This is a genomic window from Pseudomonas sp. NCIMB 10586 (genome assembly GCF_023127895.1).
GTDB lineage: Bacteria > Pseudomonadota > Gammaproteobacteria > Pseudomonadales > Pseudomonadaceae > Aquipseudomonas > Aquipseudomonas synxantha_A.
Genome location: NZ_SPKQ01000005.1, coordinates 1 through 42,840, shown reverse-complemented (window position 1 = coordinate 42,840; position 42,840 = coordinate 1). Strand labels below are relative to the sequence as shown.

Sequence of the window (42,840 nt, the reverse complement as noted above, 5' to 3'; positions counted from 1 at the left end):
AAAAGAATGTCCGAAATCACTGGACCAGTTCAGCTTGCTCCCGATAGCGGTGCGTCAGTCAATTAATTTATATCTGACACACGGCTATCGGGAGCAAGCCCCCTCTCACATTGTGTTTTTATAGCGCCTGTTGATCAGCGTTCCACTCGCCCCTAGAACACCGACCACCCAATCCGCTCACTCAACAATTCCAACGCCTTCATCCCCGCCAGCGAGTTCCCTGCCGCGTTCAACTCCGGCGACCACACGCACACCGTAAACTGCCCCGGTACCACCGCGACGATCCCCCCGCCTACCCCGCTCTTGCCCGGCAACCCAACGCGATAGGCAAAATTGCCCGCCTCGTCATACAGCCCGCTGGTAGCCATGATCGAGTTGACCTGCTTGGTCTGGCGCGCTGTCAAAATCTGCTCGCCACTGTGGGCACTCACGCCTTCATTGGCCAAGAAACTGAAGGCCCGGGCCAAGTCCAGGCAGCTCATCTGCAGCGCGCAATAGTTGAAGTAGCTGTGCAGCACCGCGTCCACATCGTTATGGAAGTTGCCGAAGGATTTCATCAGGTAGGCCATGGCCGCATTGCGCGCACCGTGCTGGGCTTCGGATTCGGCGACCACGCTATTGACCAGGATCTGCGGGTTACCCGACAGGCGCCGTACAAAGTCGCGCATCGACAAGATCGGCACCGCAAAGCGCGATTGGTTGATGTCGCAGATCACCAGAGCGCCGGCATTGATAAACGGATTGCGCGGGCGGCCGCGTTCGAATTCCAGTTGCACCATGGAGTTGAACGGTTGCCCCGAAGGTTCGTGGCCCAGGCGTTCCCAGATGCTCTCGCCGCCGTGATCGATAGCCTGCACCAGGCTGAAGACCTTGGAGATGCTTTGCACCGAGAACAGTGTGTCGGCATCACCGGCGCTGTAGGCCGTGCCATCGTTGCCGTAGACCGCAATGCCCAGTTGGTCGGCGGGCACGTCGGCCAGCGCAGGGATGTAGTCGGCCACTTTGCCGAGGCCGATCAGGGGGCGCACTTCGTCGAGAATCGACTCCAGCAGCGCCTGCATGTCTTGTCCTGTCATCTTTGTTTAAATCAGTGATAAGCGAGGCGCGGAGGATACGTTAATGAGCGCGGAAGCCCCACACAATCTCTACCACCCGCTCTGCAATCACCACATACACCAGGATCAATAACACTTGCAGCGCCAGGTGATAAGGCAACCTGGCGAGTCGGCGGATACCGTCACTGACATTCAACAACATCAACAACGCCGACAGGATAATCAGCCCCCAACCAGCGACGTTGGAAGCGAACACCCCGATAAATAACTCACGCCGCCCCATCAACGTATCGGTACCCGCTGCAAACAACAGCGCGCACACCAACAGGTTCTTCACGTTGTCGAAAATCTGGGTGCTCAGATCGTTTTCCAGCAACGCCAGATACCGCGTCCATAAGCTGCGCATACTTGAGTACCGATTGGGAGGGCTCGTCACTCAAGGTAGTTCATTTGCAGGCGCTGTCGAGCCAAGGCGAGGCATTAGAAATGCGCCACGTCCGAGAACAGTTTTTTAGAGGCCTTATCTATAAACGCTCTCCATTTGAGATCAAAGCCAAAAGACAGCTTCTATAATAATCAATCATAATTATTCTTTAATTTTATAATTAGGTTAGAACCAATCGGCATTTTACAGATTCGCCCGTGAGCCCTACTTTCATGCGACGGACCGACCCCCTGCCCGGTGGAGGCTTGTTTACCGACCTCGACAAGGACCTGACCATGAGCATCGAATTCATCGGCTATATCGGCGGCCATCACGCCTCGGAAATCCATCCACGCAGCGGCCCGACCCTGCAACCGGACTATGTCGAAAGCGTAGCCCGTGCCCACGAAACGGCGGGGTTCGACCGCGCTCTGGTGGCATTCCACTCCAACAGCCCGGACAGCACGTTGATCGCGGCCCATGCGGCCAGCGTCACCACCCGACTGCAATTTCTTATCGCCCACCGCCCGGGCTTTGCCCAGCCCACCCTGGCTGCCCGCCAGTTCGCCACGCTGGATGTGTTCAACGGAGGGCGTACCGCCGTGCACATCATCACCGGTGGCGATGACAACGAACTGCGTGCCGATGGCAGCCATATCGGCAAGGATGAACGCTATGCGCGCACCGACGAGTACCTGAGCGTGGTGCGCCAGGAATGGACCAGCGAGCATCCCTTCGACTTCACCGGCACGTACTACCAAGTGCAAGGCGCGCACTCCACGGTGAAGTCGCCGCAACAACCGCATATTCCACTGTACTTTGGCGGTTCCTCAGCTGCTGCGATCGCAGTGGCCGGCAAGCACGCGGATGTGTATGCGCTGTGGGGGGAGACCTATGAACAGGTACGCGAAGTGGTGACCCAGGTGCGGGCAGAAGCGGCCAGGCATGGGCGTACGATTCGCTTCAGCCTGTCATTGCGCCCGATACTCGCCGAGACCGAGGAGTTGGCCTGGCAGCGCGCCGAGCAGATTTTGCAGCAGGCCACAACACTGGCCGAGCAGCATGGTTTTGTGCGCCGTGAACCGCCAAATGAGGGTTCGCGGCGCTTGCTGGCGGCGGCGGCGCAGGGGTCGCGGCTGGATAAGCGTTTGTGGACCGGAATTGCCGGGTTGCTCGGAGCACAGGGTAATTCCACCTCGTTGGTGGGCACGGCTGAGCAAGTGGCCGAGGCGCTGCTGGATTATTACGATCTGGGGATTACCACTTTCCTGATCCGCGGGTTCGATCCGCTCAATGATGCGATCGACTATGGCAAGAAGTTGATTCCCCTCACCCGCCAGTTGGTCGCAGAGAGGGAACAGGCCCAACAAGTAGCTTAAGAACAATGTGGGAGGGGGCTTGCTCCCTCCCACATTTGATTTGCTGCGCACTCAGGATCAGTTCTTGTAGTCGGTATCAGTGCGCTCCAACTGGCGTACCAGCGCATTCCAATGCCGTGCCACGCCCGGCCCTTCCCCATTGCTGAACACCTTGGCCTGCTGCTCGACCTTGGCTACCACCTCTGCGGGCGGGAAAACCAACTCGGCATTCCCCGCCGCCTGCGCAGCAATCTGGATATTGCACGCGCGCTCCAGGCCTTGCAGTTGCTGAAAGGCGTGCTCAACGCTGACACCCGCCGTCAACAAGCCATGGTTACGCAGGATCATCACGCTCTTGTCGCCCAAATCCGCGACCAGCCGCTCGCGCTCGTCCAGGTCCAGGGCCACGCCTTCATAGCCGTGGTAGGCCACGCGCCCTGAGAACGCAATGGCGTGCTGGGAGATCGGCAGCAAGCCGCCTTTCTGCGCTGACACGGCAATGCCGTCGCGGGTATGGGTGTGCAGCACCGCTTGCAAATCGTGACGCGCGCCGTGAATGGCGCTGTGGATCACATAACCGGCGTAGTTGATGCCAAGGCCCGTAGGATCATCGACGAGAGTGCCGTCCAGATCGACCTTAACCAGGTTGGACGCAGTGATTTCATCGAACAACAGCCCAAAGGCGTTAATCAGGAAATGCTCATCGGGCCCCGGCACACGGGCCGAGAAATGGGTATAGATATGGTCGGTCCACTTGTACAGGGCCGCCAGGCGATAGGCGGCGGCCAGTTTGACACGCACCTCCCATTCCTCTGGCGTAACACGTTGGCGGACAGTATTGGAAACACTCGATAGCGAGGTGACGCTGCTCATGACAAAACTTCCTGGATGGCCTTAAGGACGTCAGGCCAGCCTAGGGGAAGCAAAAAAATAATAAAAAGCACATTTTAATCTAAGCTAATTATTATTTTTTTTCATATCACGCCACTTCCCGAACCTTATGCAAAGAAGCCGCCACCCATTGCCCGAACGCATCCACCGGCCCTTGCAGGTTGCCGAGAAAGTGCGGATAGATCAGCCACAAATCCATCACCGGTTTGAAATCCTTGAGCGGCATCACTGCCAGGTGCTCGCGCTGAGCGCTGCGTTCCAGCAACGGACGTGGCACCAGGCCAAGGCCCAGCCCATCCGCCACCAGACCCAGTTGCAACTCGGTGCCGAAGGTTTCCAGGTTGACCCGCAACGCCAGGCCCTGGTCCGACAAGGTGCGCTGCAACCCGGCACGGAAGCCGCAACCATCCGGGTTGAGGATCCAGCCGTTCTGGTACACGTCCGCCAGCTTGCAAGGCTTCTTCGGCAGCTGCGCCTTGGCACAGACCACCACCAGTTCCATCTTGCCGATGGACTCGCCGACAACGTTGTCCGGGAAAATCTTGCCCGCCGGGAACAACGCCACCGCCGCATCCAGTTCGCCGCGTTCGATCTTGCCGACCAATTGGCTGCCCCAGCCGGTGGCAACCTGGGCGCGCAGGTCGGCGTATTCAGTGCGCAGGTGCTTGAGCGCATCCAGCAACACCACATCGCCAATGGTTTGCGGGACGCCCAGGCGTAACACGCCGGTGGGCGGTGCATCGGTGGCCACCAGTTCGCGCAGGGCATCCATCTCACGCAAGATCAGCCGGCATTGTTCATAGACGCGGGTGCCGATCAGCGTCGGCTTGAGGGGTTTGGTGTTGCGGTCGAACAGCTCCACCCCCAGCGCCTGCTCAAAGTTCTGCACACGGCGGGTAATAGCCGGCTGGGTCAGTTGCAACGACTCGGCGGCATGGCTGATGGACTGGCAACGAATCACTTCGACAAAGGCATCGATATCGTCAATTTTCATTTGGGCCGCACATAGAGATCAGTCATTAAGATGTGCGTGAAGCATAGTTGTCGCACACCGCTCTGGATAGCCCACCTTGGGATCGATAACGTCTAACGCTATTCACGGCGGTTCTAAATTACCTGTGGCTATAAGCTAATCATTAAAAAATAGCATATTAACTATAAACATTATGCTTATATAAACCCATCACAACAGCACGATGGAATGGTCATGCCCCAGGCCCGACACCCCGAGAGACTCAGAGCCTTCATAGGCGCCCTGGCGGAATTGATCGACGCCAACCCACGTGAAGGCGACCTGCTGCACCGCGGCGGCAAGCTGCTGGCGCAACTGGTCAGCCATGATGACTGGCTCCCCGACGAGTTCGCCCAGCCCGATCCCGAGCGCTATCAGCAATTTTTGCTGCATGCCGATTCGCGCCAGCGTTTCAGCCTGGTCAGTTTTGTGTGGGGGCCAGGGCAAAGCACGCCGATTCATGACCATCGGGTGTGGGGGCTGATCGGCATGTTGCGGGGCGCTGAGTTTTCCCAGGGCTTTGCACGTGCGCCCGACGGCAGCCTGGTGGCGCAAGGCTCACCCGTCCAGCTGCTGCCGGGCCAGGTCGAGGCGGTATCGCCCAAGATCGGCGATATCCATCAGGTCAGCAATGCCCACCGCGATCAGGTGTCCATCAGCATCCATGTATACGGCGCTAATATCGGTGCGGTACGCCGTGCGGTGTACCAGCCCGACGGCAGCGAAAAATTGTTTATCTCCGGTTATTCCAACGCCACGCTCCCGAACATCTGGGACCTGTCCAAAGAAAAGAGCCCTGCCCTATGACCACCGTATCGACCCGCAGCTTTGCCCAGATTCGTCAGGCCCTGTTGGACCGTGAGGAGCTGGCGTTGATCGACGTGCGTGAAGAAGCGCCGTTTGCCGAGTCCCACCCGTTGTTCGCCGCCAATATCCCGCTGTCCAAGCTGGAACTGGAGGTGTACGCACGCATTCCACGCCGCGATACCCAGGTCACCCTGTATGACAACGGTGAAGGGCTGGCCAGCCGCGCTGCCGAACGTCTACTTGAGCTGGGCTACACCCAGGTCAGCCTGCTTGAGGGGGGACTGGACGGGTGGCGCCGCGCGGGTGGCGAGCTGTTTATCGACGTCAACGTGCCGAGCAAAGCCTTTGGCGAGCTGGTGGAAAGCCAGCGCCACACGCCATCCCTGGCCGCTGAAGAAGTCCAGGCCCTGCTCGACAGCCAGGCCGATGTGGTGGTGCTCGATGCCCGCCGTTTCGACGAATACCAGACCATGAGTATTCCAACCGGTATCAGCGTGCCGGGTGCCGAGCTGGTCTTGCGCGCCCGCGAACTGGCGCCAGACCCGGCCACGCGCATTATCGTCAACTGCGCCGGGCGCACCCGCAGCATTATTGGTACCCAGTCGTTGATCAATGCCGGCCTTCCCAACCCGGTCGCGGCGCTACGCAACGGCACCATCGGCTGGACCCTGGCCGGGCAAACACTTGCCCACAGCCAAGCCCGCCGCTTCGCGCCAACGCCAGAGGAACATCGCCAACCCGCCGCCGAGGCTGCACGCCGCGCTGCCGACAAGGCCCGTGTCGGCCGCGCCACCCTTGACGATCTACACCACTGGCAGCAGGACACGACGCGCACCACCTACCTGTTCGATGTGCGCACCCCGGAAGAATTCGAAGCCGGGCACCTGCCCGGGGCACGCGCCACACCCGGCGGGCAACTGGTGCAGGAGACCGATCATGTCGCCAGCGTCCGCGGTGCGCGCCTGGTGCTGGTCGATGATGACGGCGTGCGTGCCAATATGTCCGCCTCCTGGCTGGCTCAGTTGGGTTGGCAAGTGCACGTGCTGGATGATCTGCAAGCCGAGCACTTCAGCGAACGCGGCGGGTGGGTCGCGCCAGTGCCTGCGCCACCCCAGGCCGAACTGATCAGCCCGCACACCCTCGCCGACTGGCTGGGCCATGGTGACACCGTGGTGCTGGACTTCACCGCGAGCGCCAATTACGTCAAACGCCATATCCCCGGTGCCTGGTGGGTGCTGCGTGCGCAACTGCCCCAGGCCCTGGCCAAGGTGCCGCGTGCCCAGCGCTACGTATTGACCTGCGGCAGCAGCCAATTGGCACGCCTGGCGGTGGCCGAGGTGCAAGCGCTGACCGGCCAGCAGGTGTTCGTGTTGCAGGACGGCACTGCCGCCTGGATCGCCGCGCAACTGCCCCTGGAGGAAGGCGAAACCCACCTCGCCTCACCGCGTATCGACCGCTACCGTCGCCCCTACGAAGGCACCGACAACCCACGGGAAGCCATGCAGGCTTACCTGGATTGGGAGTTCGGCCTGGTCGAGCAACTGGCCCGCGACGGCACCCATGGTTTCTACGTGATCTGACCTGCTGCTGCATCGTTTTCGCCTATCCGACCCCTTCTCCAGGTGGAGGTATCCCCCTTATCCAACGCCTGGAGTGTGTCCCATGCTGTACGCCATCCCTTTCAAACACCTGCTGCTGGGCGCCGCCCTGGCCCTCGGCCTGCTGTCCAGCGTACAGGCTGCCGACCTGCAACCGCTGCGCGTGGCCAACCAGAAATCCACGATCAAGGCGCTGCTGGAAGCCTCTGGCGAAACCCGCAACGTGCCCTACGAAATCAAGTGGTCGGAATTCCCCTCGGCCTCGCCCTTGGGCGAAGCGCTGAATGCCGGCGCCGTTGATGTCGGCGCCCTCGGTGACGCTCCTTATGTGTTCGCCCTGGGCGCCGGCGCATCGCTCAAAGTGATCAGCATCATCCATGCACAAGGGCGTAACACCACCGCGCTGCTGGTGCCCAAGGACTCGCCGATCAAGACCGCGGCCGATCTCAAAGGCAAAAAAATCGTCACCGGGCGCGGCTCCATCGGGCATTACCTGGCGATCAGGGCCCTGAACGATGCGGGCCTGAGCACTCAGGATGTGCAGTTCATATTCCTGCTGCCTGCCGAATCGCGGCTGGTGCTGGACAACGGCACTGCAGACGCCTGGGCCACCTGGGACCCGTACACCACCGTGGTCACCTCACAGAGCAACGCTCGCGTGCTGGTCAGCGGTAAACACGTGCTGAGCAATCACCTGTACTTCGCTGCGACCGGCCAGGCCATTGCCGACAAGCGCGCGCAACTGGACGACTTTGTCGCACGGGTTGACCGCGCCTACGCTTGGGCCAACGCCCACCCCGATGAGTATGCCGCCGCCCAGGCCAGGATCACCGGCTTGCCGCTGGCCGTGCATATCGAAGTGGCCAAGGACACTCACCTGTCGCCGGTCGCGATTGACGACGCGGTGATCAGCGGCCTGCAAGCCACCGCCGACACGTATGTAAAAGAGGGGCTGCTGCCCAATCGCATCGATGTCTCCCAAGGCTTCGACCCAAGCTTTAACGCCAAGCGTGCCACCCTCGACCAGGCCTCGCGCTAAAGAGGGATGCAGTGCGAGCCCCGCTCAAGGCTAGACACCCTCCCACACTTGACCGAGTACATGCTGATGACTCACTCGTCTCTACGCGCTGTAGACGTCGTCGATTTCGACACCACGCTCACCCGCCTCAGCGCCGAACTGGCCGGGACCGCTCATGTCTATGACGAAAGCGGCGCCTTCCCCCACGCCAACTTCAACCTGTTGCACCAACACGGCCTGGTCGCCCTCACCGTCCCCAGCGCCCTCGGCGGCGGCGGTGCCAGCCTGGCACAGGCGCGCAAGGCCATCAGCGCCGTCGCCAAGGGCGAGCCATCCACCGCGCTGATCCTGGTGATGCAGTACCTGCAACACGCCCGCCTGCAAGACAGCAAAACCTGGCCCCGGCACCTGCGCGTACGCATCGCCGAGGACGCGGTGCGCAACGGTGCGCTGATCAATGCCCTGCGCGTCGAGCCGGACCTGGGCACACCGGCCCGTGGCGGTTTACCCGCCACCACCGCCGTGCGCACCGTTGACGGCTGGCGTATCAGCGGGCGCAAACTCTACTCCACCGGCAGCCATGGATTGAGCTGGTTCAGCGTATGGGCGCGCAGCGACGACGCAGACCCGCTGGTGGGCGCCTGGCTGGTGGCCAAGGACAGCCCCGGCGTGAGCATCATCGACACCTGGGATCACCTGGGTATGCGCGCCACTTGCAGCCACGAGGTGGTGCTCGACAACGTACTGGTGCCACTGGACCACGCCGTCAGCGTCAGCCCCTTTAGCGCGCCGCAACCGGAACTGGATGGCGAAGGCTTGCTGTGGATGTCAGTGCTGCTGTCGTCGGTTTACGACGCGGTGGCCCAGGCGGCGCGGGACTGGTTGGTGAATTGGCTGCAAGAGCGCAAGCCATCCAACCTGGGTGCTGCGCTGTCCACTTTGCCGCGCTTTCAGGAAACCGTCGGCCATATCGACACCTTGCTGTTCGCCAATCGCAGCCTGCTTGAGGCTGCCGCCGAAGGCCACACGCCGGCCGCCAACGCCGCACAATTGAAATACCTGGTGACCGGTAACGCGATCCGTGCCGTCGAGCTGGCCATCGAAGCCTCGGGCAACCCAGGCTTGTCACGCCATAGCCCACTGCAACGGCATTACCGCGATGTGCTGTGCAGCCGCGTGCATACCCCACAAAACGACGCCGTGCTGCAAGGTGTCGGCAGAGCCGTGTTTACCCAACACCAGAAGGAGCGCCCATGAGCCACGTGATAATTGCCAGCCAGTTGGACGAAGACTTCAACCAGGTCATTCGCGAACGACTGGCGCCGCTGCACCCCCAAGCTCAGGTGATCGGTGTGCCGGTGGGTGCGCCGAACGACCTGCCACCCCAGGCCAATATCCTGCTGTTGCGCCCGATCAATGTGCGCGGCTATATCGCCCCCGACACGCCCCCACCGGGCTGGCCCTACGGCGCGCAATGGGTGCACCTGGTGTCATCGGGCATCGACTTCTACCCGCAGTGGCTGTTCAACGGCCCGCCTGTGAGCACGTCCAGGGGCAGCGCGGCCGACAACCTGGCCGAATTCGCCCTGGCAGCAATCTTTGCCGCCGCCAAACACCTGCCGGACATCTGGGTGAAAGACTCGCAGTGGAATTTCACCGCCCTGCGCCCGCTCAAAGGTACCACCCTGGGTATCTTGGGCTTTGGGGCGATTGGTGAAAGCCTGGCGCAAAAAGCCCTGGGCCTTGGCCTCAAGGTGATCGCGCTGCGTCAGAGCCAGGCTCCGTTCAGCGCCGGCGTGGAGGCCGCCACTGACATCCACGACCTGTTCGCCCGCGCCGACCACCTGGTGGTGGCGGCACCACTGACCGAGGCAACGCGGCACGTTATCAACCGTGACGTACTGGGCAGCGCCAAGCCGGGGCTGCACCTGATCAACATCGCACGCGGTGGCTTGCTGGATCAGGAGGCGCTGCTGGAGGCGCTGGATAACGGGCAGATCGGGCTGGCATCGCTCGACGTGACCGAGCCGGAGCCGTTGCCGGACGGGCATCCGCTGTATACCCATCCCAGGGTGCGGTTGTCGCCGCATACGTCGGCGATCTCTACCAACAGCAAGGAGGAGATTGCGGATACGTTCCTGGCGAATCTGGAGCGGTATGTGGCGGGCCTTGAATTAACCAACGTAGCAAACGCCTGACGCTATTCAAAGTACAGGAGCTGGCTTGCCTGCTCCCACACTTATCAGCAGCCGCCAGCCAGGCGTTCACGCAGGAACTCGACCAACGCCTGTACCGGCCGTGAACTCTGCCGGTGCTGGGGGTACACCGCCGACAACGTCAGGGCTTCGGGCGCGAACTCGTCCAATACGCTGACCAGGCGACCGTCCTTCAATGCCTCGCCGACTATGAACGTCGGCAGGTAGGTAACCCCCAGCCCGGCAATGGCGGTGTCACGCAGCAAATCGCCGTTGTTGACCCGCATGCGCCCGCTCACATTCAGCGCTTGCAGCTTGCCCTTGAAACGCCATTGCACCTGGCGGCCGTGACCGTAGGGCAGGCAATCGTGGTCGGCAAGGTCGTCAGGTTTTTGCGGCGTGCCGCGCAACGCCAGGTAATCGGGGCTGGCGCAATACACCCTCGGGATGCTGGCGATACGGCGGGCGATCAAGGTGGAGTCTTCCAGGGTGCCGATCCGCAGCACCAAGTCGTAGCCTTCGCCGATCAGGTCTACCGGGCGGTCGCTGAGATCAACCTCCACCGACACGTCGGGATAGCGCTGCAGGAACAGCGGCAGCAGGCAACCCAAGTGCGCCATGGCAAACGAAAGCGGCGCACTGAGGCGAATCGTGCCGCGCGGTTCGCTGTTCTGCCCGGCAATGCCCTGCTCCACCTGCTCGACATCACTGAGCAGGCGCAAGGCGGATTCGTAGTAACTCTGGCCCAGTGGCGTGACATCCAGGCGCCGCGTGGAGCGATTGAGCAGGCGCACGCCCAGGCGTTCTTCCAGCTGGATCAGGCGGCGGCTGACAAATTGCTTGGACAGGCCCAGTTGCTCGGCGGCGGCGGTGAAACTGCCGGACTCCATGACCTGACAGAACAGGCGCATGTCTTCGAAGGGGTTCATTGTCGCTACTCGGTGGACGATGGGCTGTTTTATAACCTGCCAGTGGCCACGCCACAAACCAAAAATATGAACACAATCAAATGTGGGAGGGGCGGTGCGACGATTCGACTTGCTCCCGATAGCGGTGGGTCAGACACAACAGCGCTGACTGTTACACCGCTATCGGGAGCAAGTCGAATCGTCGCACCGCCCCTCCCACAGGGATTACCTACAAGTTTCGAGAACCGGTTATTTGGCAGTAAACGCCGAGTAGCTGTTCATCAGGTTGCGGTAGTTGGGGATGCGCGGCGACAGCAGGTTGGCCAGGCCTTCCATGTCGTTGCGCCAGTCCACTTGCAGCTCGCAGGCCACCGAGAACCAGTTCACCAGTTGCGCACCCGCGGCGGTCATACGTGCCCAGGCAGCTTGTTGCACGGTCTCGTTGAAGGTGCCGGAGGCGTCAGTGACCACAAACACCTCGAAGCCTTCGGCCAGGGCGCACAGGGTCGGGAAGGCAACGCACACATCCGTCACCACACCAGCAATGATGATCTGCTTACGGCCGGTGGCCTTGACGGCCTTGACGAACTCTTCATTGTCCCAGGCGTTGATCTGGCCAGGGCGAGCGATGTACGGCGCGTCCGGGAACAGTGCCTTGAGTTCCGGAACCAGTGGGCCGTTGGGGCCGCTTTCAAAGCTGGTGGTCAGGATGGTCGGCAGGTTGAAGAACTTGGCTACGTCGGCCAGGGCCAACACGTTGTTCTTGAACTCGTTGGGGGAAAAATCCTGCACCAGGGAGATCAGACCGGTCTGGTGATCGACCAGCAGGACAACGGCGTCATCTTTGTTCAAGCGCTTGTAAGTCATGGGTTAACTCCTTCGATTTGCTGATTAAAAGGCAAAGCACGAGCAGCCGAACGCGCCCCAGAAACCCTGGAAGTCGCTGACCGGCACGCTGGAAAGACGGGCTTTTTCATGGCTGTGGGCGTGTACGCCGCACGGGCCGCTGCACTGATGTACCTGCGCCTGCATCGGCGAAGTCGGGCGCCAGTGCCCTGGCACCTTGGCCACCGGCGACCAGTCCGGCAGCACCGGCACGCGCGGCGGGGCGTAATCTTCGAAGTCGCCAGCGCCGTAGACGACCTTGCCGCCGACCACGGTGAGTACCGACTCGATCCACTTGATGGCTTCTTCATCGACACTGAAGAAGTCCGCCGACAACGCGGCCACGTCCGCCAACTGGCCGACCTTGATCTGGCCTTTCTTGCCCTGCTCGGACGAGAACCAGGCGCTGCCGTGGGTAAACAATTCCAGCGCGGTAAGGCGCGGCAAGCCCTCGGCGTGCAGCTCCAGACCGCCGACCGTGCGGCCGCTGACCATCCAGTACAACGAGGTCCAGGGGTTATAGCTGGAGACCCGCGTGGCATCGGTGCCCGCCCCTACCGGCACGCCTTCGGCCAACATGCGTTTGATCGGTGGCGTGGCTTCGGCGGCCTTGGCGCCATAGCGCTCGACAAAGTACTCACCCTGGAACGCCATGCGATCCTGGATCGCAATACCACCGCCGAGGGCGCGCACCCGTTCGATGTTTTTCGGGGTGATGGTTTCGGCATGGTCGAAGAACCACGGCAGGCCATTGAACGGAATGTCACGGTTGACCTTCTCGAACACGTCGAGCATACGCGAGATGGATTCGTCGTAAGTGGCGTGCAGGCGGAACGGCCAGCGCTGTTCCACCAGGTGGCGCACCACCGGTTCCAACTCCTGTTCCATGGTCAGCGGCAGGTCCGGACGTGGTTCGAGGAAGTCTTCGAAGTCCGCAGCGGAGAACACCAGCATCTCCCCGGCACCGTTGTGGCGCAGGTAGTCGTCACCCTGATGCAGGGTGACGCTGCCGGTCCAGTTCTTGAAGTCGCTGAGTTCTTCCTTGGGCTTTTGGGTGAACAGGTTGTAGGCGATGCGCACCGTCAACTGCTGGTCCTTGGCCAGTTGCTCGATCACCGCGTAATCGTCCGGGTAGTTCTGGAAACCACCGCCGGCATCGATAGCGCTGGTCAGGCCCAGGCGATTGAGTTCGCGCATGAATTGGCGGGTGGAGTTGACCTGGTATTCCAGCGGCAGTTTCGGGCCTTTGGCCAAGGTCGAATACAAAATCATCGCGTTGGGCCGCGCCACCAGCATCCCGGTGGGGTTGCCGTTGCTGTCACGTACGATCTCGCCGCCCGGTGGGTTCGGCGTGTCCTTGGTGTAGCCGGCCACGCGCAGCGCCGCACGGTTGAGCAAGGCGCGGTCGTACAGGTGCAGCACGAACACCGGCGTATCCGGCGCGGCCTGGTTGAGTTCTTCCAGGGTGGGCATGCGTTTTTCGGCGAACTGGAATTCGTTCCAGCCGCCGACCACGCGTACCCATTGCGGTGTGGGCGTGCGGTCGGCCTGGTCCTTGAGCATGCGCAAGGCATCGGCCAGGGACGGCACACCCTCCCAGCGCAGTTCAAGGTTGTAGTTCAGCCCGCCGCGGATCAGGTGCAGGTGCGAGTCGTTGAGGCCGGGGATGACGGTGCGGCCCTTGAGGTCGATCACCTGGGTGCCGTTGCCGCGCAGGGCCATGGCCTCGCCGTCAGTGCCGACAGCGACGAAGCGCCCGTCGCGAATGGCGACGGCGCTGGCGCGTGGGTTTTCCCGGTCCACGGTGTGGAACTGGCCATTGAACAGAATCAGATCGGCGTTCATAGGGTTTCCTTTACAGAGGCTTCAAGCCAGGGAGCGAACAGGCGGGTGGCTGCCGGCATCAGCAGGTACACCACCAACAGCACGATGGTGAGGGTGACCAAAAAGGTCGAGACCACGTAGTTGGACAAAAACGGATGCAGCCGCAGGATCGGCCCCCAGATAAAGGGCAGCAGCAAGGTTTGCGGCAGGATCACAAACAGGCTGACCACCGCCTGCTTCCAGCGCGGCGGCTTGGCGGCGCCGTCAGCCTGAGGGGCGAACCAGAACTCATTGGCGCCGCCGATTTCAGTCTGATCGCCGTCAGCCAGCATCGGCGCGGCTTCGTCGATCAGGGCCTGGCGTTGTGGGGAGTCGAGCCACAGTTCCAGGGCATCGGTGGAGCTATAGCGCAATACGCAGGTGAACAGGGCCGTGCCGTTTTGCTGGCTGCGTACCACATCGACGCCCAGGTGGCCGGGGCGTTCGCCAGCGATACGCACGATGCGGCGTAGCCAGGCTTCGTACTCGGTTTCACGGCCGGGCTTGACCCGGTGCTTGACGACCAGCGTGACGACTTCGTCAGAGCTGGTTTTAGGTGTTGGGTCCATGATTGGGTGACTCCCCCGCAGGATTGAGCGATGGGAGGAGTTTGCCGGGCCGGGGGTACTGGGAATTGGATGTATGTGCTGTCTGGGTTTCTGTGGGAGGAGATCACCGACAGTCACTTGGCAGTCAGCTCGCCGCCATATGCTCGGCAATCCGCCCGCGTAGCCAGCGCTCCGCCGGGTCATTGTCATGCACCCCGCTCCAGACCATCGACAGCTCCGCCGCATCAATCGCAAACGGCGGATCCTCGGCCCGCAAGCGGGTGCCTTCGGTCAACGCGCACGCTGCGTAGTCCGGCACGGTCGCGATGATCTGTGTACCCGCCAGCAACGCGCGCAACCCGCTGAACTGCGGCACCGCCAGCACCACCCGCCGCGAGCGGCCGATACGCGCCAGGTCCAGGTCGATATTGCCGCTCAAGTCCCCTGAAAACGACACCATTGCATGGGGCCTGGCGCAGTAGTCATCCAGACTCAGCGGCGCCTCACCGTCATCCCCGCGCAACACCTTGCAGGGAATATCCCGCAGTTTCTTACGTTTGGCATTGGCCGGCAGTTCGGTGGTGTAGCTCACCCCGACCGAAATTTCGCCGCTGGCCAGCAACGATGACATCAACAGGTAATTGGCCCGGCGCACCACCACGATGATGCCCGGGGCCTCTTCGCGCAGTTGGCTGAGCAACGCGGGAAACAGCCCGAACTCGGCGTCATCGGACAGGCCAATGCGAAACACCGCGCAACTGGTGGAAGGGTCGAAATCCTTGGCGCGGCTGACGGCGCCGGAGATGGTGTCCATGGCCGGTTGCAGCTCCTTGAGTATTGCCACCGCACGTGGCGTGGGCTCCATGCCGCGACCGTTGCGCAGCAACAACGGGTCGTCGAACAAATCGCGCAGACGGCCCAGCGCCGCGCTGACCGCCGGTTGGCCCATGAAGAGCTTCTCGGCGACCCGGGTCAGGTTTTTTTCGAACATCAGGGCCTCGAAAATCACCAGCAGGTTCATATCGACGCGACGCAGGTCGTTGCGGTTCATGGCGGTATCCAGACAATTTGCAGAGGGCAAGCAAAGCATGCCCCGCACGCCTGCGATTGCATAGCCGTGCTGTCTTTTATGCGACGGCACCTGGCGAAATTAACAACGATTAACTCGTCAGCCAGGCGGCCCGGCAACAAGATAAGCCGCGTCTACACTGCATCCATTCACGGGAACGCTCCCATCGACTGCGGATATTTGTCATGGCCCGACTTGAGCAATATGCCCCTCGTTTGTCCGCCACCGGTGGCCTGTGCCCCCGGCGCGAGCGCATCGCCAAGCAATTGATCCTCGCCAATCTCGGCGAAAGCCTGGCCATCGCCGACCTGGCCCAGGCCTGCGCCTTGTCGCGCAGCCATTTCTCCCGCGCCTTCAAATGCACCACCGGGGTGTCGCCCCAGGAATGGATTCGCCAGCAGCGGATTCTGCGGGCCAAGGAATTGATCACCGGTTCGTCCTTGAGCCTCACGCAAATCAGCCTGGAATGCGGATTCTGCGACCAGGCGCACTTCTGCCATATGTTCACGCGTAGCGAAGGCGTGAACCCGATGACCTGGCGAAATCACCACTCGCGCTCCAAGCCTGCCGTGATCGCCGCCTAGTGGTCGTGACGCAGCTGGAATATGCTGGCCCAACCCCTACTCCAGAACCTGGGCAACCATGACAGACCTGAGCGACCAGGCCGTGCACTTCGGCCCCTACTGCATCCACCCGCGCCAGCGCCTGGTGCTGGAGGCTGGTCGCCCGTTGCGCCTGGGGCGGCGGGCGGTGGATATCCTGCTGATCCTGCTGGAGCAGGCCGGCAATGTGGTGAGCAAGCAGGAGCTGATCGCGCGGGTCTGGCCCACAAGCGTGGTGGAAGACGGCAACCTGCGGGTACACATGGCGGCGTTGCGCAAGGCGCTGGGTGACGGCCAGGCCGGGCAGCGCTATATCGTCACAGTCGCCCAGCGCGGCTACAGCTTTGTTGCGCCACTGAGCATCGAACCGATGACGCTACCCACTGACGGCGCCCCCCAGCGCCCGCGCCATAACCTGCCGCTGCGACGCACGCGAATGATCGGCCGCCAGGCCCTGATCGACGCGCTGGTGCAGCAACTGCCGCAGCAACGCTTCATCACCCTGACCGGCGCCGGTGGCATCGGCAAGACCACCGTGGCCCTGCGTGTCGCCGAATTGCTGATCGGGCATTACCGCGATGGGATTCATCTGCTGGACCTGGCGCCGCTGAGCGCCGCATCGATGATCCTGCCCAATCTCGCCGCCCTGCTCGGCCTCACTCCCGGCGAAAATGCGCCACTGGTCAGCTTCGCCCGCAGCCTGCAGGCGCGCCAGATGCTGCTGGTGATCGATAATTGCGAGCACCTGCTCGACGACATTGCCCTGATCAGCGAAACCCTGTTGCGCCATGCGCCGCACCTGCACATTCTCAGCACCAGCCGCGAAGCCCTGCGCGCCGAGGGTGAACATGTACAACGCCTCGAACCGCTGGCCTGCCCGCCCGCCACCGGCAACCGTGCCCAGGCCCTGGGTTACCCGGCCATGCAGTTGCTGATCGAGCGGGCGATGTCTCATCAGGACAGCTTTGCCCTCAGCGAAGCCGAACTGCCGTTGGCAATCGATATTTGTCAGCGCCTGGACGGCATTCCCCTGGCGATCGAACTGGTCGCCGCGCAGATCGAACGCTTTGGCTTGCAGGGGCTGCTGGTGCAGATGGAGGACAACTTCCGTCTGCTGACCCGCGGGCGACGCAGTGCCCTGCCCCGCCAGCAAACCCTGCGAGCTACGCTCGACTGGAGTTTTGACCTGCTCACCGAATGCGAAAAAATCTGCCTGCGCCGGCTCGCGGTGTTTCGCGGTGGTTTCAGCCTGGTCAGCGCGGCGGCGGTGATCGCCGGGGAAAACATTGCCCCGGCCCAGGTGCTGGGCTCCATCACGCAACTGGTGGCCAAGTCGCTGTTGAACGTGGAAGCCAGCGATGACGAGATGGTTTATCGCCTGCTGGATATTACCCGCACCTATGCCCTGGAAAAGCTCAGCCAGGCGGGCGAGCTGCACGCCACTCGCGAACGCCACGCCGCCAGGTGCCTGGCGCTGATGGAACAGGCGCAAGGCGACTGGGAACTGATCGCCACGCAGCCCTGGCTCGACCGTTACGCACCGCTGCGCGAGGACGTGCGCGCCGCACTCGACTGGAGCTTTACCGAGGAAAACGAGCACCTGTTGGCCATTCGCCTGACAGTCAGTGCGATGCCGCTGTGGCAGGAGCTGTCGTTACTGCGCGAGCACGGCGGTTATGTGCACAAGGCGCTGGCGCTGATTGATCAGGTCAAGGCCCCTTGCACCCAATTGACCCTGCAATTGCAGTTGGCTTTGGGCAGTCTTTCGTACCATGCCTTGGGCCCCGCGCCCCAGACCGTCGCAGCCTTCGTGGGTGCCGCACGCCTGGCCGAAATGAATCAGGACCTGGCCGGCCAGTTGCGTGCGGTCTCAGGCCATATGGCCGTGAACCTGTGTGCCGGACGCTATGCCGAGGCGCTGGAGCAAAGCGTACAGTTCGAGCGCCTCGACCCGCGCACCGAACCGCTGCTGGACCTCAGCGTCCAACGCTTGCGCGCGCTGGGCCAGCACTACATGGGCAATCAGCCGCTCGCCCGCCACCATGCCGAGCAGGTGCTGCAGCGCATGACCCACAGTGGCCACGTGAACCGCTTCGCCCATGGCGTGGGCGTGCAGTACGACCAGAACGTCGCGTCCCTGACCGTCCTGGCGAGAATTCTGTGGCTGCAAGGCTTTCCCGAGCGCGCCTGGCGCACCGCCAGCCAGGCGCTGGAGCTGGCGCTGCAGATCAATCACGGCACATCGATTTGCTACACCCTGGCGTTGGCCAGCGTGGTAATCGCCCGCTACAACGGCGCCGAAGACGACGCACACGCGTTGCAAACGCTGCTGCTGGAGCAATCCCACAAGCATTCAGTGCAACTGTTCCAGACCTGGGCCGGGCATTACGCCGGCATCCTGGGTGACAACCATTTGCAGGGTCTGGGACTGATCGAGGATACCTTGATCACACTCGGCTCCCGTGAAGCCGACGCGGCCGCCATCGAAAGGGCACACAGTGGCGCTGCCGGCTGGTGCGCCGCGGAAATCCTGCGGGTGCGCGCCGAACAGTTGGCGCGTCAAGGTGATATGCGCGTCGCTGAAGCCCTCTTGCTCCAGGCCCTTGGCCTGGCGCGCCAGCAAGGCGCGCTCGCCTGGGAGCTGCGATGTGCGCACTCCCTGGCGCAACTGTGGCAACAGCAAGGGCGCAGCCTGGCTGCCAGGAACCTGCTGAGCCCGATCCACGCGCAATTTACCGAAGGCTTCGCCACCCAGGACTTAATGCGCGTGCGCGGCCTGCTCGACCAGTTGCAAGACAAACGGCCGGCCTGAACACACATCCAGGCAGTCTCCATAACCTTGCTGCAACCGCTGCACCTGGTCCGGATCACGCAATTGCGCCAAAGCATAGCTGCGCACGCAGTTGAGCAACCGGTAGCGCCGCGGGCCAAGACCAGGCTCGATGACCAGCAGCGAGGTATTGACCAGACGCGCCAACAGATAAGTCAGGTCGGCGTGCTCAAGCTCGGTACCGCGTACCATCTCACTCAATGTAGGCAAGGTGACCGCCATCTTGAACAAGCCCAACTGCAAGAACAGCCAGCACTGCGGCAGGCTCAGACGCTCGTAGCTCCAATCCAGGGCCGCGGTCATTGAGCGATGGTGCTCTACCGCTGTGCGGCGACCGCGCGTCAGCCCCTGCAGGCCGCTGCGCAACTGCTGCTGCACTGCGCCGATGCCCAGCGCATCGACCTGGGCGGCCGCCAGTTCGAGGGCCAATGGGATACCGTCCAGGCGTCGACAAATATCGCGCAACGGCGCCAGGTCCTGCGGCCGCAATACAAAATCCTGCTGGCTGGCGCGGGCGCGGGCGACAAACAGCTGCACTGCGGGCCACGCCATGGCCTGCTCGACACTGCGGCACGCAGACGGTGAAGGCAGTGCCAGCGCAGGTACACGCAACACCCACTCGCCGGGCGCCAGCAAGGGTTCGCGGCTGCTGATCAGGATACTCACCTCGGGCGCTCTTTCGCGCAGTGCGCGCACCAGCTTTCGACAGGCACCGAGCAACAGGTCGGCACCGTCGAGCACCAGTAGCAGTTGGCGTGAGGCCAACTGGCGAGACACCTCATCGAGGCTGTCAGTGGGCTTGAACTGCATGACCGTGGCAACGCTGGCAAGCAGTTCGCCAAGGGTTTGCATCTGGGTCAGGTCGAGCCACCACACCCCGTCGCGATAGCGCGACAACACGCGTTCGGCCAGGACCAGGGCCAGCGTACTTTTGCCGACGCCGGCCACACCGGTGAGGGTCAGCAAGCGTTGCCCGGACAAGCGCCGCGCCAGCAGGCTCACCAGCTCTTCGCGACCGAACACCGGGCTGAGCCGGGCAGCCAGGTTATGCGCGGCCGGCAGCGTCGGCACAGTGGCTTGCACGGGGCCAATGAAACAATAACCACGCTGGGGGTGATTGAGGATCAGGCGTCGTCCGTCCAGCGCCCGGCGCAACGCGGCAATATGCACGCGCAGGTTATTGTCTTCGACGACGCTGTTGGGCCAGACCCGTTCGATCAAGGTGGCCTTGCTGATGAACTGCCCCGGCGCTTCCAGCAGTACCGTAAGAATATCCAACGCACGCCCGCCCAACGGCACCGGCCAGCCAGACTTGCTGACCAGGCGCTGTTGCCGATGAAAGGTGTAGGGGCCGAAGCTCAGCGTCGCAGAATCTTGCATGTCCGTAACTGCGCTGAAACACCCGTGCTTGAGTGCCTGCGCATCCTTTTCCATGGGCTCGGCCCTATCTTGCCAGCTACCGATGACAGGACAATGCTGGCACGGGGAGCGATACGGACAATCGAGTGCCTCAGACGGACATTGTGTCGTTAACTGAACTGTTGTCGGTATTGGGTCGGGTTCAGGCCCAGTTTTTCACTGAACAGAAAGCGCATATGCCGCACGCTGCCAAAGCCTGCGTGGAACGCCACGGTCTTGAGCGGCAGGTCGGTGGTTTCCAGCAGTTGCCGGGCACGGTCGATGCGCGCGCCCTGCAAGAACGCCATGGGCGTCATCTGCACGTCCTTGGCGAACAGTCGCGCAAAATGGCGTGCACTCATGCCGGCCAGTTCGGCCATGGACTCGATGGTAAACGGCTGATCAAGATGCGCCAGCACGTGGTTCTGCACGCGGGTGATCGCGGTTTCCTGGGGCGCTACCGCAGCCGTCATGGGGCTGAACTGGGCCTGGCCACCCTGGCGCTTCATCACCACCAGCAAGACTTTGGCCACATCCACCGCCACTTGCTTGCCATGGTCCTGGGCAACCACCGACAGGGCCAGGTCGATACCCGCAGTGACGCCGCCGGAGGTAATCAGGCGCCCGTCCTGCAAGTAGATGCGGTCGGTCTCGACGATGGCCTTGGGAAAAGCCTTGATCAAGCGCTCGGTGTAGTGCCAGTGGGTGGTCACGCGGTGCGCGTCGAGCAAACCTGCATGTCCGAGCACAAAGGCCCCGGTGCAGATCGAGCCGAAGCGCCGGGCACGCGGCGCGGCGGCCTTCAGCCAAGGCAGCAACGCGGGATGGCACTCGTTATAGGCACCTGGGCCACCCGGCACCAGCAGCAGGTCATAAGCCGCCTGGGCCTGTTCCAACAGTAGATCGGTCTGGACCACCACACCATTGGATGCCCGCAACGGACCAGGCTCCGTGCCAATGGTCAGGATCTGGTAGTGATCGGCCGCCGGCAGATAGCGGTTGGCAATCGAAAACACTTCAAGCGGCCCGGCCATGTCGAGCAGCAGGAAGTCCGGGAACAGCGCCATGGCCACGGTTTTCATAAGCGGGAAATGTCCATCGAGAAGGAGTGCGACGGGCATTATGGCACGACTTTTACTGTCAACCTGAAGTTGACAGTAATTCTATCTCCACCTTCTTAATCAATCTTTTGTTAACCATTAACCTTCTTCTCAACGCAAGCGCCCTGCATCTCGCAGCCTGCGCTCACTTGAGGACTGAACCATGCTGACCCTTCGCAAAGCTTCCGAACGCGGCGCCGCCAATCACGGTTGGTTGAAGTCGTTCCACACCTTCTCTTTCGCCAACTACTGGAACCCTAAGGAACAGGGGTTTTCCGACCTGCTGGTGATCAATGATGACCGTGTCGCCGCGGGTAAAGGCTTCGGCCAGCACCCCCACCGCGACATGGAGATCTTCTCCTATGTGCTTGAAGGCGCACTGGAGCACAAGGACACCCTGGGCACTGGTTCGGTGATTCGCCCCGGCGATGTGCAACTGATGAGCGCCGGCAGCGGCGTGGCCCACAGCGAGTTCAACCACAGCCAGCGCCTTGGTGTGCATTTCCTGCAAATCTGGATCGTGCCCAACGAAGCCGGCGCCAAGCCACGCTATCAGCAGGAGCACTTCAGTGAAGCGCAAAAACGTGGGCGCTTGCAGTTGATCATCTCGCCGGACGGCGCCAACGGTTCGCTGAAAGTGCGCCAGGACGCGCGGGTGTATGCCGGACTGTTCGACGCTGACGAAAGTACCCGCCTGGAGCTGGCACCGGATCGCTACGCCTACGTCCATGTGGCACGCGGCAGCGTTGAACTCAATGGTCAGCGCTTGCAGGAAGGCGACGGTGTGCGAGTGCGGGACGAGCGCCAGATCCGCCTGAGCCATGGCGAGGACGCCGAAGTGCTGGTGTTTGACCTGCGCCCCAACGAACTGCCGCAGATGCCATGACGGTCACGGTGATGGCCCCGTAAGCGGGACCATCGCTGGCATCGATAGTCACCATCAGCGCAATGAAGTTCTCTTAAAACATGCAGCGCGTAACATCAAACCCATGCCAAACGGCACCCAACTAAAGCACTCGGAGCACACCATCATGAAACGCCAAATCCTGCTTAGCCTCGCTTTCTCGGTACTCGCTGCAAACGCTTTTGCCCACCCGGTAGTCGCTGAAGGCGGTGCCGACCGGCTGATAGAAACCCGTGTTGCCGAAGGCGGCGCGGATCGCTTGCAGGAACGTGGTCTGGCCGAAGGCGGTGCTGACCGCTTGCAGGAACGCGGTCTGGCCGAAGGCGGTGCTGACCGCTTGCAGGAACGTGGTCTGGCCGAAGGTGGTGCTGACCGCTTGCAGGAACGTGGTCTGGCCGAAGGTGGTGCCGAGCGTCTGCTGAGCTCCCACGTATAACCCCGCGCTGTTTGCGGGATACCCCAAACCGGCCTGATCAGCCGGTTTTTTCGTCTGCGATTTGCTCGGCTGTCAGGTCGCCTCCGGGGGAAGTCGAATCGTCGCACCGCCCCTTCCACATTTGAGTCAGCCCTGGACGATCAGGAATTTCTTGCGATACGCCGCCGGCAACATACCCACCCGCTGCTGAAACAGGCGCCGAAACGAATTGCTGTCTTCATAGCCAACGGCATAGGTAATGCTGTCGAGCGTCATGCGCGTTGACTCAAGCATCTGCTTGGCCCGTTCCAGACGCAGGGTTTGCAGGTAGCCGATTGGCGTATGACCGGTGGCGTCCTTGAAGCGGCGCTTGAAATTACGCACGCCAAAGCCGAAGCGCCGGGCCACCTCGTCGATCACCAATGACTCGGTAAAGTGCTGCTCCAACCAGTGCTGTACGCGCAGAATCTCGCTATCCCCGTGGCTTTTGGGCAACGACCACATGGCATACACCGACTGTTCGGTGCGCCCGGTATCGATCAGCAAATATTTGCCGCAGGTATAAGCCAGTTCCGCAGAACCGAAGCGGCGGATCAGGTGCAGCATCAAATCCATCGCCGCCGTGGCGCCACCGCAGGTAATCAGGCGGTTTTCTTCGCAGAGGATCTGCCCCTCATCCAGACAGACCTGGGCATAGCGACGACGGAAGAACTCGGTAAACGCCCAATGGGTGGTGGCGCGCAAGCCCTGCAACAGGCCTGTTTCGGCCAAGAGAAACGCGGCCGTGCACATCGAGGCCAGCACTGCGCCACGACCGTGCTGCTCACGCAACCAAGGGCCGTAAGCGGCAAACGTCGGCAAGACTTCCTTGAGGGTAAACAGAAAGCCTGGGATCAATACCAGGTCGGTCCGGGCCACCTGCGCCACGCTGCAATCCACCTCCAGGCGCTGGCCGCCCCATGTCATCACCGCCTGCCCATCGAGGGAAGCCAGCACCACCTCAAAGCACGGGCTATCCGCAAACAGGTTGGCCGCACTGAGTACTTCCATGGCGAGGGTGGCATTGGCAGCGGAACATCGGTCAGCCAGAAGCAAGGTAATGTGCATTTAAAAACCAGTTTGCGCTTTTCGCATGAAATAAGTCATTTGCGCACCTACCTTATCCGATTCCTCGCCTTTACAGTGCGGTCATTGTTCAACTGTCTGGCGTCTTTTCATGAATCTCTGGTTTCGATTACTGCACATGCTATTGCGTCGCCCCTGGCGCAAACCGGTACATGGCCTGGCCACTACGGTGGTGCGCATGAGGGTTTGGCCGTTGGACCTGGATCTGAACCGGCATGTCACCAATGGTCGTTATTTCACCCTGGCAGATGTGGCGCGCATGGATTTTGTGTTGCGCACGGGTGCCTTTCGTGTGGCGCTGCGCCACAAGGCAGTGCCGATCGTAGGCGATACCTGGGGCAAGTTTCGCCGCGAGTTGAAGCTGTTTGAGGTATTTGAAGTGCACACCCGAATGCTCGGCTGGGACCACAAGTGGAGCCTGATGGAGCACCGCTTCGTCAGCCATGGCCGAGTGATCGGCGTGGTGGTGATCCGTGGAGTGTTCCGCGGCGCCAAGGGCAACGTGCCGCCGTCGGATTTCGTGCGCGAACTGGGTCTGGAAGAGACTTCGCCGCCTATGCCCCAATGGCTCAGCGATTGGGCGCACAGTTGCGATCAGATGAGTGCGCAACTGCGGGCAGAGGAGCAAGATTGAAAAACCCTAGCTTTTCGGCTTCAGCTTCTTCAAGTTGGCTTGACCATCCTCTCTGGCAACGTACAAGAAACTCTTGCCTTCCTGCACTTTGAACAGCACCTTCATGCCGGCCAGCCTCTCCAGGTCCTTGCGTGCGGTGTTTTCCGAAATGTCATAGTCGTGCGTGAGTTCCTTGGGCGTAAAGATGCGCCCAGGGTGGTGGAGCACTTTTTTCAAGAAATGCCCTTGTCGGTAATTCAGCTCAGCCTGCAATCCAAGCGTACCCAGCCAGCCCATCAGTTCCACGGCTTCTTTACGTTTGCTTTCAAAGTACGCCATGAATTCGTTAATGGCGCGCTCGATAACCCTTAATTGATAAATGACGAAATAGGTCAAATCAAAAGCGTCGGTTTCCGTATGAACATATGAGCGCCCATATTGCATGGGTGCCTCCTTGAGCAGTGTGCTGATGGAGATGTACTCAAAGGGCCAGTAACCGCTTTTGAGCATGAACCAGTAAAATAAACACCGCGCAGTGCGCCCGTTGCCGTCCCTGAATGGGTGCTCATAACCGAGCATGAAGTGCAGGATGATCGCCTTCACCACGGGATGGATAAAATGCCTGCCGGCTTGGCCGTCATGTCGGTCATTTGCAAACCGGCAAAGCGCTTCGAGCCTGTCCAGCAGCAGCGCTGCCTGAGGAGGTTGGTGAACGACTTCTCCCGCAGCCCCGCCCACAAAAATATCGTCAGCGATTCTAAGCTGCCCAGGATGAACGTCGCCCTCTTCAATCCCCGCCGTAGCGATGCCGTGAAACTCGCAGATCAGCGCGATAGAGAGGTTTGCATCCTTGCTGTATTTGGCCCGCTTCATCAGATGATAGTTGTTCAGGATCATCCGCTCATCGTCATTCTGCGGCGTGCGCTCCTTGGCCAACATGTCCTTGGCGATCTTGCGAGTGGTAGCAGCGCCTTCCAACTGGGCACTGGAGATTGCCTCCTCCATCATCAATGAATCGACCAGATACTGAGTGTTGTCGCGGTATTGAGGAGAGGAAGCAGTCGCCCCTCCTAGCCTGGACGTGACTGACTCCACGGCATGAATCACCGCGTCGCAAAAATCAGTGGTGTACAGGAAAAAAGGCCTGCCGCATTCACTGCGCAGCTCCAAGGTTTTGCTCGCACACGCACGGGACATTTTGATAGCGGCCCACGCTGCCTCTTTGTTGAGGCCCGGTGCGGGATAACGGCGAAACTCATCCCAGTGCAAATACCTACCTTTGTCGTCGATCGCCTTGAAAGTGCGAGCCAGCTCGAAAATTTCCAGGCCGTGGCGTTTTAATAACACCTCGAAATCAACCGGTTTCTGGATCTTAGCCATGGCCGAAACTCAATTTATTAAAATTGAGTTGATCGTTGCGTACGGACCTGAAGGTGTCAAGGTCTACCGCGCAGTCATGTCTCGCGCTTGACCTTCAAATGCCGCGCATACCAAGGCCGCCGCGGTACGCGTTTGAACAACCCCTTGAGCAGGTCCTCATCGGCGCCGAAGGTAATACGCAGGGCCAGTTTCATGATTTCCGGGTCCATTTCCATCGAGCGACCCTGCTGCAAGCCCGGCGTGGTGCTGCAACCGTGGGTGTCCGGGCCCAGCCAGGGGTCGCCCACTTCAACCCAACGCCCCGGCGCAAACCAGGCCACACCGTTGACTTCAAGGCGACGCACTTCGCCCGGGTTGAAACGCTCGTGGGCGCGGAACCAGTCTTCGATACGGTCATCGATCCAGCCGTGGAAGTGCCAGAACACCGGATTGACGTGGGATGAAAACGGATCGCCAAGAAAGTCATTCTCCGGCGCATACCAGCGTGCCGAGAAGTCTGCTGGGTCACGGGCGAACGGCACAGGTGCGCCGTTGGACGGGTCGCGGGGCACCGAGGCCCAGCGCATGTGCAGCCAGTCGTGCAGGCCCAGCTCCATCTCCGAGCCCAACTGGCCCAGTGTCAACTTGGCCAGGTAGCGCGGGTCGCGGTATTGGGATTCCCAGACCTGGAAGTTGCTGTGGTAGGTCTCGGCCGCCTTGATATCACTGACCCACTGGGTGTAGTCGGCGTCGTCCGGCGCCGACCAACAGGGCGGCAGCGCGAAGCCGTCGTGGTTGTCGAAGTAGCGCACAAAGCCCAGGCGATCACGCTCCAGCGCCGGTTGCGGCGTGGGGAATTGCGGCCACGACGGCAGGTCTTGCATGGAGCGCGCAGTACCGAGCATATGCCGGTGCATGAAGAAGAAGTCGATGCCCGAGCCATTGCGATCCTTGCGTTTGCCGCGGGCATCGCGCTCCTGGCCACGGGGCCCCGGTTGCCAGCCGATGCCACGCAGGGCCTCGCGTTTTTCTTCGGAGAGCTTGTGCCACTGGTCACGCGTGGCGTGCCACAGTTGGTGAAACAGGCGATGTTCGGGAGAAACCAGCCAGGCCAGCAACGTGGGATTCAGACCGATGCGTTGTCGAGCCTCGGGGAACAGCTGTTTGTGCGCGATGAAACGATTGTCGCGCTCGATCAACGCCAGGGGGCGATCGAGGTCGAGGATTTGCCCGCTGAGCGTGGCGCTGCCGGCATTGCCGAAGGCAGCCCAGACTTCATCCAGGGTCATCTTGAACTCATAGGCCGGCACACCGCCGACTGAGTCGCGGTCGATCAACCGCCAATAGAGCACGGCGCTCTCGCCCGTCAGCAGGTCGCCCAAGACTCGATAGCGTGGCTCGCCGTCGGCACGCAGGTTCTCGGCGGTATCCAGGTAACCCCGCAGCCCACGGCCACGAGGGGCGATGTCGAGCAGCAGCTCCAGGCCGTGCAACGGCAAACCCGCAAGGCCGGCATCGCGCCCTGCCAGGCGCAGGCTCCAGACGCCACGCAGGGTGTTCGCCAGGTGCTGGCCCTGGGTGTCGGCCAGGTCCACCGTGGCTTCGCCGGGGGTGATGGGGAATTCTTCTTCCCGCGTCAGCTCACGATGGGCATAAAAGGCCGCCGGCACGGCCGCGCCGGTCAGCGCCAGGCCTGCGATGAACCCACGTCGAGAGATTGTCATTGGCTACCTTAGGAAACGGCTTGATCAGAGCTAGAACGTTTGCAGCCCGCTGAAATTTACCGTCGCGCCAGCGCCGCCTAAATTTCCCCCGTCAGCGCTCGTTCTTCCCTGATAGCAAAGGCCGCAACTGACTGAGATGGCAATGACAAAATCACGTTCGAAAAAGGCGTTGTATATCGGCCTGCCGTTGGCCCTGGCTATCGGCGCCGGGGCCGGCTTTCTGGTCTGGGACCAATGGTTCAAGGGCAACGCCGGATACCCGCTGGAGGTGATCAAGCAGGCCAATGAAATGCAGGATCGCCTGTTGTCGTTCGACAGCCACATCACCCTGCCCCTGGATTTCGGTACGGCAGGCAATGAAGCCGACAAGGATGGCAGCGGCCAGTTCGACCTGGCCAAGGCGGCGCGGGGCCGATTGTCGGGTGCCGCACTGACGATCTTCGGCTGGCCGGAGATCTGGAACGGCGACAACGCCCCGCACAAGCCCACCGACGGTTTTGTCGAAGAGGCCCGCCACGAGCAGGAGGTGCGCTACAAGATCATCTCCGGCATGGTGCGCGACTTTCCCAACCAGGTGGGCATCGCCTACACCCCGGACGATATGCGGCGCCTGCACGGCGAAGGCAAGTTCGCGATCTTTATCAGCATGCTCAACGCCTACCCGCTGGGCAACGACCTCAACCAGCTGGACCTGTGGGCTGCACGCGGCATGCGCATGTTCGGGTTCAGCTACATCGGCAACAACGCCTGGTCCGACTCTTCGCGCCCGCTGCCGTTTTTCAATGACTCGCCCGACGCCCTTGAAGGCCTGTCGCCGATCGGCCGGCAGGCGGTGCATCGCCTGAATGACCTGGGCGTGATCATCGATGTGTCGCAGATGTCGACCAAGGCCTTGGAACAAGTCGCGCAGTTGAGCCGCACGCCGATAGTGGCATCCCACTCGGCGCCTCGGGCGTCGGTGGATATCCCGCGCAACCTCAGCGACAAAGAACTGCAACTGATCAAGAACAGCGGCGGCGTGGTGCAGGTGGTGGGCTTCCCCGCGTACCTGCGCCCCTTGAGCCAGCCGACCCAGGACAAGCTCAACACCCTGCGCGCACGCTTCGACCTGCCACCACTGCCCAACCTGGCCATGGCCTTGATGCCCGGCGATGCAATCATTGCCGCCTGGCCCGAGCAACGCTTCGGCGAGTATGCCGGCGCGCTGTACGCCATCCTTGAAGAAGAACCCAAGGCCACCCTCAAGGACCTGGGAGACGCCATCGACTACACCGTGCGCAAGATCGGCATCGATCACGTCGGCATCGCCTCGGACTTCAACGACGGCGGCGGTTTGCAGGGCTGGGAGAACGTTGGCGAAGTACGCAACGTCACCGCCGAATTGATCCAGCGCGGCTACTCCGAAGACGATATTGCCAAACTGTGGGGCGGCAACTTCCTGCGGGTGTGGGACCAGGTACAAAAAGCCGCCAAACCATTGGCCAATCGCTAACCAGCACGAAGTAAGTCCATGACCGACCGCCGTACATTTCTCAAGCAGGCCGGCGTCTTTGCCGCGAGCCTGCCACTGGGCGCCGCACTGCTCCCCGAGGCACTGGCAGCCACTGCAAACAACCCATGGACGGGACTCAAACAGCTGTTCAACCAGGACCCGGACTACCTGCACTTTTCCAACTTTCTGGTGGCTTCGCACCCCAAGCCGGTGCGCGAAGCCATTGAACGCTACCGCCAGCAGATCGATCGCAACCCCGGGTTGGCCATGGACTGGGACCTGCAGGAGACCTGGAAGCGCGAAGGCCAGGTACGCGAGTGGGCCGGCCGCTATTTGAAGGCCAAACCTGCACAGATCGCCCTCACCGGTAGCACGTCCGAAGGGCTGGCGATGATTTACGGCGGGATCAAGGTGCGCGCCGACCAGGAAATACTCACCACCGTGCACGAGCACTATGCCACCGAGTTCAGCCTGGATTTCAGAGTGCGCAAGGAGCAGACCCAGGTTCGTAAAATACGCCTGTTCGAAAACGCCAATCAGGTATCGGTCGATGAGGTGCTGAGCAATATCCAGCGCAATATCCGCCCCAACACTCGCGTATTGGGCATGACGTGGGTGCAGTCGGGCAGCGGCGTGAAATTGCCCATCGGCGAGATCGGCAAGCTGGTGGACGAACACAACCGCAACCGCGACGAGCCGGACCGCATTCTCTATGTGGTCGACGGCGTGCACGGCTTCGGCGTCGAGAACCTCGACTTCCCGGACATGCACTGCGACTTCTTTATATCAGGCACCCACAAGTGGATGTTCGGCCCGCGCGGCACCGGCCTGGTGTGCGCCCGCGAGACCGAAAACAAATACGTCACACCGATGATACCGACCTTCTCGGAAGACAAGGACTTCGCCACGACCATGACACCCGGCGGCTACCACGCCTTCGAACATCGCTGGGCCGCCGACGAAGCCTTCAAGTTGCACCTGCAGTTGGGCAAGGCGCCGGTACAGGCACGCATCCATGCGCTCAATACCGAACTGAAAGACCAGTTGCTGGCTCACTCGCAGATCGAACTGGTCACACCACGCAGCCCCGAGCTGTCGGCGGGCTTCACCTTCTTTCGGGTCAAGGGCCAGGACAGCGATGCAGTCGCGGCCCACCTGATGAAAAACCGCGTGGTGGTGGACGCGGTAGACCGTGACGTCGGCCCGGTGATTCGCACCTCGCCCGGCCTGCTCAACAACTCGGCCGAGATCCAGCGCTTCATGACCTTGCTGAGCCAGCGGTTATGACCTTTTTCCCTTTGAACGAGATGCCCACATGACTCCATCCCGACTCAAACCCCTGACCGCCCTGGCGCTCACCGCCCTGTGTGGCGCCCTGCTGCCCAACCTGGCCCATGCTGCCGCCCCGCAGCCGGGCAAGGTCTTCAAGGACTGCAAGGACTGCCCCGAGATGGTGGTGCTGCCCGCCGGCACCTTCACCATGGGCACCCCGGACGATGAAGTGGGGCGCGAGCCCGATGAAGGCCCGATGCATGAAGTGACCTTCGCCAAACCGTTCGCCATGAGCCGTTTCCACATCACCGCCGGCGAATGGGACAGTTACGTGCGCCAGACCGGCGTGAAGATCGCCAACGGCGACGACCGCCCCGGCCGCGAATGTATCGCCAGCAAGCCACGCTACCCCCAGGGCCCACGCCAGCCGGCAGTGTGCATGGACATGGACGACATCAAGCAATACGTGAGTTGGTTGTCGAAGAAGACTGGGCACACGTACCACATGGTCAGCGAGGCCCAGCGTGAATACGCCGCGCGCGCCGGTACCACCGGACCGTTCCCCTTCCCGTTCGACGAGGGCAAGGGCTACAGCATCGCCAGGCACGCCAACACCTACGGCCCGGCGGACGGCTATAGCTATTCGTCGCCGGTAGGCAGCTACCCGCCGAATGCGTTCGGGATGTATGACATGCACGGCAATGTGTATGAGCGGGTAGCCGATTGCGAACACCCGAACTACATCGGCGCACCGACTGATGGCAGTGCGTGGGTGGAGCCGAACTGTGAGGCTTACCAGATTCGCGGCAATGACTGGGGTGAGGCGCCGGTGTTTTCGCGTTCGGGCAATCGCAACAACATCTATCCGCAGACACGCGGGGATTGGATTGGCTTTCGGGTAGTGCGCGAGCTCTAAATTGTGAGAGGGGGCTTGCTCCCGATAGCGGTGTGTCAGCCACCCATGCATTGACTGACATGCCCTCATCGGGAGCAAGCCCCCTCTCACATTTAGACCCCATGCATCAGCAAGATTGTGCTCAGCCTTGCTTGGCCAACAGCTCCAAGCCTTCGTGCAGCGCCGGGAACAGGCTGTTATTGAAGTTGTTCCAGCGCAGTTCGAGGATGGTGTCCTCGGGCGAAATCTCTGTCTTGAGCACGTCGTGGAACACTTCGCCGGAGTCGATACCGTTATCCACGTAATGGAACGATGCACCGGTCAGGTACAGCGGCTCGCACGGCTGGGTCTGCCTGGTCGCCCAATCTACAACCGCTTGCCCACGCGCACCGTACAACGCATTCCAGGTGGCATAGGCCCCACGGCGCTCGTAAGGCGATTCGATGCGGGTGATGCCCGGATGAATGTTCATGATGCGACGGGCAAACGGCGCGCCCGGACGCACCAGTTCATCGAGGATAACCAGCAAACCGTCAAGCACCACGATGTCGGCCTTCAACTCCACCAGGGTGTCATGCAGGCGCCGCTCGAAATCCTGCTTGCCGGCGATATGTTCGGCGCTGCCCCGTGGCAGCCGGCGATAGGTGGATGGCACGCTCAGCAGCAGGTCATTGACCAACTTGCCCTGCACGCGCAAATCCGCCGGGTACAACCACTGGCGGCCCGGCTTGTAGGCGAAGCCATAGTCCGCTACCAACTGCTGGTCGCGCGGGTTTTGCTCATCGTCGTCATACACCACGCCCACCAGGTTGTAGACCTCGCCCAGCGGCGTGTCGTTGAGCGAGCCCACCAGAAACTCCAGCACCGACTTCATGTAGCGCTCGTGGTCCTTATAGGCCACCGGCTGCCCGGCCTTGTCGGCAGCGGCATTTCTCAGGGACCAGACATACACCAGGTTCTTTTTCGTCATTTGTTTCGCTCTCGCTGAAAGGGCCACGCACAGCGTCGATACGCGTGCGCCTACACAACAAGAACGAACCAGGCCCCAGGCAATTTATCGCTCACTGCCACCGCCCGGCACAGCGAGCTAAATAGTCACGCCGATGCTTCGTTTGTCATGGGTAAGGGTCTGTGTGCCCAGCCCCCTCTTTTTCATTTCCCGGGAAGTATTTATGACCGACCCCAAGCGCGGCGCCTTCAAAGGTTTGCTCGCATTGCTCCGGCCCTTTCGCACCATTGTGACGGTCTCCGTTGCCCTCGGCATGGTCGGCGGCCTGGCCATCACCCTGCTGCTGGCAACCATCAACAATGCTCTGCATTCCGAGGGCGGCATGACACAGGGCGTGGTCCTGACCTTTGCCGCCTTGTGCGTGGTGGCGCTTATCAGTTCGATCATTTCCGACATCGGCACCAACTATGTCGGGCAACGGATCATTGCCGCCCTGCGCAAGGATCTGGGTGAAAAGGTGCTGTCAGCTCCGATCGGACAGATCGAGCAGTATCGCTCCCACCGCCTGATCCCAGTGCTGACCCACGACGTGGACACCATCAGCGATTTTTCCTTTGCCTTCACACCCCTGGCCATCGCCGCCACCGTCACCCTGGGTTGCCTCGGTTACCTGGCTTACCTGTCGGTGCCGATGTTTCTGATGATGGTGGTCGCGATCATTGTCGGTAGCGCCGTGCAGTTCATTGCCGGCGGCAAAGGCATCCAGGGCTTCGACCTGGCCCGCAGCCACGAGGATGAATTGCAGCGCTATTACAATGCGATTGCCTCCGGCGCGAAGGAATTGCGCATGCACCGCCCGCGGCGGTTTCGCATGAACACCCATCGCATCCAGGAAACCGCTGACCGCATCAGCGACATCCAGGTGCGCTCGGTCAATATTTATATTCTGGCCAAGACCTTTGGCTCAATGTTGTTCTTCGTGGTCATCGGCCTGGCTTTGGCGATGCAGGCGTACAACCCCAACCCCGACCCTACGGTGATTACTGGCTTCGTGCTGGTGCTGTTGTACATGAAGGGGCCGCTGGAGCACCTGCTGGGTTACTTGCCGGTCGTGGGCAAGGCCAAGATTGCCTTTGGGCGCATCAGCGAACTGTCGGAGCGTTTTTCTTCGCCAGAGCCCCACTTGTTGATGGACGACAGTGAAGCGCCAAAGCCGCTGGTCAACAGCCTGGAACTGCGTGGCGTCAGCTACAGCCCACCAGCGGTAGAAGGCAGCCAGCCGTTCCATCTGGGGCCGATCAACCTCAGCATCAAGCAAGGCGATATCGTATTTATCGTCGGCGAAAACGGTAGCGGCAAGACCACCTTGATCAAGCTGCTGCTGGGCCTGTATCCGCCTCAGGCCGGCGAGATTGTGCTCAACGGCACAGCGGTGACCGACCCTGAACGCGACGATTATCGGCAGTTGTTCACTACGGTGTTTTCTGACTACTACCTGTTCGACGATTTGGTACAAGGCAGCGCCGCCCAGTCCCTGGACAGCGCGACCAAATACCTGGAACGCCTGGAAATCGCGCACAAGGTCAGCGTCAAGGATGGCGTGTTCAGCACCACCGACCTGTCCACCGGCCAGCGCAAACGTCTGGCCCTGGTCAATGCCTGGCTGGAGGAGCGCCCGGTACTGGTGTTCGACGAATGGGCTGCCGACCAGGACCCGGCCTTTCGCCGCATCTTCTACACCGAGCTACTGCCGGACCTCAAACGCCTGGGCAAGACCATCATCGTGATCAGCCATGACGACCGTTATTTCGACATTGCCGACCAATTGGTGCGCCTGCGCGCCGGCCAGGTGTTGCATGAAATGGAGCCTGCATGATGCATCGGAATATTTTTTCCGGTTTTGCGAAGTAGGAACGTCTCACTAGTGGTAATGAGAACCAGCCTCAATAAACACTTATAATTGCCCACTTAAAACACAGAAGAGAAAGCATCCATGCCAGCACGACTCGGTCTCAGCCCCCTGAGCAAAGCGCTATCCATGCGCCGGGCCCTGAACATCAACCTCTTGCCGAGTACCCTGGCGCTGGCTGTGTCGATGCCAATTGCAGGTTATGTGCAAGCCCAGGAGATCGAGCTGAATATTCCTGCACAGTCGCTGGGGAGCGCACTGCAGGAATTTGGCCGCCAGACCAATGTGCAAGTGCTGTACAGCCCAGGCGATGTACAGGGCAAGAACAGCCGCGCCGTCAAGGGCAAGATGCAGCCGCAGCAGGCCATTGACGCGTTGCTGGCTGGCAGCCAGACCACCTATAGCCTCAATGGCAATACCTTGACCGTTGCCGCCGCCAGCAGCGGCGGTTCAATGGAACTGAGCCCGACCCAGGTGACAGCCAACTACCTGGGCAATATCACCGAAGACTCCGGTTCCTACACGCCGGGCACCGTTGCCACGGCTACCCGCCTGACCCTGACGCCACGGCAAACCCCACAGTCGATCACGGTGATCACGCGCCAGCACATCGAAGACTTTGGCCTCAACAACGTTGATGATGTGATGCGCCACACGCCGGGTATCACGGTTTCAGCCTATGACTCCGACCGTACCAACTACTATTCCCGTGGCTTCTCGGTCAACAGCTTCCAGTACGACGGTATTCCGTCCACCGTGCGTAACGTCGGTTACTCCGCAGGCAACACCCTGAGCGACATGGCGATCTACGACCGTGTCGAGGTCCTCAAGGGCTCAACAGGCCTGCTCAACGGTGCCGGCTCCCTGGGCGCGACCATCAACCTGGTCCGCAAGAAGCCAACCTCGGAATTCAAGGGCCACGTCCAACTGGGCGCGGGTTCCTGGGACAACTACCGCAGCGAAGTGGATGTGAGCGGCCCGTTGACCGACAGCGGCAATGTCCGTGGGCGTGCCGTGGCGGCGTATCAAGACAAAAAGTCCTTCATGGACCACTACTCGCGCAAGACCGAAACCTACTACGGCATCACCGAATTCGACCTCTCCCCGGACACCATGCTGACGGTGGGCTTCGATTACCAGGACAACATTCCGCAGGGGTCGAGCTGGTCCGGGTCCTTCCCACTGGTCAACTCCAACGGCAGCATCAACAAGATGCCGCGCTCGTACAACAACGGCACCACCTGGAGTTCCTGGGAGCAGAACACCCGTACCGCGTTCGCCATGCTCGAGCATGACCTGGGTGACGGCTGGGTGACCAAGTTCCAGCTCGACCACAAGATCAACGGCTACCATGCGGACCTGGCTTCGATTCAGTTCATCCAGCCGAAAGCCGATGGCACCGCCGAGATCAACGGGCAGAAATACACCGGCGAAACCAAGAGCACGTCGGCCGATCTCTACGCCACCGGGCCGTTCAGCCTGTTTGGTCGCGAACATGAACTGGTGGTGGGGGGGTCCATCGGCACCTCGCGCTGGCAAGGCAAGGGCTACTGGTCGCCGGAATGGCCAGGAGGCAACAAGGTCGATTTCTATAACTGGAACGGCCATATCGCCAAACCGATCTACGGCCCGGCCCAACAGCACATCGATGACACCATTCGCCAGACCGGCTACTACCTGACCGCACGCTTTAACGTGATAGACGACCTGAACGTGATCCTGGGTGGGCGCGTGGCCAATTATCACGTCACCGGCAACAACCCGTCCTACAAGGAAACCGGCCGATTCATTCCTTATGCCGGTGTAATCTACGACCTCAACGACAACTTCTCGGTGTACGCCAGCTACACCGATATTTTCCAACCTCAGGAAAGCACCTATAAAGATCGGAACAAAACGCTGCTGGAACCGGATGAAGGGCAAAACTACGAGCTGGGGCTGAAGGGCGAATTCTTTGAGGGTCGCCTGAACACCAGCATTGCGTATTTTGAAGTTCACGAGACCAATCGGGCTATCCCGGACGATGCCTACAACAACCAGACCCCAGCCCCAGACGGATTTCAGTATGCATTCAAGGGGTCCAAGGCAGTCACCAAAGGCTACGAAGCGGAGATCTCCGGTGAGTTGAGCCCAGGCTGGCAAGTCCAGGGCGGCTACACCCATAAGATCGTGCGCGATAACAAAGACAAGAAAATCTCCACTTTCGAACCCGAGCACCAGGTCAACCTGAACACCACCTACAAACTCAAGGGCAGCCTGGACCAGTTCACCATCGGTGGTGGCCTGCGCTGGCAGACCAAGGGCTGGAATTCAATCTGGAACGGCGTGACCAAAACCAACCAGGACATCACTCAGGAATCCTACTGGCTGGTGGACTTGATGACTCGCTACCAAGTCACCAAGAACCTCTCGGCCACCGTTAACTTCAATAACATTTTCGACAAGTCCTACTACAGCAACGTGGGCTTCTATGACTCAGCCGCCTACGGCGAACCACGCAACGTGATGGTCAGCACCCGCTGGGACTTCTGATCGCACCCCTTGATCGACCGCACGCCCGGTGAGAGTTGAACGCTCACCGGGCGTTTTTTTTGTACGAAAATAGTCTGTGGCTGCTTCATTGATCGGCATCGGCCAAAAAGACTATGCCGCTCACCCACAAAAAACCCGGATACAGGATCCGGGCTTCTCGTAAAGCGGCGGCTTACCTCATCGCATCCGCCAAACTGCTGATGAACACTGCGCTGTCGATAATGCCGTCATGATCAGTCTCAATCATCACCGAGCGCTCGATACGCCCCTGGCTGATCACCGTCGCCATTTGCTGCTCAATCACGTCCTTGAATCGCCCTGCCCGGCTCTTGGCTGCCCACCAGCAACTGATGGGAGCCTTGATCGGCTTGAAGTCAGCCTGCAGCAAGCGCTCACTCAGTGCCCGGTCAACGTCCCAGGATATCTGCGCCTCATTGCCACGCAGCAGTTCCTCTTTGACGGCAGTAAATGCTTCGCCCAAGGTCTGTTCAGCCCAGCTCACGAATCCCAGCCATTGCTGCGCTTCATCCTCGGTATCCCGCCGGCATTGCTGCCAGGCACCCTGGATGGACTCGGCAAATTCGGGGAACATCACCCCCAGCAAGGCGGCACGGCGCTCATTGGCTGAGACTTCGAGGTCGTCCTCGACCTCCACAGCATCCCAGTAGGGTTTGACCCACTGCGGCGGCGCAGCGTCGATCCAGCCTACAAACTCAACCTCGCGGCCCGCTTGCTCCAGGCCGTAGGCCACTTCCATGGCCAGATTACCGCCCAACGACCAGCCGGCCAGGCGGAACGCGCCATGGGGTTGGGCCGCCAACAATTGCGCGGTGTAATCCTCGACCATCACCTGCCAATGCGGCACCGCGGCGCCGTCTTCAGCCAATGCGCGACACATTACCCCGTACACCGGGCGCTGCTCACGCAGGGCCAGAGCAATCGCGGTGTAGCAATGCACCGAGCCGAAGCTTGGGTGGAACATGAACAACGGCGTGCCTTGCGTCTGCTGGTTAAGCTTGACGATCAACGACGCTCGGCTATCGCCCTGCAAGCACTTGACCTGCCCCGCCACGGTGGGGTTAAGCATCAATTGGCTGACGGACAGGTTCACGCCGCTGACCTTGCGAATCCGCTCCTTGAGCATCAGCACCCGCAACGAATGGCCGCCGAGTTCGAAGAAATTGTCGCGAAGCCCTACACGCTCCACCTCCAGGACCTCGCGCCAGATCGCCGCGATCTGCTGCTCGATCTCGGTGACAGGCGCCTGGTGTTGCCCAGCGCTCTGAGCCTCAGGCTTGGGCAGTGCCTTACGGTCCAACTTGCCGTTCGGGCTCAGCGGCATCTGCGTCAGCACCACCCACTGCGCCGGGACCATGTAGTCCGGCAACTGCGCGGCCAGGTACGCAACCACCGCCGCTTTCCAATCCTCAAGCGGCTGCTGCAGCACCAGGTAACCCACCAGGTGCGTGCCGTCCACCGCCAGCACTGCGGCTTCGCGGACACTGTCGAGCTCCAGCAGGCGCGCTTCGATTTCTCCCAACTCGATACGCAGGCCACGCATTTTGACCTGATGGTCCATGCGCCCGGCATATTCGATCACGCCATCGTCGCGATAACGCGCCAGGTCGCCGGTGCGATACAGACGTGTGCCGCTACCGAACGGGTCAGTCACAAAACGCTCAGCGGTGAGTGCCGCGCGGCGATGGTAACCCCGCGCCAAGCCAATACCGCCCAAGTACAATTCGCCCAACACGCCCACCGGTGCAGGCTCCAGATTGTCATCCAACACGTAGCAACCCAGGTTGGCAATCGGTCGGCCAATCGGCACGGCATCGCGGCCTTCCTCGACACAAGTCCAGTGGGTCACATCGATAGCCGCTTCGGTGGGACCGTACAGGTTGTACAACCCGGCGTGGGGTAACTTGGCGAACACCTGTTGCTGGGCGTCCGCGGGCAATGCCTCACCGCTGCAGACGATGCGTTGCAGGCTCTGGCACGAAGCAACTGCCGCGTCTTGCAAGAACGCTTGCAGCATGGACGGCACGAAATGCAGCGTGGTGATCTGCTGCGAGTTGATCAGGCTCACCAGCCTGGCAGGGTCACGATGATCCCCCGGCGCCGCCACCACCAGGCGGGCGCCGGTCATCAACGGCCAGAAGAACTCCCACACCGACACGTCAAAGCTGAACGGGGTTTTCTGCAATACGCTGTCGCGGGCGTCCAGACCATAGGCCTGCTGCATCCAGCACAGGCGGTTGGTCAGTGCGTTATGGCGGTTGCCGGCGCCCTTGGGTTGGCCGGTGGAACCGGAGGTGTAGATCACGTAGGCGAGGTTTTCGCCATGCACGGTAATATCCGGGTTGTGGCTGCCGAACGCCTCCAACCAGGCATCGCCCTGCTCCAGCACCAGAGTGTTCACACCCGCTGGAACCGGCAGCTGCGCCAGCAGGTGGGTCTGGGTCAACAGCAGTTGTACGCCACTGTCTTGCAGCATGTAGGCCAGGCGGTCACCGGGGTATTCCGGGTCCAGCGGCACATAGGCGCCACCGGCCTTGAGCACCGCCAACAGGCCGACCACCATTTCCACCGAGCGCTCCAGCGCCAGGCCCACCAGCACATCCGGGCCGACTCCGGCCGCCATCAAGCGGTGCGCCAGCCGGTTGGCCCGGGCGTTCAACGCGCTGTAACTCAGGGTTTGCCCGTCAAACACCAACGCCTGCGCATCCGGCGTGCGCAATACCTGAGCCTCGATCAAGCGGTGTACTGCTTGATCGAGCGGGTAGTCCACCGCCGTGGCATTCCAATCCTGCACCACCAACTGACGCTCGGCCTGCGCCAGTGACGGCAACGCGCCAAGACGTTGACTGCCATCGGTGGCCAGGGCCAGCAGCAACTGCTGGAAGTGCTCGGCCAAGCGCTGGATATGCGTTGTGCTGAAGGCCTGGCGGGCGTAATTGAATTCCAGGCCCAGTGTCTCGCCGAGGGCCAACAACACGGTCAATGGATAGTGGGTCTGCTCCAGGCTGTGCACTGCACCAAACCGCAACCCCGACGGTGCACCCTGCTCCAGCGCCTCGGACACCGGATAATTTTCAAACACCAGGATACTGTCGAACAGGGCTTCACCGCCCAGCCCGGCCCAACGCTGGATCTCGAACAGCGGCGTGTGTTCTTGCTCACGCAAGCCAACGTTCTGCTGCTGGAGCTGCTGCAACCAGTGGCTGACCGACATCTGGGCATCCGGCGTCGCCACTACGGGCAGCGTGTTGATGAACAATCCGACCTGCTGTTCAATCCCGCGAAGTTGCGCCGGACGCCCTGCCACCGTGGCGCCGAAGGCTACGGTGGCTTGCCCGGTGTGGTGATGCAACAGCAACAACCAGGCGCCTTGCACCAGGGTATTGAGGGTCACCTTGTGGCGCTGGGCAAAGGTTCTAAGCTGTTCGGTTTGCGCGGCATCCAGGCTCAAGCGATGTTCGCCATTGACCGCCAGGACCGCGTCCGCCTCAGACTGTGCGGAACGGGACAGACGCGTAGGCTCTTGCAGGTTGACCAGTTGGTCTTTCCAGAACGCTTGACTGGCAGCTTTATCCTGCGCCTGCAGCCAGGCGATATAGTCACGATAACGCCCGGTCGGCGCGGGCAGCGCCTCGCCCGCATACTGTTGCAGCACCTCACCGAACAGCTGCGAACCACTCCAGCCATCCATCAGGATATGGTGATTGGTGTAGATCAGGTGGTAGCTCGATACCCCCGTGCGCACCACCGTCAAGCTCAGCAACGGCGCCTGCTCCAGCACAAAGCCCTGGGCCCGTGCCGACTCGGCCAAGTCATCAAGAGCCTGGTTGCAGTCTGCACGCGTTTGCCAATCCAACTGCACAAACGGCAGGTGCGCCTGCTTGTAGACCACCTGCAAAGGCTGCTCAAGCTCCGCCTGCCAGACAACACCGCTGCGCAGGATCTCATGACGCTCCACCGCCACCTGCCATGCCTGGTGGAAGCGCGCTGCGTCCAGGCCCTGCACATCAATGCGCATCTGGTTGATGTAGTCACCCGAGCCTTCGCCGTACAGCGATTGGAACAACATGCCTTGCTGCATCGGTGACAACGGGTACAGGTCTTCGACCTCGGCCACGTTCAGCGCCAGGCCATCCAACTGTGCCTGGGACAACCGCGCCAGGGGGAAGTCCGACGGCGTCACGCCCTGGTGCGTCGACTCACAGCAGTGGTCGATCAGCGCCTTGAGTTCAGTTGCATATTCATCAGCCAGGCATTGCACCGTCGCTTCATCGAACATCGCCTGGCTGAAGCTCCAGTTCAATTTCAGCTCGCCGCCAAAGACTTGGCCATTGATCTCCAGCCAGTTGCCCAAAGGCGCCTGCTGGCTTTGCTCGGCACCGCTGGCATCACCGGTCGGTGTGAACAGCCCTGGCTGTTCGCCATTGTCAAAACTGGCGTCAAACTGCCCCAGGTAGTTGAAGGTAATACGTGGGCGTGGCAAGGCCGCCAGCGCCAGTTGCGCCTCGGTATCGCCCAGGTATCGCAATGCGCCAAACCCCAGGCCCTTGTCGGGCACGGCGCGCAATTGCTCCTTGATGTGTTTCAGGGATGTACCCAGGGAGTCAGCCGGAACCAATTGCAATGGGTAAAGGCTGGTAAACCAGCCGACCGTGCGGGTCAGGTCGATCTCATCGAACAGGTCTTCACGACCGTGGCCTTCCAGCCGTATCAACATCGAAGCCTCGCCGCTCCAGCGTGTAATCACCCGCGCCAGGGCGGTGAGCAGCAGGTCGTTGATCTGGGTACGGTAGGCACTCGGCGCGTCTTGCAGCAAGCGTCGCGTATAAGTGGCGTCCAACTGCGTGCTCACGCTCAGCGCCAGCTGATTGCTCAAGCTTGCCAGTGGATCAGCGCCGGGCAAGCCGACCGGGCTGCCTTGCAATTGCGTCTGCCACCAGGCCAGTTGGTGTTGCAGCGCAGCGCTACGGGCATAGATCTGCAAGCGTGCGGCCCAGGCGCGGGTGGCGCTGGTCTTGGCCGGCAACGCCACAGGAGCGCCCTGCGCCAGTTGCTGGTAAGCGCTTTGCAGGTCTTCAAGCAGGATGCGCCACGACACACCGTCCACCACCAAGTGATGGATCACCAGCAACAAACGCTGGGAGCCATCGGCCAACTGCGCCAACACAGCACGCACTAACGGTCCGACAGCCAGGTCGAGGCTGCGTTGGGCTTCTTCACCCAGGGCGTCCAGCTCCTCGACGCTGTTCAAGGTGGTTTGCCACAACACCTGTTCAGCCTGGTGCTGATCGGGGCCGCGGTAAGCTGCGCTCCAGCCTTGCAGCCCCTCGACGAAAGTGCTGCGCAAAGCATCGTGATGCACGATCAACGCCTGCAGTGCCGCCACCAGCAGCGGCGCCTGCAACGGCTGGTGCGGTTGCAGCACCACAGACTGGTTCCAGTGGTGACGCTGGGGAATGTCATCGGCAAAGAAGCCTTGTTGCACTGGCAGCAGCAGCAACTCGCCGGTCAGGGCCGACTGGTCCAGTTGCACCGTGCCCTCGCCTTCCCGGGCGACGGTTGCCAGGCTTTGCACAGTCTGATGCTGGAACAGATCCTTGGGCGTGAAGCGCACCCCGGCCTGGCGAGCCCGGCTGACCACCTGGATCGAAATGATCGAGTCGCCACCCAATTCGAAGAAGTTGTCATGCAAGCCGACTTGCGGCAGGCGCAGCACGTCGGCCCAGATGGTGGCGATCTTGTGCTCCAACTCGCTCTGAGGTGCCACATACACCTGCTGCATCTGGCTCACATCCGGCAGCGGCAAGCCCTTACGATCGAGCTTGCCGTTAGGGGTCAGCGGCATACGTTCGAGGAACATCAAGTGCGTCGGCACCATGTAGTCCGGCAAGCGGGATTTCAACGCGCGACGTAAGGTTTCGCGGCCGTTTGATTGAGCGACTGCGTCGTCCAGAAGTGTTGAGTCCAGCGGTACGACATAGGCCACCAACTGCTTGCCGGTCGGGCCCTCCTGAGCCACTACCACGGTTTCACCGACGCTGACCTGCTCGCGCAAACGCGCTTCGATTTCAC

32 protein-coding genes are annotated in these 42,840 nt (G+C 61.3%); 15 read left to right on the top strand and 17 right to left on the bottom strand.

The genetic code is table 11. The features are described 5' to 3' along the window. Window positions 1–152: 152 nt before the first annotated feature. Window positions 153–1,061 (bottom strand): glutaminase B, encoded by a 909-nt coding sequence (gene glsB / locus E4P01_RS01500; RefSeq protein WP_103734397.1) that lies wholly within the window; start codon window positions 1,059–1,061, stop codon window positions 153–155. 55 nt (window positions 1,062–1,116) lie between these two features. After that, window positions 1,117–1,461, bottom strand: a complete 345-nt coding sequence (locus E4P01_RS01495) for a hypothetical protein (RefSeq protein WP_005787683.1) — start codon at window positions 1,459–1,461, stop codon at window positions 1,117–1,119. A 314-nt stretch (window positions 1,462–1,775) separates the two neighbouring features. Here E4P01_RS01495 and E4P01_RS01490 point away from each other — a divergent pair, with 314 nt between their 5' ends. Further along, window positions 1,776–2,858 carry an LLM class flavin-dependent oxidoreductase gene (locus E4P01_RS01490; protein WP_216092160.1) on the top strand — a complete coding sequence of 361 codons (1,083 nt, stop codon included), beginning with the start codon at window positions 1,776–1,778 and terminating at the stop codon, window positions 2,856–2,858. Window positions 2,859–2,915: 57 nt separating this feature from the next. Here the strand turns inward: E4P01_RS01490 and E4P01_RS01485 are convergent, their stop codons facing one another. Beyond that, window positions 2,916–3,710, bottom strand: coding sequence for a class II aldolase/adducin family protein (locus tag E4P01_RS01485; protein ID WP_005787679.1), 795 nt, complete (start codon window positions 3,708–3,710; stop codon window positions 2,916–2,918). Window positions 3,711–3,816: 106 nt separating this feature from the next. Beyond that, a complete protein-coding gene (locus E4P01_RS01480) occupies window positions 3,817–4,722 on the bottom strand; it encodes a LysR family transcriptional regulator (protein ID WP_032876242.1) in 906 nt (301 codons plus the stop codon). A 213-nt stretch (window positions 4,723–4,935) separates the two neighbouring features. On the opposite strand from E4P01_RS01480, the gene E4P01_RS01475 reads away from it, so the two are divergent. The 5 genes from E4P01_RS01475 to E4P01_RS01455 all read left to right on the top strand — a co-directional run bounded on the left by E4P01_RS01475 (window position 4,936) and on the right by E4P01_RS01455 (window position 10,361). Then, window positions 4,936–5,547: a cysteine dioxygenase gene (locus tag E4P01_RS01475; protein ID WP_078821119.1), complete on the top strand. Its 612-nt coding sequence runs from the start codon at window positions 4,936–4,938 to the stop codon at window positions 5,545–5,547. After that, complete coding sequence (locus E4P01_RS01470; protein ID WP_216091232.1) at window positions 5,544–7,127, top strand: rhodanese-related sulfurtransferase; 1,584 nt, start codon at window positions 5,544–5,546, stop codon at window positions 7,125–7,127. The genes E4P01_RS01475 and E4P01_RS01470 overlap by 4 nt, the downstream gene beginning before the upstream one ends. 82 nt (window positions 7,128–7,209) lie before the next feature. Then, window positions 7,210–8,184 carry an ABC transporter substrate-binding protein gene (locus tag E4P01_RS01465; protein ID WP_078821117.1) on the top strand — a complete coding sequence of 325 codons (975 nt, stop codon included), beginning with the start codon at window positions 7,210–7,212 and terminating at the stop codon, window positions 8,182–8,184. A gap of 66 nt (window positions 8,185–8,250) precedes the next feature. Continuing rightward, the gene (locus E4P01_RS01460; RefSeq protein WP_216091231.1) at window positions 8,251–9,420 is read left to right on the top strand and encodes an acyl-CoA dehydrogenase family protein; all 1,170 of its coding nucleotides are present in this window, start codon (window positions 8,251–8,253) and stop codon (window positions 9,418–9,420) included. Next, window positions 9,417–10,361 carry a D-isomer specific 2-hydroxyacid dehydrogenase family protein gene (locus tag E4P01_RS01455; RefSeq protein WP_032876254.1) on the top strand — a complete coding sequence of 315 codons (945 nt, stop codon included), beginning with the start codon at window positions 9,417–9,419 and terminating at the stop codon, window positions 10,359–10,361. The genes E4P01_RS01460 and E4P01_RS01455 overlap by 4 nt, the downstream gene beginning before the upstream one ends. A 44-nt stretch (window positions 10,362–10,405) precedes the next feature. Here E4P01_RS01455 and E4P01_RS01450 read toward each other — a convergent pair whose 3' ends face one another. The 5 genes from E4P01_RS01450 to E4P01_RS01430 all read right to left on the bottom strand — a co-directional run bounded on the left by E4P01_RS01450 (window position 10,406) and on the right by E4P01_RS01430 (window position 15,613). After that, on the bottom strand, window positions 10,406–11,287 hold the full coding sequence (locus E4P01_RS01450; protein ID WP_005787668.1) for a LysR family transcriptional regulator: 882 nt from the start codon (window positions 11,285–11,287) through the stop codon (window positions 10,406–10,408). Between the two features lie 228 nt (window positions 11,288–11,515). After that, window positions 11,516–12,133 (bottom strand): isochorismate family cysteine hydrolase YcaC, encoded by a 618-nt coding sequence (gene ycaC, locus E4P01_RS01445; RefSeq protein WP_005787666.1) that lies wholly within the window; start codon window positions 12,131–12,133, stop codon window positions 11,516–11,518. A 24-nt stretch (window positions 12,134–12,157) separates the two neighbouring features. Continuing rightward, on the bottom strand, window positions 12,158–13,996 hold the full coding sequence (locus E4P01_RS01440; RefSeq protein ID WP_032876260.1) for an amidohydrolase: 1,839 nt from the start codon (window positions 13,994–13,996) through the stop codon (window positions 12,158–12,160). Then, window positions 13,993–14,583, bottom strand: a complete 591-nt coding sequence (locus tag E4P01_RS01435; RefSeq protein WP_078821115.1) for an antibiotic biosynthesis monooxygenase — start codon at window positions 14,581–14,583, stop codon at window positions 13,993–13,995. The genes E4P01_RS01440 and E4P01_RS01435 overlap by 4 nt, the downstream gene beginning before the upstream one ends. Window positions 14,584–14,707: 124 nt before the next feature. Then, the gene (locus E4P01_RS01430) at window positions 14,708–15,613 is read right to left on the bottom strand and encodes a LysR family transcriptional regulator (protein ID WP_032876265.1); all 906 of its coding nucleotides are present in this window, start codon (window positions 15,611–15,613) and stop codon (window positions 14,708–14,710) included. 203 nt (window positions 15,614–15,816) lie between these two features. Between E4P01_RS01430 and E4P01_RS01425 the strand changes: the two genes are divergently transcribed. Next, a complete protein-coding gene (locus E4P01_RS01425; protein WP_005787660.1) occupies window positions 15,817–16,215 on the top strand; it encodes an AraC family transcriptional regulator in 399 nt (132 codons plus the stop codon). A 58-nt stretch (window positions 16,216–16,273) separates the two neighbouring features. Then, window positions 16,274–19,045, top strand: a complete 2,772-nt coding sequence (locus tag E4P01_RS01420; RefSeq protein ID WP_216091230.1) for a winged helix-turn-helix domain-containing protein — start codon at window positions 16,274–16,276, stop codon at window positions 19,043–19,045. Here E4P01_RS01420 and E4P01_RS01415 read toward each other — a convergent pair. Together E4P01_RS01415 and E4P01_RS01410 are read right to left on the bottom strand one after the other, a co-directional pair. Continuing rightward, entirely contained in the window at window positions 18,992–20,497 is a 1,506-nt protein-coding gene (locus tag E4P01_RS01415; RefSeq protein WP_216091229.1) for a winged helix-turn-helix domain-containing protein, read from the bottom strand. The genes E4P01_RS01420 and E4P01_RS01415 overlap by 54 nt on opposite strands. A gap of 95 nt (window positions 20,498–20,592) precedes the next feature. Continuing rightward, entirely contained in the window at window positions 20,593–21,543 is a 951-nt protein-coding gene (locus E4P01_RS01410; RefSeq protein ID WP_032876275.1) for a GlxA family transcriptional regulator, read from the bottom strand. A gap of 181 nt (window positions 21,544–21,724) precedes the next feature. On the opposite strand from E4P01_RS01410, the gene E4P01_RS01405 reads away from it, so the two are divergent. Next, window positions 21,725–22,447 carry a pirin family protein gene (locus E4P01_RS01405; RefSeq protein WP_005787654.1) on the top strand — a complete coding sequence of 241 codons (723 nt, stop codon included), beginning with the start codon at window positions 21,725–21,727 and terminating at the stop codon, window positions 22,445–22,447. Between the two features lie 121 nt (window positions 22,448–22,568). Here the strand turns inward: E4P01_RS01405 and E4P01_RS01400 are convergent, their stop codons facing one another. Then, window positions 22,569–22,895 carry a hypothetical protein gene (locus E4P01_RS01400; protein ID WP_248129875.1) on the bottom strand — a complete coding sequence of 109 codons (327 nt, stop codon included), beginning with the start codon at window positions 22,893–22,895 and terminating at the stop codon, window positions 22,569–22,571. A gap of 132 nt (window positions 22,896–23,027) precedes the next feature. Beyond that, window positions 23,028–23,987 (bottom strand): helix-turn-helix domain-containing protein, encoded by a 960-nt coding sequence (locus tag E4P01_RS01395; protein ID WP_078821111.1) that lies wholly within the window; start codon window positions 23,985–23,987, stop codon window positions 23,028–23,030. A gap of 109 nt (window positions 23,988–24,096) precedes the next feature. Between E4P01_RS01395 and E4P01_RS01390 the strand changes: the two genes are divergently transcribed. Further along, window positions 24,097–24,639 carry an acyl-CoA thioesterase gene (locus tag E4P01_RS01390; protein ID WP_216091227.1) on the top strand — a complete coding sequence of 181 codons (543 nt, stop codon included), beginning with the start codon at window positions 24,097–24,099 and terminating at the stop codon, window positions 24,637–24,639. A gap of 6 nt (window positions 24,640–24,645) precedes the next feature. On the opposite strand, the gene E4P01_RS01385 is transcribed toward E4P01_RS01390, so the two are convergent. Both E4P01_RS01385 and E4P01_RS01380 read right to left on the bottom strand, forming a co-directional pair. Next, complete coding sequence (locus E4P01_RS01385; RefSeq protein WP_216091226.1) at window positions 24,646–25,998, bottom strand: Fic family protein; 1,353 nt, start codon at window positions 25,996–25,998, stop codon at window positions 24,646–24,648. A gap of 74 nt (window positions 25,999–26,072) precedes the next feature. Next, complete coding sequence (locus E4P01_RS01380) at window positions 26,073–27,701, bottom strand: PvdJ/PvdD/PvdP-like protein (RefSeq protein WP_216091225.1); 1,629 nt, start codon at window positions 27,699–27,701, stop codon at window positions 26,073–26,075. A 142-nt stretch (window positions 27,702–27,843) separates the two neighbouring features. On the opposite strand from E4P01_RS01380, the gene pvdM reads away from it, so the two are divergent. From pvdM to E4P01_RS01365, 3 genes are read left to right on the top strand one after another with little or no spacing between them, the layout of a single operon-like run. Continuing rightward, the gene (pvdM, locus tag E4P01_RS01375; protein ID WP_216091224.1) at window positions 27,844–29,193 is read left to right on the top strand and encodes a pyoverdine-tailoring dipeptidase-like protein PvdM; all 1,350 of its coding nucleotides are present in this window, start codon (window positions 27,844–27,846) and stop codon (window positions 29,191–29,193) included. Window positions 29,194–29,211: 18 nt separating this feature from the next. Next, the gene (locus E4P01_RS01370) at window positions 29,212–30,480 is read left to right on the top strand and encodes an aminotransferase class V-fold PLP-dependent enzyme (RefSeq protein ID WP_078821106.1); all 1,269 of its coding nucleotides are present in this window, start codon (window positions 29,212–29,214) and stop codon (window positions 30,478–30,480) included. A gap of 28 nt (window positions 30,481–30,508) precedes the next feature. Further along, window positions 30,509–31,381: a formylglycine-generating enzyme family protein gene (locus tag E4P01_RS01365; protein WP_148854203.1), complete on the top strand. Its 873-nt coding sequence runs from the start codon at window positions 30,509–30,511 to the stop codon at window positions 31,379–31,381. Between the two features lie 121 nt (window positions 31,382–31,502). Here the strand turns inward: E4P01_RS01365 and E4P01_RS01360 are convergent, their stop codons facing one another. Beyond that, complete coding sequence (locus E4P01_RS01360) at window positions 31,503–32,330, bottom strand: formyltransferase family protein (RefSeq protein ID WP_005787640.1); 828 nt, start codon at window positions 32,328–32,330, stop codon at window positions 31,503–31,505. A gap of 202 nt (window positions 32,331–32,532) precedes the next feature. On the opposite strand from E4P01_RS01360, the gene E4P01_RS01355 reads away from it, so the two are divergent. Continuing rightward, window positions 32,533–34,185: a cyclic peptide export ABC transporter gene (locus E4P01_RS01355; protein ID WP_216091223.1), complete on the top strand. Its 1,653-nt coding sequence runs from the start codon at window positions 32,533–32,535 to the stop codon at window positions 34,183–34,185. Window positions 34,186–34,302: 117 nt separating this feature from the next. Next, window positions 34,303–36,750, top strand: coding sequence for a TonB-dependent siderophore receptor (locus E4P01_RS01350; RefSeq protein ID WP_078821102.1), 2,448 nt, complete (start codon window positions 34,303–34,305; stop codon window positions 36,748–36,750). Between the two features lie 172 nt (window positions 36,751–36,922). Here the strand turns inward: E4P01_RS01350 and E4P01_RS01345 are convergent. Next, a partial coding sequence (locus E4P01_RS01345; protein WP_248129873.1) for a non-ribosomal peptide synthetase occupies window positions 36,923–42,840 on the bottom strand: 5,918 nt, incomplete at its 5' end.

Bases quoted from the DNA above. Each gene is read 5' to 3' on its own strand.
- E4P01_RS01485 (WP_005787679.1), bottom strand. From the start codon at position 3,710: ATGAGCAGCGTCACCTCGCTATCGAGTGTTTCCAATACTGTCCGCCAA.
- E4P01_RS01355 (WP_216091223.1), top strand. From the start codon at position 32,533: ATGACCGACCCCAAGCGCGGCGCCTTCAAAGGTTTGCTCGCATTGCTC.
- glsB (WP_103734397.1), bottom strand. From the start codon at position 1,061: ATGCAGGCGCTGCTGGAGTCGATTCTCGACGAAGTGCGCCCCCTGATC.
- E4P01_RS01465 (WP_078821117.1), top strand. From the start codon at position 7,210: ATGCTGTACGCCATCCCTTTCAAACACCTGCTGCTGGGCGCCGCCCTG.
- E4P01_RS01430 (WP_032876265.1), bottom strand. From the start codon at position 15,613: ATGAACCGCAACGACCTGCGTCGCGTCGATATGAACCTGCTGGTGATT.
- E4P01_RS01415 (WP_216091229.1), bottom strand. From the start codon at position 20,497: ATGGAAAAGGATGCGCAGGCACTCAAGCACGGGTGTTTCAGCGCAGTT.
- E4P01_RS01480 (WP_032876242.1), bottom strand. From the start codon at position 4,722: ATGAAAATTGACGATATCGATGCCTTTGTCGAAGTGATTCGTTGCCAG.
- E4P01_RS01420 (WP_216091230.1), top strand. From the start codon at position 16,274: ATGACAGACCTGAGCGACCAGGCCGTGCACTTCGGCCCCTACTGCATC.
- E4P01_RS01460 (WP_216091231.1), top strand. From the start codon at position 8,251: ATGACTCACTCGTCTCTACGCGCTGTAGACGTCGTCGATTTCGACACC.
- E4P01_RS01470 (WP_216091232.1), top strand. From the start codon at position 5,544: ATGACCACCGTATCGACCCGCAGCTTTGCCCAGATTCGTCAGGCCCTG.
- E4P01_RS01490 (WP_216092160.1), top strand. From the start codon at position 1,776: ATGAGCATCGAATTCATCGGCTATATCGGCGGCCATCACGCCTCGGAA.
- E4P01_RS01350 (WP_078821102.1), top strand. From the start codon at position 34,303: ATGCCAGCACGACTCGGTCTCAGCCCCCTGAGCAAAGCGCTATCCATG.
- E4P01_RS01425 (WP_005787660.1), top strand. From the start codon at position 15,817: ATGGCCCGACTTGAGCAATATGCCCCTCGTTTGTCCGCCACCGGTGGC.
- ycaC (WP_005787666.1), bottom strand. From the start codon at position 12,133: ATGACTTACAAGCGCTTGAACAAAGATGACGCCGTTGTCCTGCTGGTC.
- E4P01_RS01385 (WP_216091226.1), bottom strand. From the start codon at position 25,998: ATGGCTAAGATCCAGAAACCGGTTGATTTCGAGGTGTTATTAAAACGC.
- E4P01_RS01370 (WP_078821106.1), top strand. From the start codon at position 29,212: ATGACCGACCGCCGTACATTTCTCAAGCAGGCCGGCGTCTTTGCCGCG.
- E4P01_RS01395 (WP_078821111.1), bottom strand. From the start codon at position 23,987: ATGCACATTACCTTGCTTCTGGCTGACCGATGTTCCGCTGCCAATGCC.
- E4P01_RS01360 (WP_005787640.1), bottom strand. From the start codon at position 32,330: ATGACGAAAAAGAACCTGGTGTATGTCTGGTCCCTGAGAAATGCCGCT.
- E4P01_RS01455 (WP_032876254.1), top strand. From the start codon at position 9,417: ATGAGCCACGTGATAATTGCCAGCCAGTTGGACGAAGACTTCAACCAG.
- E4P01_RS01475 (WP_078821119.1), top strand. From the start codon at position 4,936: ATGCCCCAGGCCCGACACCCCGAGAGACTCAGAGCCTTCATAGGCGCC.
- E4P01_RS01380 (WP_216091225.1), bottom strand. From the start codon at position 27,701: ATGACAATCTCTCGACGTGGGTTCATCGCAGGCCTGGCGCTGACCGGC.
- E4P01_RS01410 (WP_032876275.1), bottom strand. From the start codon at position 21,543: ATGAAAACCGTGGCCATGGCGCTGTTCCCGGACTTCCTGCTGCTCGAC.
- E4P01_RS01450 (WP_005787668.1), bottom strand. From the start codon at position 11,287: ATGAACCCCTTCGAAGACATGCGCCTGTTCTGTCAGGTCATGGAGTCC.
- E4P01_RS01435 (WP_078821115.1), bottom strand. From the start codon at position 14,583: ATGGACCCAACACCTAAAACCAGCTCTGACGAAGTCGTCACGCTGGTC.
- pvdM (WP_216091224.1), top strand. From the start codon at position 27,844: ATGACAAAATCACGTTCGAAAAAGGCGTTGTATATCGGCCTGCCGTTG.
- E4P01_RS01440 (WP_032876260.1), bottom strand. From the start codon at position 13,996: ATGAACGCCGATCTGATTCTGTTCAATGGCCAGTTCCACACCGTGGAC.
- E4P01_RS01365 (WP_148854203.1), top strand. From the start codon at position 30,509: ATGACTCCATCCCGACTCAAACCCCTGACCGCCCTGGCGCTCACCGCC.
- E4P01_RS01405 (WP_005787654.1), top strand. From the start codon at position 21,725: ATGCTGACCCTTCGCAAAGCTTCCGAACGCGGCGCCGCCAATCACGGT.
- E4P01_RS01390 (WP_216091227.1), top strand. From the start codon at position 24,097: ATGAATCTCTGGTTTCGATTACTGCACATGCTATTGCGTCGCCCCTGG.
- E4P01_RS01495 (WP_005787683.1), bottom strand. From the start codon at position 1,461: ATGCGCAGCTTATGGACGCGGTATCTGGCGTTGCTGGAAAACGATCTG.